Origin of the sequence: Mesomycoplasma ovipneumoniae SC01 (genome assembly GCF_000218525.1) — a bacterium.
Taxonomy (GTDB): Bacteria; Bacillota_I; Bacilli_A; order Mycoplasmatales; family Metamycoplasmataceae; genus Mesomycoplasma; species Mesomycoplasma ovipneumoniae_A.
On record NZ_AFHO01000012.1, the window covers coordinates 1 to 57,671 of the forward strand.

49 protein-coding genes, 10 tRNA genes, 1 other RNA gene and 1 pseudogene (1 of these 61 running past the window's edge) are annotated in these 57,671 nt (G+C 28.6%); 35 read left to right on the forward strand and 26 right to left on the reverse strand.

Annotated features, from left to right (window positions below; all coding sequences use genetic code 4):
- Positions 1-229: 229 nt before the first annotated feature.
- Both MOSC01_RS04215 and MOSC01_RS04560 read right to left on the reverse strand, forming a co-directional pair.
- Entirely contained in the window at positions 230-913 is a 684-nt protein-coding gene (locus MOSC01_RS04215; protein ID WP_010321219.1) for a hypothetical protein, read from the reverse strand.
- A 6-nt stretch (positions 914-919) separates the two neighbouring features.
- Positions 920-1,777 carry a hypothetical protein gene (locus MOSC01_RS04560; RefSeq protein ID WP_010321220.1) on the reverse strand — a complete coding sequence of 286 codons (858 nt, stop codon included), beginning with the start codon at positions 1,775-1,777 and terminating at the stop codon, positions 920-922.
- 130 nt (positions 1,778-1,907) lie between these two features.
- On the opposite strand from MOSC01_RS04560, the gene MOSC01_RS04875 reads away from it, so the two are divergent.
- Positions 1,908-2,990, forward strand: coding sequence for a hypothetical protein (locus MOSC01_RS04875; protein WP_010321221.1), 1,083 nt, complete (start codon positions 1,908-1,910; stop codon positions 2,988-2,990).
- Between the two features lie 261 nt (positions 2,991-3,251).
- On the opposite strand, the gene MOSC01_RS04225 is transcribed toward MOSC01_RS04875, so the two are convergent.
- Entirely contained in the window at positions 3,252-3,782 is a 531-nt protein-coding gene (locus MOSC01_RS04225; protein ID WP_029513092.1) for a hypothetical protein, read from the reverse strand.
- Between the two features lie 559 nt (positions 3,783-4,341).
- On the opposite strand from MOSC01_RS04225, the gene MOSC01_RS0102435 reads away from it, so the two are divergent.
- The 6 genes from MOSC01_RS0102435 to MOSC01_RS0102460 all read left to right on the forward strand — a co-directional run bounded on the left by MOSC01_RS0102435 (position 4,342) and on the right by MOSC01_RS0102460 (position 13,105).
- Positions 4,342-4,415 (forward strand) — tRNA-Trp (locus tag MOSC01_RS0102435).
- A 33-nt stretch (positions 4,416-4,448) separates the two neighbouring features.
- A complete protein-coding gene (locus tag MOSC01_RS0102440; RefSeq protein WP_010321223.1) occupies positions 4,449-4,940 on the forward strand; it encodes a peroxiredoxin in 492 nt (163 codons plus the stop codon).
- Between the two features lie 134 nt (positions 4,941-5,074).
- On the forward strand, positions 5,075-6,055 hold the full coding sequence (locus MOSC01_RS0102445) for a prolipoprotein diacylglyceryl transferase (protein ID WP_010321224.1): 981 nt from the start codon (positions 5,075-5,077) through the stop codon (positions 6,053-6,055).
- Between the two features lie 109 nt (positions 6,056-6,164).
- Positions 6,165-7,082 (forward strand): NAD(P)/FAD-dependent oxidoreductase, encoded by a 918-nt coding sequence (locus tag MOSC01_RS0102450; RefSeq protein ID WP_010321225.1) that lies wholly within the window; start codon positions 6,165-6,167, stop codon positions 7,080-7,082.
- A 17-nt stretch (positions 7,083-7,099) separates the two neighbouring features.
- Positions 7,100-10,198 (forward strand): P97 family adhesin, encoded by a 3,099-nt coding sequence (locus tag MOSC01_RS0102455; RefSeq protein WP_010321226.1) that lies wholly within the window; start codon positions 7,100-7,102, stop codon positions 10,196-10,198.
- A 6-nt stretch (positions 10,199-10,204) separates the two neighbouring features.
- Positions 10,205-13,105, forward strand: coding sequence for a P110/LppT family adhesin N-terminal domain (locus MOSC01_RS0102460; protein WP_010321227.1), 2,901 nt, complete (start codon positions 10,205-10,207; stop codon positions 13,103-13,105).
- Positions 13,106-13,799: 694 nt separating this feature from the next.
- Here the strand turns inward: MOSC01_RS0102460 and MOSC01_RS04230 are convergent.
- Positions 13,800-15,875, reverse strand: a complete 2,076-nt coding sequence (locus tag MOSC01_RS04230) for an ATP-dependent Clp protease ATP-binding subunit (protein WP_010321228.1) — start codon at positions 15,873-15,875, stop codon at positions 13,800-13,802.
- 163 nt (positions 15,876-16,038) lie between these two features.
- On the opposite strand from MOSC01_RS04230, the pseudogene tpiA reads away from it, so the two are divergent.
- The 5 genes and pseudogenes from tpiA to rplA all read left to right on the forward strand — a co-directional run.
- A pseudogene (gene tpiA / locus MOSC01_RS04235) lies at positions 16,039-16,755 on the forward strand (triose-phosphate isomerase); the annotation flags it as partial.
- A gap of 196 nt (positions 16,756-16,951) precedes the next feature.
- Positions 16,952-17,218 (forward strand): 30S ribosomal protein S15, encoded by a 267-nt coding sequence (gene rpsO / locus MOSC01_RS0102480; RefSeq protein ID WP_010321230.1) that lies wholly within the window; start codon positions 16,952-16,954, stop codon positions 17,216-17,218.
- A gap of 49 nt (positions 17,219-17,267) precedes the next feature.
- Positions 17,268-17,612: RNase P RNA component class B (rnpB, locus tag MOSC01_RS04565), an RNA gene on the forward strand.
- 517 nt (positions 17,613-18,129) lie between these two features.
- Entirely contained in the window at positions 18,130-18,573 is a 444-nt protein-coding gene (rplK, locus tag MOSC01_RS0102485) for a 50S ribosomal protein L11 (RefSeq protein WP_010321231.1), read from the forward strand.
- Entirely contained in the window at positions 18,573-19,268 is a 696-nt protein-coding gene (rplA, locus tag MOSC01_RS0102490; RefSeq protein ID WP_010321232.1) for a 50S ribosomal protein L1, read from the forward strand. The genes rplK and rplA overlap by 1 nt, the downstream gene beginning before the upstream one ends.
- A gap of 102 nt (positions 19,269-19,370) precedes the next feature.
- Here rplA and rpsT read toward each other — a convergent pair whose 3' ends face one another.
- The 3 genes from rpsT to MOSC01_RS0102505 form a co-directional block, all read right to left on the reverse strand.
- The gene (gene rpsT, locus MOSC01_RS0102495) at positions 19,371-19,643 is read right to left on the reverse strand and encodes a 30S ribosomal protein S20 (RefSeq protein WP_010321233.1); all 273 of its coding nucleotides are present in this window, start codon (positions 19,641-19,643) and stop codon (positions 19,371-19,373) included.
- Positions 19,644-19,788: 145 nt separating this feature from the next.
- Entirely contained in the window at positions 19,789-20,244 is a 456-nt protein-coding gene (locus tag MOSC01_RS0102500; protein ID WP_010321234.1) for a YhcH/YjgK/YiaL family protein, read from the reverse strand.
- A 97-nt stretch (positions 20,245-20,341) separates the two neighbouring features.
- Entirely contained in the window at positions 20,342-21,826 is a 1,485-nt protein-coding gene (locus MOSC01_RS0102505; protein WP_029513093.1) for a TrkH family potassium uptake protein, read from the reverse strand.
- A 236-nt stretch (positions 21,827-22,062) separates the two neighbouring features.
- On the opposite strand from MOSC01_RS0102505, the gene MOSC01_RS0102510 reads away from it, so the two are divergent.
- On the forward strand, positions 22,063-22,758 hold the full coding sequence (locus tag MOSC01_RS0102510) for a potassium channel family protein (protein WP_010321236.1): 696 nt from the start codon (positions 22,063-22,065) through the stop codon (positions 22,756-22,758).
- Positions 22,759-22,850: 92 nt separating this feature from the next.
- On the opposite strand, the gene MOSC01_RS04720 is transcribed toward MOSC01_RS0102510, so the two are convergent.
- Complete coding sequence (locus tag MOSC01_RS04720) at positions 22,851-23,159, reverse strand: hypothetical protein (protein ID WP_157997857.1); 309 nt, start codon at positions 23,157-23,159, stop codon at positions 22,851-22,853.
- A 98-nt stretch (positions 23,160-23,257) separates the two neighbouring features.
- On the opposite strand from MOSC01_RS04720, the gene MOSC01_RS0102520 reads away from it, so the two are divergent.
- The 5 genes from MOSC01_RS0102520 (at position 23,258) to MOSC01_RS0102540 (ending at position 28,869) form a co-directional block, all read left to right on the forward strand.
- Entirely contained in the window at positions 23,258-24,592 is a 1,335-nt protein-coding gene (locus tag MOSC01_RS0102520; RefSeq protein ID WP_010321238.1) for an ABC transporter ATP-binding protein, read from the forward strand.
- Positions 24,579-25,439 carry an ABC transporter permease gene (locus tag MOSC01_RS0102525; protein WP_010321239.1) on the forward strand — a complete coding sequence of 287 codons (861 nt, stop codon included), beginning with the start codon at positions 24,579-24,581 and terminating at the stop codon, positions 25,437-25,439. Before MOSC01_RS0102520 ends, MOSC01_RS0102525 begins: the two co-directional genes overlap by 14 nt.
- Complete coding sequence (locus MOSC01_RS0102530) at positions 25,432-26,256, forward strand: ABC transporter permease (RefSeq protein WP_010321240.1); 825 nt, start codon at positions 25,432-25,434, stop codon at positions 26,254-26,256. Before MOSC01_RS0102525 ends, MOSC01_RS0102530 begins: the two co-directional genes overlap by 8 nt.
- Positions 26,241-27,956, forward strand: coding sequence for a hypothetical protein (locus MOSC01_RS0102535; protein WP_010321241.1), 1,716 nt, complete (start codon positions 26,241-26,243; stop codon positions 27,954-27,956). The genes MOSC01_RS0102530 and MOSC01_RS0102535 overlap by 16 nt, the downstream gene beginning before the upstream one ends.
- A 64-nt stretch (positions 27,957-28,020) precedes the next feature.
- Positions 28,021-28,869, forward strand: coding sequence for a leucine-rich repeat domain-containing protein (locus tag MOSC01_RS0102540; protein WP_010321242.1), 849 nt, complete (start codon positions 28,021-28,023; stop codon positions 28,867-28,869).
- Positions 28,870-28,879: 10 nt separating this feature from the next.
- On the opposite strand, the gene tsaB is transcribed toward MOSC01_RS0102540, so the two are convergent.
- Both tsaB and MOSC01_RS0102550 read right to left on the reverse strand, forming a co-directional pair.
- A complete protein-coding gene (gene tsaB / locus MOSC01_RS0102545; RefSeq protein ID WP_010321243.1) occupies positions 28,880-29,407 on the reverse strand; it encodes a tRNA (adenosine(37)-N6)-threonylcarbamoyltransferase complex dimerization subunit type 1 TsaB in 528 nt (175 codons plus the stop codon).
- Positions 29,408-29,441: 34 nt separating this feature from the next.
- On the reverse strand, positions 29,442-30,797 hold the full coding sequence (locus tag MOSC01_RS0102550; protein ID WP_010321244.1) for a hypothetical protein: 1,356 nt from the start codon (positions 30,795-30,797) through the stop codon (positions 29,442-29,444).
- 153 nt (positions 30,798-30,950) lie between these two features.
- On the opposite strand from MOSC01_RS0102550, the gene pyrH reads away from it, so the two are divergent.
- From pyrH to MOSC01_RS0102585, 7 genes are all read left to right on the forward strand, one after another.
- A complete protein-coding gene (pyrH, locus tag MOSC01_RS0102555; protein ID WP_010321245.1) occupies positions 30,951-31,661 on the forward strand; it encodes a UMP kinase in 711 nt (236 codons plus the stop codon).
- Between the two features lies 1 nt (position 31,662).
- Positions 31,663-32,223: a ribosome-recycling factor gene (locus tag MOSC01_RS0102560; protein ID WP_010321246.1), complete on the forward strand. Its 561-nt coding sequence runs from the start codon at positions 31,663-31,665 to the stop codon at positions 32,221-32,223.
- A 3-nt stretch (positions 32,224-32,226) separates the two neighbouring features.
- Positions 32,227-33,150, forward strand: a complete 924-nt coding sequence (locus tag MOSC01_RS0102565; protein WP_010321247.1) for a phosphatidate cytidylyltransferase — start codon at positions 32,227-32,229, stop codon at positions 33,148-33,150.
- Positions 33,151-33,184: 34 nt separating this feature from the next.
- Positions 33,185-37,576 carry a PolC-type DNA polymerase III gene (locus MOSC01_RS0102570; protein WP_010321248.1) on the forward strand — a complete coding sequence of 1,464 codons (4,392 nt, stop codon included), beginning with the start codon at positions 33,185-33,187 and terminating at the stop codon, positions 37,574-37,576.
- A 529-nt stretch (positions 37,577-38,105) separates the two neighbouring features.
- On the forward strand, positions 38,106-38,534 hold the full coding sequence (locus tag MOSC01_RS04880; RefSeq protein ID WP_069097063.1) for a hypothetical protein: 429 nt from the start codon (positions 38,106-38,108) through the stop codon (positions 38,532-38,534).
- 794 nt (positions 38,535-39,328) lie between these two features.
- The gene (locus tag MOSC01_RS0102580; protein WP_141557552.1) at positions 39,329-39,622 is read left to right on the forward strand and encodes a hypothetical protein; all 294 of its coding nucleotides are present in this window, start codon (positions 39,329-39,331) and stop codon (positions 39,620-39,622) included.
- The gene (locus MOSC01_RS0102585) at positions 39,576-40,865 is read left to right on the forward strand and encodes a glucose-6-phosphate isomerase (RefSeq protein ID WP_010321251.1); all 1,290 of its coding nucleotides are present in this window, start codon (positions 39,576-39,578) and stop codon (positions 40,863-40,865) included. Before MOSC01_RS0102580 ends, MOSC01_RS0102585 begins: the two co-directional genes overlap by 47 nt.
- Positions 40,866-41,026: 161 nt before the next feature.
- Here MOSC01_RS0102585 and MOSC01_RS0102590 read toward each other — a convergent pair whose 3' ends face one another.
- From MOSC01_RS0102590 to rplU, 3 genes are all read right to left on the reverse strand, one after another.
- A complete protein-coding gene (locus tag MOSC01_RS0102590; RefSeq protein WP_010321252.1) occupies positions 41,027-41,359 on the reverse strand; it encodes a hypothetical protein in 333 nt (110 codons plus the stop codon).
- A 72-nt stretch (positions 41,360-41,431) separates the two neighbouring features.
- On the reverse strand, positions 41,432-41,686 hold the full coding sequence (gene rpmA, locus MOSC01_RS0102595; protein WP_010321253.1) for a 50S ribosomal protein L27: 255 nt from the start codon (positions 41,684-41,686) through the stop codon (positions 41,432-41,434).
- A gap of 7 nt (positions 41,687-41,693) precedes the next feature.
- Positions 41,694-41,993, reverse strand: a complete 300-nt coding sequence (rplU, locus tag MOSC01_RS0102600; RefSeq protein WP_010321254.1) for a 50S ribosomal protein L21 — start codon at positions 41,991-41,993, stop codon at positions 41,694-41,696.
- Between the two features lie 163 nt (positions 41,994-42,156).
- Here rplU and MOSC01_RS0102605 point away from each other — a divergent pair, with 163 nt between their 5' ends.
- Together MOSC01_RS0102605 and MOSC01_RS0102610 are read left to right on the forward strand one after the other, a co-directional pair.
- The gene (locus MOSC01_RS0102605) at positions 42,157-42,816 is read left to right on the forward strand and encodes a uracil-DNA glycosylase (protein WP_010321255.1); all 660 of its coding nucleotides are present in this window, start codon (positions 42,157-42,159) and stop codon (positions 42,814-42,816) included.
- Positions 42,817-42,862: 46 nt separating this feature from the next.
- Positions 42,863-43,933 carry a M20/M25/M40 family metallo-hydrolase gene (locus MOSC01_RS0102610; protein WP_010321256.1) on the forward strand — a complete coding sequence of 357 codons (1,071 nt, stop codon included), beginning with the start codon at positions 42,863-42,865 and terminating at the stop codon, positions 43,931-43,933.
- A 46-nt stretch (positions 43,934-43,979) separates the two neighbouring features.
- Here the strand turns inward: MOSC01_RS0102610 and MOSC01_RS0102615 are convergent, their stop codons facing one another.
- Positions 43,980-44,255, reverse strand: a complete 276-nt coding sequence (locus tag MOSC01_RS0102615) for a hypothetical protein (protein WP_010321257.1) — start codon at positions 44,253-44,255, stop codon at positions 43,980-43,982.
- A 75-nt stretch (positions 44,256-44,330) separates the two neighbouring features.
- Here MOSC01_RS0102615 and MOSC01_RS0102620 point away from each other — a divergent pair, with 75 nt between their 5' ends.
- From MOSC01_RS0102620 to MOSC01_RS0102650, 7 genes are all read left to right on the forward strand, one after another.
- A complete protein-coding gene (locus MOSC01_RS0102620) occupies positions 44,331-45,122 on the forward strand; it encodes a leucine-rich repeat domain-containing protein (RefSeq protein ID WP_010321258.1) in 792 nt (263 codons plus the stop codon).
- An 89-nt stretch (positions 45,123-45,211) separates the two neighbouring features.
- The gene (gene pyk, locus MOSC01_RS0102625) at positions 45,212-46,648 is read left to right on the forward strand and encodes a pyruvate kinase (RefSeq protein ID WP_010321259.1); all 1,437 of its coding nucleotides are present in this window, start codon (positions 45,212-45,214) and stop codon (positions 46,646-46,648) included.
- A gap of 230 nt (positions 46,649-46,878) precedes the next feature.
- Entirely contained in the window at positions 46,879-47,529 is a 651-nt protein-coding gene (gene infC / locus MOSC01_RS0102630) for a translation initiation factor IF-3 (RefSeq protein WP_010321260.1), read from the forward strand.
- Positions 47,522-47,716: a 50S ribosomal protein L35 gene (gene rpmI / locus MOSC01_RS0102635; protein ID WP_010321261.1), complete on the forward strand. Its 195-nt coding sequence runs from the start codon at positions 47,522-47,524 to the stop codon at positions 47,714-47,716. The genes infC and rpmI overlap by 8 nt, the downstream gene beginning before the upstream one ends.
- Before the next feature lie 61 nt (positions 47,717-47,777).
- The gene (rplT, locus tag MOSC01_RS0102640; protein ID WP_010321262.1) at positions 47,778-48,134 is read left to right on the forward strand and encodes a 50S ribosomal protein L20; all 357 of its coding nucleotides are present in this window, start codon (positions 47,778-47,780) and stop codon (positions 48,132-48,134) included.
- A 27-nt stretch (positions 48,135-48,161) separates the two neighbouring features.
- Positions 48,162-48,356: a 50S ribosomal protein L28 gene (gene rpmB, locus MOSC01_RS0102645; protein WP_010321263.1), complete on the forward strand. Its 195-nt coding sequence runs from the start codon at positions 48,162-48,164 to the stop codon at positions 48,354-48,356.
- A gap of 268 nt (positions 48,357-48,624) precedes the next feature.
- Positions 48,625-49,692 carry a hypothetical protein gene (locus tag MOSC01_RS0102650; protein WP_010321264.1) on the forward strand — a complete coding sequence of 356 codons (1,068 nt, stop codon included), beginning with the start codon at positions 48,625-48,627 and terminating at the stop codon, positions 49,690-49,692.
- A gap of 786 nt (positions 49,693-50,478) precedes the next feature.
- Here MOSC01_RS0102650 and gyrA read toward each other — a convergent pair.
- The 11 genes from gyrA to MOSC01_RS0102705 form a co-directional block, all read right to left on the reverse strand.
- Entirely contained in the window at positions 50,479-53,034 is a 2,556-nt protein-coding gene (gene gyrA, locus MOSC01_RS0102655) for a DNA gyrase subunit A (RefSeq protein WP_010321265.1), read from the reverse strand.
- A 406-nt stretch (positions 53,035-53,440) separates the two neighbouring features.
- Positions 53,441-54,157 carry a hypothetical protein gene (locus MOSC01_RS0102660; protein WP_010321266.1) on the reverse strand — a complete coding sequence of 239 codons (717 nt, stop codon included), beginning with the start codon at positions 54,155-54,157 and terminating at the stop codon, positions 53,441-53,443.
- Between the two features lie 337 nt (positions 54,158-54,494).
- Positions 54,495-54,570 (reverse strand) — tRNA-Phe (locus MOSC01_RS0102665).
- Between the two features lies 1 nt (position 54,571).
- A tRNA-Asp gene (locus tag MOSC01_RS0102670) sits at positions 54,572-54,647 on the reverse strand.
- 1 nt (position 54,648) lies between these two features.
- A tRNA-Met gene (locus MOSC01_RS0102675) sits at positions 54,649-54,723 on the reverse strand.
- A gap of 26 nt (positions 54,724-54,749) precedes the next feature.
- Positions 54,750-54,840, reverse strand: a tRNA-Ser gene (locus tag MOSC01_RS0102680).
- Positions 54,841-54,844: 4 nt separating this feature from the next.
- Positions 54,845-54,920: transfer RNA gene (locus MOSC01_RS0102685), tRNA-Ile, on the reverse strand.
- A gap of 30 nt (positions 54,921-54,950) precedes the next feature.
- A tRNA-Met gene (locus MOSC01_RS0102690) sits at positions 54,951-55,027 on the reverse strand.
- Positions 55,028-55,029: 2 nt separating this feature from the next.
- Positions 55,030-55,106, reverse strand: a tRNA-Ala gene (locus MOSC01_RS0102695).
- Between the two features lie 3 nt (positions 55,107-55,109).
- Positions 55,110-55,186: transfer RNA gene (locus MOSC01_RS0102700), tRNA-Pro, on the reverse strand.
- A gap of 75 nt (positions 55,187-55,261) precedes the next feature.
- A tRNA-Arg gene (locus tag MOSC01_RS0102705) sits at positions 55,262-55,338 on the reverse strand.
- Positions 55,339-55,416: 78 nt separating this feature from the next.
- Between MOSC01_RS0102705 and ylqF the strand changes: the two genes are divergently transcribed.
- Entirely contained in the window at positions 55,417-56,208 is a 792-nt protein-coding gene (ylqF, locus tag MOSC01_RS0102710; RefSeq protein WP_237700261.1) for a ribosome biogenesis GTPase YlqF, read from the forward strand.
- A 281-nt stretch (positions 56,209-56,489) separates the two neighbouring features.
- On the opposite strand, the gene MOSC01_RS0102715 is transcribed toward ylqF, so the two are convergent.
- Positions 56,490-57,671 carry the 3' portion of a hypothetical protein gene (locus MOSC01_RS0102715; protein ID WP_010321268.1) on the reverse strand. It continues 303 nt past the right edge of the window, so 1,182 of the gene's 1,485 nt are visible here — the last part of the coding sequence; its start codon lies off the right edge, out of view — the gene reads right to left on this strand; it ends in the stop codon at positions 56,490-56,492.

A 57,671-nucleotide genomic window follows, 5' to 3' on the forward strand; every position in this document is an offset into this window, starting at 1 on the left:
GATAACTTGGTTATTTAAGATTTAAAAAAATCGCCGTTTGGCGATTTCAAAAATATCTATGCGATGCATTTATATTTTTAATTTGGGGTTTTTTTCTTAAACTCGGACAAAAAAGCCAACGCCTTAGTGTTAATTTTTTTGTCCTAGTTTAAAACCAGGACACTTTTTTAAGATTATCTCATCAAATTATGAACACTCCCGTTTCAGGCAAACAACTAAGCATTAAAAACTACGGTTTGATATACACTTTCGGCATAAAAAGTCTTGCAATTGAATTTTTGTATTTGTTATAAACTGCTTCGACTGTGTTTTTAATAAGTAGAGCTGATATTTTATATAAAAAAAATGGACTTATAACAAAGATAGCGTGACTTAACAGGTATATTATGAAGTGAATAGAGAAATAAGCAGTTTTAATAGGAACAATTGCAATAATTATTGTTAATATTGGCAAAGAAATAAATAAAATAAATATATAAATCATTTGCAAAATAAAGATTCTATAATGAACGTGAAATAAAAAAATTTTTTTCTCCTTGTTGAATTCGATCTCATCAGGATAATCCCACATATCACGAATAATAATATTAAAAATATTAAATCAACGAGGTTTTAACGATAATTTTTCATATTTTTCTTCAAATTGACTGTTAGTTAAATTTAACGCTTCTTTTTTATATTTCTTTATAAATCAAACATATCTTATTAAATAATATAAAAATAAAATAGATAATGCTGAGCTTACACCCCAAATAATAATTTTACCTCATAACGTTGGATAATTAATAAGGAAATCGTTGTAAGAGACAGTGACTGTAAAAAAAAGTGCTTCAAAGAAAGTAATTAAAAAGTAAAAAATTCCAACCGACCAGTTCAAAAAAAGATATTTAAAAAGAAGAGTTATTGCTTTCATGAAAAATTAATACCCTCAAGCAAGTATTTCCTCCGGATCAAACTCTTCAAAATTTATTGTATTTCCTGATAATTCATTTATATTAGCTATAATTTTTCTAATTTTTTCTTTAAGTCCATTTTCTAAATCCGTATTGTTTGAAGTCTTAATTAATCGAAAAACAGCTTTTAAACTATCAAGTTCCTTTGTCATTTTTTGAGCAAGATCTCAATAACTAGAAGTTTTCAAAGCTGAGTCAACTGAAATACCTATTTGCGTTCCGGTGGTAGCAGTGCCAACTATACCAACTACACTAGCTAACCCAATTATTAATCAACCAATAGGGCCCGATGCTGATAATAGCGCGGTAGCAACACCACCAACAGTCGCCAGAGCAGATCCTCCCGCCGCAATTCCTCAGCCAACGCTACTATTGTGTTTTTCAGTAGATCATTTTTCATTTTGATCAATAACCCGTTGAATTCGATCAATTCAATCCTCGACGGTAAGCCTTTGGTATTCGTTAAATAAAGCTCTTCTTACTCTTCTACGAGAGTTTTTCCTTTTTAATTCTTGAAATTTTTTATAAATTTCGCTTGTAGATCGAAGTTTTTGAAAAGTTTTATTTTTTTGGTCTTGATTATTAAAAACTTTGCCTCTAAAAATATAGTTAAATTGTTTATAAGTAAACGAGTCAAGTGAATCTATTGAATTTCCAAACTCTCTTATTAACAAGTTTTTTGCGTCTTCATCTTGAATTTTGTCTAAAATATTAGCTTCAAGTTTAGAGATTAAATTTTTGAGTTTGATATCAGCATTTTCATAAGGCTGTGCAACAACAACATTGCCCAAACTCAAAAGATTGATTAGTTCTAGATTTTTCATTTTTATTTCCTCCGTGTTGTTATAATTACATTTAAAATTATATAATAATAATTTTAAGTTTTTTTTTTTTTTTTAGGATAAACTCATGCAAAAAAACTAAAATTTACTTGAGTTTTTTGGGGGCATAAAAATGATAATTAATTTAGATAATGTTGATATAGCGCAAAATAAGGATGAGAATTTAATAAAGGTTGTGCAAGGAAGTTTTGCCCTGCATTCTTATGGGATATTAGAAAGAAAGCCTAATGATTTAGATTTAATAATTTTTTCTAGAAAGATTAAAAGTTTAAGGTTTCTAAACCAAAAACTAATGATTGAACTCAGTAAAAACAAAAATTTAGATGTAAAATTAAGCACACCTTTTTTTAAAAAACTTGAATTTAAAAATCTAGATTTAACTATCGAGATAATTTTGGCAAAGTTTTTAAAACCTAATATTTACAAAAAAATTAAAAAAAATCTTTATTTTGTAAAACCTGAATATGCTATTTTGGTTAAAATATTTCAAATTTCAGCAGTTTTATCCAATCATTTTTTAGGGTCAGACAATCTAAATTTCCAAAAAATCATTATAACTTTACAAGATCTAAAAAATATTTTGAAAAATAAGTTGCTATTTCATAAAACAAGAGCATTTATTAGGAAAAATTTACTAAGCATTATTATTAATAATTTTATTTTTGATTTTTTTCTAAGAGACAATATAGAATTAATTTGATTTTCTAAAAACGCATATAAATTTGAATTGATAAATTCTATTGAAGGTAATAAGTTTTTGTCAAAAAAAATTAAATCACTTTTTTATTTAAATAAGAATTCAAGAAACTTATTTAATAATTTGATGGTTATAAATGACTATTTTTTGAAGAACAAATATAATATCATAAGTAAAATTAACTCGCTAAACAAGTCTAAAAACGTATTATCTTCAAATGAAATCTACTTGGAAAACGTAAATTTTTTCTTTGATAATTTCAAAATGATAAATAAACAAAATATAATTTTTTATTCAAAAATTTCACCAAATTGAGACACTGAAATTATAGAAATTAATAAGTCATTCCCCTTTATAAAAGTTTTCAAAAATGTATCGTTAAAATATAAAATTAACGAAAATTTAAACAAAAACCAAATTTTAATCTATTCTAGCAACAATCAAGAGTTTTTGCTTAACACTTTATATAAACTAGTTGTACTTTTAGTCTTTATCTAATTAAAAACTTTTAACCTAAAAAGAGTTGAAATATTTATTTTGCAAAGCATTTTATCAATAGTTGTTTCTATTAATGAAATTACAACATTCATTTATTGATTATATAATAATTTAGGAATTAGGTTATTCGCTATGTAAAGGCTCAAGTTCCCACACAATCTAAATTAATTTTTCAAATCTTTTAAATGGACATTTTAGAAAAAATAAACAAATATTTGTCACAAAGCATAAAAAATGACAGCCCATTAGCAATTTGAATAATTATTTTTTATTTATTTTTAAATAAATTCCAAACAAAGACTTATTAAAAGTTTTTGTGATTAATTCAATAGGGTTGTCAAAGGAATTTGAAATCAATCTATAAATTTTCGATAAATTTCTATTGTTGTAAAAAATAAAAAAGTAAAAAGAAAAAAACAACAAAATAGTAATAGAAAAAATAATAACTAAAATGATTGTCAATAAATCAATATAATTTTTATCAACTTTTATAAGTGTACCTGTATCTCGGATAAAATCTATAGCAAAATTGTTATTACCAAAAACAAGAGTTAAGAAAATTTCAATTAAAATAAATGTTAAAATTGAAAAACTAAAGCAAAAAGTTGCAAATCATAACTCAAATTTACTTATTTTATAAATAATTTTAGATAAAAATTGTTTCAGTTCGGGCTTTATTTCTTTCCCCTGTAAGTAAGAACCATTGTTAATTTTATTAGTTTTCTTAAAATATCAACGAGAATTTGCAAATAATCACAAACCAACTTCAACGATATAGTCTTGATACTGCATGTTAAGCCGTTGTTTTTTATATAAAGAAAACAAGCTAAAAAAATTTCTGAAGATAATAATTGTTAGCGAAATAAAAATCAAATAGGAAGCTAGTCTTACGAGAAATAATCCACCGTTGGTATTTATAAATTCAATTTTACTAAATGAAATTAAATATATAATTACTATTGTTAGATAAAAAATAAAAGGTAAGACAATAATATGGAGAAATTTTCTATTAAACAGTTCTAAATAGCGCATGTAGAATTTTTGGATCATGTTAATTTAATTAATATCCATTATTTTTATAATTTAACATTATTGTATCTTATAATATTAAGTACAAGTTAAAAAACAATAAAAAATTTTACCATCATATAAATTAGAAGAAAAAATTTATAAAACCGATAGAATCAAAGCCATATATAAAAAAGTAATTGTCTGAATTTTTCTATTAATTTAGCTAAAAAATTTAGCCAGTTAGGATATTAATTTTCCTGTAAACATAAACATTTTTTATTTAGCATTTAGTTTTTATTTATAACTTTTTAGGGTATAATTTAATTAGTTTGTGGAAAAAGGGGGTTTAGTATAATGGCAGTACCATGGACTCCAAACCCATCAGTGAAGGTTCGAATCCTTTAACCCCCGCCAAAAAATTATTTTTAAAATACGAAAGGTGACAAGATGCAAACAAAATTCAAGAACAAAGCATATAATTTAGTTTCATCATTAATACAACCAGGAGAAAAACTAGAATTTACCGTTAGTGATATAAATTTTGATGTTGTTGACTTTAAAAATTTTGGAAAAACAACGCTAATTTCGATTTTTCCTTCAATTAATACCAAAATTTGCGATGAACAAACAACATCCATTCGTGATTTATCAAGGAAATATTCACAATTTAGATTTATTTCAGTTTCACTAGATCTTCCTTCTGCGATTGCTCAGTGAAAAAATGCAAATTTATCTGAAAATATGGAGATATATTCTGACTATCGTTTGCGTAGTTTTGGATTAGCTACTGGATTTTTAATTGATGATGTATTTTTATTAAATCGTGGTTATATTATTGTTGACTCTGAAGGAAAAGTTTTAGTTGTTGAACCTAATTCTGATGTTCACGATCAAATTAATTTTGAACAATTAGAAAAACATCTTCAAAACCTTTCATAATTTTCTTAAAAACTTAAAAATTAATTTTTATTTATATATTCAAGAAATGCACATTTAATTGTGTATTTTTTATTTATTTTTTAAAAATAAAAAAAGTGGTATAATTTATAAGGCAAAATAAAATAGGAATAACAATGAATGATCTTACAAAAATTCCCGCTGACCTAATAAATGAACGCCCTTTTAAAGAAGGCGAGGCTTTTTGGTTAATTCAGGATTGAATTCCAATTTATGCCCTCACAGTCGTTCTGGGTATGGTTGCTTCAATTATCACAATTTATTTTTTCTGGAAACGCGAAGGTTACAAATTTGATCATTTAGCCGCGCTGATTTTTATCACAATTCCTATTTCTATTGTTGGAGCACGTTTTGGATATATTCTTGAGCGTTTAGTGGTTGGTGATTTTACATCTTTACAACAGTGATGAAATATTCGCCAAGGTGGACTTTCAATTCAATGAGGTGTTATTTTTCCAACTGTTGCAAATTTAATTTATGCTTATCGAAAACGGGCTAGTTTTGATTGACGAAAAGCCTTTTCTTTTATCTTGCCGGCCGTTTTAATTGGTCAATTTTTAGGAAGATGAGGAAATTTCACAAATCACGAAGTCTACGGATTCCTTGATCCTGAAGGTAAAACCGTAAATTGATTAGGTGATTTTATTCGAAAAAATATGTTTATCGCCGATAAACATGCGCCAAATGGTCAACTCCGTGTTCCATTATTTTTCTATGAATCACTAACTTCGCTATTTGGGTACTTGGTAATTGTGTGAGTATTAAATCTTTTTTCATGGCTAAAACCAGGTTCAACAGGGGCGCTATACATTTTATATTACGGAATTGTCCGGGCTTCTATGGAATTTTTACGGCAAGAATCATATGTTTATTATTTTGTAATTGCAATTTTGATGATAATTCTGGGAATTTTGTTGTTTATTCGCTTTCAATTTTTCGCAAATTACTATGTAAAAATAGAAAACAAAAAAGTAAAAATAGCATTTTTTGAAAGATACACAAAAGAAAACAGACGCTATATTGGTTTGCCTTGAACAAGATGAAATCGTAATCTTTCTGAGCCTGCAAAATCAGAACCAAAAACTTTAGAGGCTTAGCCAAAATTGAAATTTTACAGCGGAAAACATTAGTTTTTAATGTTTTTTATAATTTAATATTATATAATTATTTATAATCATTAACATTTTATTCTTAAGGGGTTTAATCATGGAAAATTATGATGTTATAATAATCGGAGCAGGACCAGCTGGTCTAACAACTGCTCTTTATGCTTCACGTGGTAATTTAAAAGTTCTAATTTTGGAAAAAGGAGCCCCAGGTGGGAAACTTGTTTCACAATCTAAAATTGAAAATTGACCTGGTGATGAGTTTATTGATGGCGCATCTTTAGCGCTAAGAATGTATAAACACTCACTAAAATTCGGAACAAAACACCGTTATTGTGAAGTTGATTATATTGAGTCTAACTCTCCTTTTGACCATAAAGTTATTTGTAAGGATGGCAAAACTTTCACAGCCAAATCCGTTGTTGTAGCTTCAGGAATGGTCGAAAGAAAACCGTTAGATATTAAAAATTACCTTGATTTTGAAGGTAAAGGTGTTTCTTATTGCGTTGTTTGCGATGGACCTTTTTATGCTAACCAACCTTCAATTGTTATTGGAGGAGGAAATTCCGCTGTTGAGGAGTCAAGTTTTTTAGCTTCAATAGCTTCAAAAGTTTATGTTTTAGTTCGTGATGATAAATTTATTGCCGAGCCACTTTTAATAGAAGAGCTCAAAAAAAACAAGAATGTTGAAATTTTATTTAACGCTAGAGTTTTAGAACTTCAAGGAGAAGGTGCACTTGAATCAGCAATTATTGATCACAATGGTGAGCAAAAAACACTAGAAATTAAGTCACTTTTCCCATACATTGGTTTTTTACCAGCTACTAGTTTTTTACAAAAAAACCATAAAGAAATTCTTGACAAATTTAATTTTGTTACAGTCGACAAATACGGACAGTCAAAAATTCCCGGGGTTTATGCTGTTGGTGATGTTGTTACAAAAGAAATTAGACAAATTGTTACTGCTGCAAATGACGGTGCAATTGTTGGTAAAATTTTAACTAATCGAATTAAGTAAAAAAAGGTTCCTATATAGTGAAAATAGTTAAGAAATTTTCCAAAACAAAATTTTTAACAAAAAAATCAAAAATTTTACTAGGGCTTACTTTAAGCGCATCATTTCTTGGTGTTTTAGGAATTTCAGTCGGTATTTCTTATGGTTTTGGCTTAATTAAAAAAAATTCTTATCAAACAACTGTCGAGGATTTAAATAGAATAATAACTAAAATTAATGCTCTTAGTTTTAATGCTCAAAAAGTTTCACCTTTTTCTACTTATGCCTCACTAAAAGATGAGTGAAAAAAAATTCAAGACTCAACAGATCAAGGTGATTTTTTTGATCTTTTTAGCCTTGAACATAAAAGATTGCAACCATATAAGTTGCCAAACGGAATTTGGCTTGAGTTTGTAGATGTCCAGCCAGATGATGCCAACCAACAATTTAATGTTGAATTTTTGCTCAAAACTTATAATCACTCGAGAATTATAAAATCTGATATAAGAACTGACAAAATTTCTATAAGTCCTAATTCAACTTTTTTTCTGGAAAATTTTTATCAAGCACTCCAAATAAATCTTCAAAATATTAGACCATTTTCTAGAGGTGAACAAAATAAAACCTCTCCTAACATTTGACTTGCAAGTGATTTTTTAGCACAAGCAAATTCTGAGCAAAGCGCAGAAAGTTTTATCAAAAAAGTTCATGATTTTTTTGACTTTGACTTTGAGTCAATTTTAACCAACAAAAACTTTGCTATTAAACACGAAAATAAGTTAATTTTTCCTTACACAATTGAAATTATAAAAAATAATAATAATAATAATAATAACACTTGAGTCCAACCTTCGCAATTGCATTCAGATTTTTTGGAAATACAAGGTAAAATTAGTTTTACACAGGAAGCTAAAGAAATATTTCCCAAAAATTTTAATACAAATATTACTAAAAATTTTACTTTTTTACTATTTGATTCAACTAAAAATAAATCTGCTTTTGCTGATCCTAAAGTTTTTATACAAATTCCAAAACTATCAGATCTAAAAATTGATCAATTTTCACAAGAAAATCAAGAAAACAAAGTTGATATTTCGCAAAAATCAATATCTTGAGTTTATAACTTTCTTAAATATAACGAAAATACAAAAACATTAAAAACACCAGAAGAAGCAAAAATAGCCCTTAATTCATTTATTAATTCAGATTTACAACTTGATTTTAGCAATTATGCTGACTTAGATCCAAAAATTAAGGAAAAATTTGACTTTAATATTATAGTTGAAAAAATTTATCTAGATTCAGACGAGCAATCATCGCTAGTTCGTATACCCTTTGAAATTTTTTATCCCCTTAATGATGATGGTTCGGAAAAATTAACTAAAACTTCAGAACTTGTTTTAAGAAATTTCAAAAATTCTGAATCCCAAAATGTTTCAACATTTGACCCTAAAAATTTTAGTCAAATTCCTGTTATTAATTTAGATTATTTAACTGATAAAAATAAACCAGCCCAAACCTTTTCATCTTTTGACTATGTTTCAAAAGATGAAATTCAAAAATTAATTGACTTAAATTCACATGAAGAAATTTATAATATTTTAACAAACTCTTCAAAATTTAATCTTAATTTTCCTGAAACTCAAATTTTAAATTCCTGAACTTTTAAGTACGATTTTCCAAGTATTTCTGAGTTTTCCAAAAGAACACTAACTCCACAAACACTAGAAAATAGCACAAATACTCGTGCTTTTTTTGAAAATAATCAAGAATTTATGTTTTTTGTAAAAAATATTTTGACCTTACCTGAACAAGAAGCCAAAAAATACCTTAGAATTCTTTTTAATTCTCTTGCGGAAATAAAATCTGACACTTTTGATGACGAACAGAAAACTCCTGAAACTCAAAGTCTTGATTCAACCCCAAAAAATGAGACTATTAGTGAAGCTGGCACCCCACAAGCAACTCAATTTCAGCAAACAGAAACTGTAAATACAGAAACCAACACAGATTCTCAAGGTTCTCAGCAACCTGAAAATCAACAAAACCAACAACAAAGCGCAGAAAATCAAGCCCCTGATACTAATTTAACCTCACAAACTAAGACTATTAATGATAAAATTGTTTCAAATCTTCAAAATCAATACTTAATTACTGGATTTAATGACTTAATTTCTAAAATTGAGACTTTAAACGAAAGTGGACAGTCAAAAGCGGAATTAAATGTTCAAACATTTTCTGATTTATTTATAGAAACTTATAAAGATAATAATTTAGTTAAACAGTTTGAAACACTTGGTGAAAATCTTTCTTATAAAATTGTTTTTGTAGCCAATCAAAACTCAGAACAAATCGATTCTGAGGGGCAAAATTTAACTCCACAACCAGTTCAAGTCGCCGATCAGGAGACCTTTGAAAACGGTAATAATCCCCAAAAAGAGATTTTTACATTAGGCTATTATTATATTTTTACTTCCGCTACAAATAATAAAATTGTTTTTAGAACACCAATTAATTCATTAAAATTAGATGTTTTTACACATCAAAATCCTCAAAGTGAAATTGAAGTCTTGTCCAATGTTGTTTTAAATTTTCCACAAAAACTTTTGCAATTAGAGCTTGATGAGTCTAATTTTTCAACTGCAGTTACATTTTCTAAAACTGCTCAAGAGGTTCTAACTTCTGAGTTTAATAATCAAGATAAAGATTTTAAACAAACATTAGAGAGCATTAAAAAACTTTTTGGTTTTTCTACTTTTGTTCAAATTTATCCTTTATTAAATGGCAATGGCCTTGTATATAAAAAAGATAATGTTTTCATTGATAAATTTGGAAATTTGAAAATTAGATTCAGTGTAAAAAATCTAAATTCTAGCGAAAAGTCTCAAATTTTCATTCCAAACATTGTAGATAATGATCAAAATAATTCTGATAATTCAGTACAAAATACTCCTAGTCCTCAAGTTTCACCTTCGCCACCAACCCCAACCACGCCAGCACAGACTCAACAATCTACAACTCAGACCGGGCAACAGCAACTTAAAAATAATCTAGATCCCTTTGTACCACAAGAAAATGAAGCAAAATATCCGCTTATTTTTACAGTAATTAAGCCAAAAAGGCAGTTAAATCGAAATTAGGAAAAAATGAAAAAAACTAAAATAGTAAAAAAAGTTTCACATGCCAGATCTTTAATGATTATGGCGACTTGGCCTATCGCAATTGGTGCAATTTTAGGTTTCTCCTATTTGACTTATTCGCTTGTTGAGTCAAAATATTTTGGTGTTGTCGATCAGCGAGATTTAGAGAAAACTGAAGTTAATCAAAAAGGGATTCAACTTTCAAATGAAGAATTTGAAAAAATTGTTGATCAAATGCAAATTGACGAGGATTTTTCTAAATATTCAGCCGAACAAATTCTCAATTTATCTCGTGATTCAGGATCTAATTTTCATCTTACTACAATTTTTAATCTTTCCAATTTTAGTTCAAAATATCCTTTTTTAAAGCTTAATGTCAATCCTATTAATAAATCTGATGTTGAAAATGATGATTTAGTTACAAAAGTTGTTAATAATAATTTAATTAATGTTGTTTTTTCGGCTCATGATCAATTTACAAATAAAACTTATTCGAAAGTTCATTCAATTCGTGGCTTTAATGGAAAAGGTGACATTCCATTTATAAACTTTAATATTGACCAACAAAAGTCCGCTTTTATTTTACAAACAGCACAAATAAACCAAAAATGAAACGCATTTTCGCTTATTCAAGCGCTGAATCATGAGTATAAAAATACAAAAGATGCTAAAAAAACTCTTGAAAAATTTGGTTCTTTTTTATTTTTAGACTCAAATGATAATTTAGTAAATCTTCCTGATGGTACCTATTTTGATTTTGAAACAGACTCATCTGGAAATATAATTTTTAAAAATATTGACGACTCAACGGGTAATTTGTGAATTTCCTTTGGGATTTTTGACTCAAATAATAATAAAATTCGCACATTTGATTTAAAGGTTTCAAATTTATTAGATTATGCACAAGTTACAAATTATCTTAATAATTTAATTAAAACTAATGATGAACTTATCATCTTAAAAGACGAAAAAATTCAAGAAATTGTTGCAAAAAATGTATCTTTATCTACTTTTTTGGTGTCCCAAACCGACCATAACAGTCTCTTTGATATATCAAAATTGCAAAATTTATTCACAAATTCCTCACCAAATTTTAATGTAAGATTGTTTGGAACAAATGTTCAAATGGACCGAGCCGGTGAAGTTGAACTTATGGTTCAAATCGATTTTAAGGCTAAAGAAATTGAAAAACTAACTCAAAATCAGTTAGCTTCTGAGAATATAAGTGTATCAAACCTGCAACAAAGTTCACCTGTCCAAGAGCAAAAAATGCTTGAAAATCAGGTATCTTTATTTCAAGATGTTGGCCCAAATAATTCTGAAAATTCAAGTCAACAAAATTTAAATGGTTCACAAACTCAAGAAAATTACCGTAAATTTAATTTTATTTACACTTTAAAACCTTTTACAAACTTAGCACAAAGATATTTGGATTCTGTGATTAAGGATAATGATCTTTATATTGTTAGACAAAAGTTTAATTATTTAGATGGTGTTGAAATTATTAATAATTTAAGGTCAATTAACGCTACTTTTTATTCTTTTCAAGAGAATAAAAACACAAGTAAAGGCTTAGAAATTGTTAATTTAGAAAGCAGTCCAACTTATGATAGTTTAACTAGTCAAAGAGCAATTGTGACGTGATTTAAAGACTTTTTTAAAGATTCATTAACATTTCCGGTCTGAAAAAAAACTGATAAAAACGACAAACCTGAGGAAGTTTTGGCAAAAATTTTTGCTAAAATGAATGATATAATTAACTCTAAGCAAATTTTTTCATACGGTGTTAAGTATAATTTATTTTTTGAAAATTCTACAGGCCAATTAACAATAACAATCAGTATTTATGACAGGTTTAACAAAATTTTAGGTGAAAAAGATATAAAAATAGCCGGCTTGTCTCCAGCAAATCCTCAATTATTATTAGCTAAAGAAAATCAAGCAAGTTTTTTTATTGACGGCTCTGGCGCATATAATTTTGACGAATCTGATGAAAATAATTTATTTCACTCAGAAATCAGAGGTCTAAAATCAATTACAAACCCTCAAGTTTCACTTAGCCTTGACGCTTCAAAAATCCCCAATAAGAAAGTTAAACTTGTCAGAAATTCAGGAATTTTATATCCAAGTCTAAACGACATTTATTTAAAATTATTTTATAAAAATGACGAAAATACTCAAAAAACTGTAGCTTTTGATGAAAATAATCCATTTTTTTATTCATTTTCAGTCCAAAATAACTTAGAACCTAACCAATATAAAATTGTCCTTAAATTTATTAATGAAGAAAACGCAACTTCTGATCAACAAACAAATCAAGACTCTAATTTAATTTGAGTTAAAAAAATATCCAAAAAAAGCGATTTAACAAACTTAAGTATAACAAATTCAGATTCAATCCCTGATAATACTCCAATTTGGCTAATAGGTGTTTCAAAAAAGGCAGAAATTGAATCAACTAGCACAAATACAAACCAAACTGAAAAAATCATAGGCATTTTGCCTGTTGATGAAGGTCAATTTACTAATTTTGTTCTTTCTTACAATGCTTTTAATGAGAATTCATCTTCAACTTTAGGAACTCAAGGTCAAAATTCTCAAAAGATAATTGTAAAAATTGCAACTTCAAAATCAAAAAATCAACCCCAAGTTGAATTAGAAAAAAACTTTTGATCTACACAGAGTGCTTCTTCAACAACCCCAGCGCCTTCAGCAGCCCCAACTCCAGCAGTCACAACAACTTCTTCAACAGTCCCAGCAAAAAATTTGACCCTTTATTTCGGAGATGAAGAAAACAACAAAACTTCCGAAAAATCAGAGGTTTTGTTTAGATTTTTTATAAAATTTAATAACCAATTTTCCAAAAAAGAAGATTTTGAAAAAGCCTTTGAAACAGCATTAAAATAAAACTATTTTTCTTTTTCCAAATATAGATTATTTTGTTTATAAAACAATCTATATTTGGATTTTTTTATTATTGTCGAGTTTCCCGGTTTAATGCAAAAATTCACTTCTTATTGAATACAAATATTTAAAAATACCCGTAAATCCGGGTTTTTTGACATAAAATCTTAATTTTTATTATTTTAAAATTAACCTTTTGAAAAAAAAAAAAAAATGCTTGGTCTAAGAAAAAATTATGTTATAATAACGTTCACTTAAGAATAAATTAATAAATTTGATATTGAATTAGGGAGGAATAAGTTATGTTTTTGGCACAATAAACTCAGATAATGCCATTTTTTCCATTATGGCTTTAAATATTAATGGAATGCCTTAAATTTAACCGTTTAGAAATCTATAAATTTAAGGTTTTTTTATTGTTCTTTCAAAACTTCATATATTTTTTTAGGCTCAATGTAAATAAAAATGAGTTTTCTTTTTACATTGAGTTTAAATAGTAGTTGTATTTTTTTGTTAGATTTTAAATTTAGTGTTTTTGGTTTGATAGTTATTTTTCTTGAGTTTGCCAAAAAAAGTTAAAAAAGCGCCTAAAACTAAACTCAGACAAAAAAGCCAACACCCTAGTGTCAATTTTTTTGTCCTGGTTTAAACCAGACACTTTTTTAAGATTATCTCATCAAACTGAGAAAACCCGGGACTATTTTTCTTTTTCCAAATATAGATTATTTTGTTTATAAGACAATCTATATTTGGAATTTTCTGTTATTTCTTTTGTAACTATTTTTTGAGCAATAAAACTTTCTATATTTTTTTTGATAAATCTTTTAATAGGTCTAGCGCCGAAATTTTTATCATAACCAGAGTGAATAATTCAATCAATAACAGAATCATCAAAATCTATTTCAAAATTATTTTCCAATAATCTTTGTTTGAAAATATCAAGTTCTAAGTTGATAATTTCAGAAATTACCTCGTGATTTAAAGGGTTAAAAGCAATAATTTCATCAATTCTATTAATAAATTCAGGCTTTAAATATACTAATAATTCATTTTTGATGTTAGATTCGTCAATTTTTTTACCCTCAAGAATTTTGTTAGCACCAATATTTGAAGTTAAAATAATAATTGTGTTGCGAAAATTTACCTTTACAGATTTGCTATCAACAAGCTCGCCGTTATCAAGAATTTGTAAAAAAATATTAATAACTTCAGGATGAGCCTTTTCAATTTCATCAACTAGAACAATTGAATATGGATTTTGTCTAATTTTGTTAGTTAAAATCCCACCTTGTTCAAAACCAATATAACCCGGAGGCGCCCCAATTAGCTTAGAAACGCTATGTTTTTCCATATATTCTGACATATCAAGGCGAATAATTTGATTTTTATTGTCAAATAAATTTTGGGCAAGCGCACGGGCAACTTCAGTTTTTCCAACTCCAGTAGGACCTACAAATAAAAAGGACGCAATTGGTCTTTGTTCATCATTAATTTTTGCCTTAAATCTTAAAATGGCCTCTGAAACTGATTTTAAAGCTTGATTTTGTCCTTTAATGACTTTTTTGAGATTTTCCTCTAAATTAATATATTTTTGACTTTCGGATTCTAAAAGTTTGCCAATTGGAATTTTAGTTCAATTTGAGACAACTTTTGCAACATGATTTTCATCAAGAACGTTCGAAAATTCAGTCTGTTTTTCCTTTAAATTTTGCAATTCTTCCATAATTTTAGGAATTTTTACATACTTTATTTGCGAAGCGCCCTGATAATCGCCTTGATCCATTAGTGTATTTTGCTTGTGTTTCAATTCTTCAACTTTTGTTGACAAATTTGCAATTTTTGAAGCTAAATTACGCGAGTCGTTTCATTCCTTTTGCATTTGGTCAACCTGATTTTCAATCTCAGCAATTTGTTTTTTGAGATCTTCATTGTTAGAATTTGTCGAATTAATTTCCATCATTTTCAAATTAATTAACTCGCGCTTTGCTTTTTCTAGTTTTTCTGGTTGGTAATTAATTTCTACTTTTAAAGAAGCGGCCGCTTCATCGACCAAGTCAATGGCTTTATCGGGTAAAAAGCGGTCAAAAATATATCTGTTTGCCATTTTTGCCGCAAAAATTAAAGCTGAGTCAAGAATTTTTACCTGGTGAAAATTTTCAAATCGCTCCTTAATTCCGCGCAAAATATTGATGGTATCAACAACTGAAGGCTCTGAAACCTCAACTTTTTGCATTCTTCGTTCAAGAGCTCCATCTTTTTCGATATAAAGTCGATATTCAGAATTTGTTGTTGCGCCGATTAATTTAATTCCACCTCGAGCCATTATTGGTTTTAAAATATTAGCAAAATCCATTGAATCAGATCCAGATGAACCTGTTCCGATTAATAAGTGGATTTCGTCAATAAAAATAATAAGTTCATCAGATTTTTGTTCAATTTCAGTTAAAATTGCCTTAATTCTTCGCTCAAATTCACCTTTATATGAGGCGCCAGCAAGAATACTTGTAAGGTCAAGTTCAAAAATTTGCTTATTTTTTAAATTATCAGGAACTTGTCCTGCAATTATTTTTAGTGCCATTCCTTCAACAATTGCTGTTTTTCCAACACCAGGATCGCCAACTAAAACGGGGTTATTTTTTGTCTTTCTTGACAAAATTTTTATAATTCTTCTAATTTCAGAATCTCGACCAATTACAGGCTCGATTTTGTTTTCTTTTGCTAATTTAGTTAAATTTCTTGCATATTTTTCAAGATTTTCGAGTTTAATTTCCATCTTTTCTTCCTTATTTTTATTTTTTTTATATTAATGCAAAAACAATTATAACATATTTTTGTCACTCGCAGCAATAAAGTGCCAAATTTTTTTATTTAAAGTAGAAACTTAAAAAATAACACTATGATTTTGGCTAATTTATGTTATAATTTTTACTTATATCATGAAAAAAATTGTTATCGGGAATTGAAAAATGAATCAAATCAGAAAGGAATTTTATGATTTCCTTTTTGAATTTGACATGCTTTTTAACAAAAATCCAGAAAAAGTCGCTAAAACAATGGAGTTTGCGATTGCCCCACCTTTTACTTTATTAAGTGAAATTTCTAAATCTCAGGTTAAAACATTAAAAATAGCCGCTCAAAACGTTAGCCAGTTTGAATCTGGAGCTTACACAGGCGAAATTAGCGCTAAAATGTTAAAAGATTTAGGCGTTAGTCACATAATAATTGGTCATTCTGAGCGAAGAATGTTTTTTAATGAAACTGATGAAGTTTTAGCTCAAAAAATTTGACAAGCACAAAAATATTGCATGACTCCCGTGTTTTGTGTCGGTGAAACATTAGAACAATATGAAAATAAATTAACTAAAAAAGTTATAATTTCACAAATAAATGCCGTAAAACACGTGCTAAATTTCGAAAAAGCGATAATAGCTTATGAACCAATTTGAGCAATTGGAACCGGCAAAACAGCATCTGCTGCAATTGCCAATGAAATTTCCTCTTTAATTAAAGAAGAATTTGGCAAAAATGTTAGAGTTATTTACGGTGGTTCTGTTAATTCACAAAATTATGCAGATTTTTTAAATTCAAAACTTATTGATGGTATACTTGTTGGTGGTGCATCATTAGATCCTAAACAATTTTATGAAATGGTAAAATTTTCTGATGCATGCGCTACAGATTCATTAAATTCTGGCATATTAGAAGGCGACAATCATTGTGGATGCGGTGATATCGATCTAGACGAATAATTTGCCTGATTTATTAGTTAAATTTATGCTTGGTTTTAATAGTTTCGCGAATTATTGCTAGGTTTAAATTGTATTTATTTATTTTTTTAAAGGAATTAAAATGATTTCAAAAGCGAAAAAACAAGAATTAATTTTAAAATTTGGAAAAAACGCCAAAAACACCGGTGATACAGCCGTTCAAATTGCAATATTAACTGAAGATATTGAAAAATTAAAAGTTCATTTTGAAAAAAATAAAAAGGACAAACACTCAATGCGAGGTTTTATTGCAAAGGTTAATAAACGTAAAAAATTACTTTCTTATTTAAAACAAAAAAGTTTTGAAACTTACAAAGAGACAATCGAAGCTTTAAATATACGTAAATAATTTTAAATTTTTATACCAAGTATTTTTAAAGTATGGTATAATTTAATTTTGCACAAGTCAACCGCTGGTATTTTTAAATTTTTAATTTAAAAAAACTTGAGGAAAGTCCGCGCTAGCACTACCTGTGATGGTAGTAGTGTTCATGTTGGATCTAAAAAATCCAAGCCTAGACGACAAGTGCCACAGAGACGAGTTTATTTGTTACTCTAAATTTTTCATAATCATTGTTCACTCCTAATAAAAAATCCTAACAAATAAAGTGAAACGCGGTAAACTCCATGAGCTAGAAACCTAAATTTTGGTAGGGGAATCCAATTTGGGAAACGAACTTAAATTGGAAGGTTTTAAAAAACCTAGATAAATGGTTGACTGATACAGAACGCGGCTTATTAGTGCAAAAAACAGCGAAAAATCGCTGTTTTTTTATTTAAATACACACTTTTGTAATTTTTTAGTCATTTTTGTTTAGATTTCTAAAATCTTATTTATCATAAAATAAATTTGTGCATAACGCAAAATCATGGTTTTAAAAATATATAAATCTTACTGATTTTTGGGTTTTTAATGATTTTATGGTAAAATTAAATGGTAAAAATTTATGGAGGTTAAAAACAATGAGATCGAGGAACATCTTAAATAGATCGAGGAACATCTTAAATTGAGTTAAAATTAAACTTTTAAATTGATGGTCTTCAGTGGTCAAAGTTGACGAAGTTGTTGTTTTATTTATAAAAATTTTACATCTTGTCGTAGTTGATCACTAATTTAGAGAAAAAAGCCACACGTTGTGGTTTTTTAGTCCAAAAAAGTTTTTTAATAAATAATTTTGTGGTATAATTTTAAATAAATTTTGTGGAAGGTTTAAAACCGTTAACCACTAAGAGAACTAAAAAAATAAAAGGATGCTCGAAATGGTAAAAAAAAATGTAGTTAGAGTTGCAAAATTGCAATTCAATGCCGGTCAAGCAAAACCTGGACCAGCTCTTGCAGGTCTTGGTATTGTAATGCCTGAGTTTACAAGAAAATTTAACGATGAAACAAAAAATCGTGGAAGCGAACCAGTTCCTGTAAAAATTACTGTTTTTAAAGATAAAAGTTTTGAATTTCAGTTATTTACAAGCCCAACTTCTTATAAAATTAAACAAGCTGCAAAAATCGAATCTGGATCTAAAAAATCTAAAGCCGAAAAAGTAGCTAAAATTACTCTTGAGCAACTTAAAGAAATTGCAGAATATAAATTACCAGATTTAAATACTGATAATATTGAAAAAGCAATTCTTACAGTTTATGGAACCGCCAAACAAATGGGCGTTGAAGTTGAAGGTATCGAAGAATTTCTACAAGGAGTTAAATAATGAAAAAAATTTCACGTAAATTAGCTCAGTCTCGCGAATTAGTTGATAAAAATCATTATTATTCACTTGAAGAAGCAATGGAATTGGTTAAAAAAACATCATATACTAAATTTTCTGGCTCTGTTGATTTAGCTATTCGACTTAATTTGGATACTCGAAAAGCTGACCAACAATTAAGAGGTTCTGTTGTTTTACCTTATGGAACCGGAAAATCTGTGCGTGTGCTTGTTGCTACTGATTCTTCAGAGGTAGCAACTAAAGCCAAAGAAGCAGGTGCTGATTTAATTTATTCAACAGCTGAACTTGAGCAAAATTTAAAAATTGATAATTTTGATTTTGATGTTATTGTTGTTGAGCCTAAATTAATGCCAGTTTTAGGTAGATATGGGAAAAAATTAGGCCCAAAAGGACTTATGCCTAACCCAAAAACAGGTACAGTTACTCCAACACCGGAAAAAGCTGTTGCTGAAATTAAAAAAGGTAAAGCAAATTATCGCGCTGATAAATACGGAATTATTCACTCATTAATTGGAAAAACCAACATGGAAGCCGATCATTTAGTCCAAAATGCTAAAACCCTTTTACAATTAATTCGTAAATTGAAACCAAATTCAGTTAAAGGAAATTATTTTAAAAATTTAACTGTTTCTGCTTCTATGGGTCCTTCTATTAAAATTCGCTTCGACAATTTATAATAAAAAATAACCTATAAAATAAAAAAACCCTTTAAATTTAAGGGTTTTTTTATTTTCAACTTCGAAAAAATTTCAAAATTTATTATTAAAATAAGAAAGAGATTAAACTGTTGTTTTTTGATGTTTATTAACAAACAAATGAAGTCTAGAAATTTTTCGTGATGCTTTTCCTTTGTGAAAAACACCTTTTGATTTTGCTTTTGCAATTTCTTTGTGAGCTTTTGCAACTAATTCATTTTGATTTTCTGCGTGACTTGTAACAGCTATTTTAGCTTTTTTGATTGCTGTTTTTACACGAGATTTAATTGCATTATTTCTTGCTCTTGCTTTTTGCATTTTGGTGATTGATTTAATTTTGGATTTTATATTTGCCATTTTTTTCCTATATTTATATATAATAGTTTATTTCAGACCTTTAAAAAACGGTACTAAAAATTATACCATAAAAATATGTTATTTATATCTAAAAAATGAATTTTTAATCTCTAGACTTAATAAAAAAAATTTAAACTCAATAACACTAATATTCAACTTTAAAAATTAATTTTCTAACTACACCAATTTGTCCAGTATATTTTGGCAAATGAGCATCGCCAGGTAGAAAAATTAAAAATTCTCCTTTTAACGGTCTAATTAAATTTCGGGTCGAATCTTTTTTATAAAGAGCTACATCAGTTTCTTCAGAATAATCAGTTACTTTATTGACTAATTTCTCTGAAAAATCAAAGAAATATTGTTCTTTTTCGTCAATTACTATATGAACATCTGCGTATCGTTTGTGATATTCATACAGAGCGTTTGTATCGTCGAAACTTTCAACATCAACATGTAATACAAAAATTCTGTCTCCATCAATTAGAGTTTTGCCTACTGGCAATTTTTCTAGGTCATTTTCTTTTAGAAAAATTGCTAATTTTGCAAAATTTTCATTTAAACAACTATATTTGCTAAAATTTTCTAATTTGTCATAAATCATTTTCCACCCCTCTTTTATTTATATTTTTCTTAAATTATAGCAAAAAAATTGTTCTAAAAAAGAATAAATTTCAAATTAAACGTTTTAAATCAAAAAATTACCCTATTAAAATATCTTCGGTTATGTAAGTTTTATTCTGTTTGCCGATATTATCGCCTTGTCAAACGTAAATAAAAGAGGTAATTCCAAGCTGACCAATTAGCATAATAATCATAAATCCAATTTGCGAAATAACAGATAAATTTCGAATCAAACCTGTCGAGAGGCCCGAGGTTCCGAAAGCCGACATGACCTCAAAAACTAAATGGTAAATTTTATAATCACTAGTTTTTTGCTGGCTTGATAAATCGTCTAACGAAAAACTTGAGAGAAAAACTATCGCTACTACTAAAATAAAAGATATAAAAAACACAGTTGCAGCTGAAACAATTTTATCAGTTGTGATTTTTCTCTTAAATATATTAACATCACTAGTTCCCCTAATTTTAGACAAAACCACAGCGATAAAAATTCAAAAAGTTGTAACGCGAATTCCGCCACCTGTAGAAGACGGCGCAGAGCCAATAAACATCAATAAACTTGTTAAAAAAGTGCTTGGTTGAGTTAGCTGTTTTAAGTCAAATGTAAAAAAACCGGTTGAGCGAGTCATAAAATTATGAAATAATAATGCAAATGTTTTATCAAATCAGTTGCCATTTTGCTCCTGGTTTCAAAAAGTAAAAGGAGAATTTGAACTAGCTTCAAAAGTAATTAAAAGAATAAAACCAATTAGTGCAATAACAAAATAGCTCAAAATTGAAACTTTTGTAAACAAAGAAAATCTAAATCTTTTTATTTTCTGTTTAGAAAGTTTAAGTTTAAAAAAGCTAAAAAAGTCATAAATTACCGGGTAGCCAATTCCGCCTATTATTGTCAGAATTATTATCATTATTTGCAAAAAATAAGAGTGATAATAAGGTTCAAAACTATTTGGCCCGATTATATCAAAACCAGCATTATTAATTGCAGAAATGCTATGAAAAACAGCAAATCTTAGCGATAAAGATATATTTTTATAAGGTGATTTTTGAAATGAAAATTTTTGTGGTTCAGCATCATAAAAATAAAAATAAAGACTAAGAGCAAGACTGCTAATTAAAACAAGAATCAAAAAAAAATTAATAGAAACCTTGATTACGCCTTTTAGTTCGCTTAGTTTACTTGAACCTCTTTCGATTTTTAAAATTTCACGCGACAAAATACTTAGTTTTTTTCCAAATAAATGGTTAAAAATGTAAAACTTTATTGCAAAAATTCCAATTCCACCCAGAGAAATTAAAATGGCAATAATAGCTTGTCCAAAAATATTAAAACTTGTGCCAGTATCAACCAAACTAAGTCCAGTATCACTAAAGGCAGAAACTGAAGTAAAAAGAGCCGAAAAAAAATTAATTTTTTCTGAATTATCAGTGTGTGAAAACGAACCTGTTAGAATTCCGGCCCCAAGAAGAATAACTAATGTGTAAAAAGTGAAAATAATATGTATTTTTTTAAGAGAAAAAATGGACCGCAGAAAATTTTTGATATTAATTTTCAAGTTCATTATTCCTCGTTTTAATGTTTGACTAAATTAAAAAATTAGTCACTTATTTACTTATATAAAACATACAAAAAAAGCTAATTATTAAATTATACAACTTTTTTAAAAAAACAAAGTCAAAACAAAAAAATTTAAAAATACACAAAAAAACTGCCCTATAAAACATCTGCATTTGGACACCTACAAAAATTTTCTGATTTTTGAATTAATTTATTGTTTTTTAGATAAAATTTAAGTAAATGAAACGAGCAAATATTTGTATAATTGGCGCTGGACGACTAGGTAGAGCAGCAATAACCCAACTAGCAGAATCAGGCCACAATATTATTGTCATTGACAAAAGAGCTGAAAATTTAAAATTTATTCGCGAGTTTGCGACTGTAGAACCAATTATAATGGACGCTAGCGACATAAATGCAATTCGTAATGAAGTTGGACTTGAAGATATAGACACAATAATTGTTGCTACTTCAGACAATATTGAAATTATTGCAACTTTATTAGAATTACAAACAGAAATTAATTTTTTTAACAACTTAAAAATAGCTGCGCGTGCTGTTAATAAAAGACATGCTCGTGTTTTAAAACAAATCGGTGTTGACTGAATTATTAGCCCTGAAGAAGAAGCTGGAATTAAAATGGCGCTTTTAAGTGTTGATAAAAATTTCCTGAATTATGCAGATAATCTTAAAGAAATTGCAAATGGAATATTTGCTGGAAGCGTTAATGTTAAATCGCCAAAATACATTAATAAAAGTATAAAAAATGCTAATTTACGTCAGTATAATGTTAATGTTGTTTTAATTAAAAGAAATAAAGAAACAATTTTGCCAGCTGCAGAAACAATAATTCATCAAAATGATGAGATAACAATAATTGGGAAAATTGGTGATGTTACAACAGTTTTGCAAAAAATGGAGTCTATAAAGAGCTAAAATTGGAAAATTTTAGGAAAAAGTGCTTTAAAAGTTCTTGAAGTAACAGCATAAAATTTTATTTTTGCTAAATTCAGGAAAAATTGGCGATGTTACAACAGTTTTGCAAAAAATAGGTCTATAAAAAGCCAAAATTGGAAAATTTTAGGAAAAAGTGCTTTAAAAGTTCTTGGAACAACAGCATAAAATTTTATTTTTGCTAAATTCTTTTGGAAAATCAAAAATATAGTATAATTTTCCAATAATCATGGATTTTGGAAAATACTATTTATATTTATTAAAATATTATATGTTTGCGGCATCACTCTTTGATGATGCTGCTTTTTTCCATGAATCTGCATCAGAAGATATTTTCGATAAATTCCCCACCACTCTTCATTAGAGAAGATTTTTTTCTTCAAAGATGAAGTTTTCATATTTTTTTTAGAATAAAATTATATTTTTTTTATTTAAATTAGATATTGTTTTTAATTTTATCTACTCAAGAGGGAATTATAAAATGCAAAAAATTCACAAAAGTGAAACAATAATCTCGCTTGTTGATGTTGATAAAGAATTTGGTGAGAAGAAAGTTTTAAATCAAATAAATTTGGACATCAAAAAAGGTGATTTTGTCACTCTTTTAGGTCCATCTGGATCTGGAAAAACTACGATTTTACGCCTAATTGGCGGTTTTGAATGAACAACCCGTGGCGAAATTAAATTTAATGGGGTTGATATTAAAGATGTTCCAGCCCACAAACGAGATACAGCGACTATTTTTCAAGATTATGCGCTTTTTCCACATTTGTCAGTTAGAGGAAATATTGAATTTGGCCTAAAATTAAAAAGAATTAAGAAAAGTGATTCTGAAATTCCACAGTCAACTTGGAAAAAGTTCGAAGAATTAAAGCAAAAATGGCAAGCAAAACAGGACCAAAAAATTGCAGAACTTAATAATTTGCAAGCAAACCTAGAAAAACAACTTGAAAATCCCAATTTAGACAACAAAACCCGTAAAAAATTACAGGATAAACTTGATGATTCAGATTTTAAATATTCTAATTGGGAAAATTATGTTTTTTATAAATCTGTAACTTTTGAAAAAAAATACCTTACTCGTAAAATAACAAAAACTGAAATTGATAACGAAATTAAGGATATTATCGAACTTGTTGGTCTAAGCGGAAATGAAGACCGCGCAATTTCAGAGTTATCTGGTGGAATGAAACAGCGAGTTGCACTAGCTAGATCGCTTGTTATTGAGCCTGAAATAGTTTTATTGGATGAGCCATTATCAGCTTTAGATGCAAAAATTAGACAAAAAATGCAAGTTTTTCTTAAAAGAATTCAGCAAAAATTAGGTCTAACGTTCATTTTTGTAACTCATGATCAAGATGAAGCCCTTCAATTATCAGATAAAATCGCCGTAATTCGTAACGGAAAAATTGCTCAATATGATGAGCCAACCAAAATTTATGACTATCCTGTTAATAAATGAGTTGCTAATTTCATTGGTGATTCAAATTTTTTTGAAGCAACATTTATTGAAAAAAATAAGGTTGAAATTCTTGGCGTTGAACTCTATACAATTCACACAGAATTTGATCATGGCCAAAAACTGGATGCACTTATTCGCCCTGAAGACATCGATATTGACTTAAATTCTGGATATTTTAAGGGTAAAGTTGTTCAAAATATTTACAAAGGTTCATATTACTGACTAGATATTCAAGTTGGTTCTAAAATTATTTACGTTGAAACTAACGATTTTTACGATCTTAATACCGAAGTTTATTTAAAGTGAGATGATGATGCGATTCATTTAATGGAGATGGAAAGTGGAAACTCTTAGCTTTTTTGATAAATTTTGACAAAATTTCAAAAAAAGTTTAAACCCACGCATCAGTCTTGCTCTCCCTTATTTTGTATTTGCTCTAATTTTAATAGTTATTCCGCTTATTTTACTTTTTGTTAAATCTGTAAGTCCACTTTCGACAAACGGTGAGCCATTTGACAACCATCTTTTAGTAAAAGAGCAAACAACTTGGCAAATTATTGCTCGTTCAATTTTTGTTGGTTTAGTTAGCGCCTTTATTTGCTTAATTTTAGCTTTTCCATATGCTTTTATTGTCGCAAATTCAAAATCACGTATTTTTAAAATTTATTCTTTATCATTAATAATTACCCCTTTAATTATTTTTACAATTGCAAAAGTTTTCTCATTACGAGCTTTATTTTTGTCAATGTTTGACGAAGGATCGCTAAATAATAACTCTTTTATGATTCTTGGTCTAATTTTTCTCAATTTTCCTTTTATGGTAATTCCACTTTATACAATTTTTAGAGATATGCCTAAAAATTTAATTGAAGCTGGCACAGATTTAGGATATTCAAAATTTCGAGTTTTGATTAAAGTGGTTGTTCCTTATAGTTTTCGTGCAATTAGCTCTGGATTTGCGATTGTTTTTTTAATGGCGGCAACATCTATAGTTGTCTCAGATAAATTGCTACCAAATGGATCACAAAATCAACTAATTGGAAATTTAATTAATAATTCTGCAAACACAACAAACCCTTTTGATTTAGCTAGAGTTTCATCGCTTGTTTTAGTCACACTTTTAGTTTTTATTGGAATTTATACACTAATTCATTTTACACCTATTGTTATCATGAAAATTAAAGGATTTAAATATGACTAAAATTATTGATTTTTTTCAAAAACACGAGATTTTGAAAAAAACTTACGTTTGATTTTTGATAATAATTTTCTACATTCCAATAATTTTTGGCTCTATTTTTTCATTTAATTCCCCTTCAAAAAAAGGTTTTGTCTCTTCAACATGAAACAAATTTAGTTTGCAAGCATTTGACGAATTTGCAAAAGACACTTTTGCATCAGCGCTAATTAACTCATTAATTATTGCAATTTTTGCTGCAATAACCGTTGTTTTCCTTTCACTTTTAACAGTTTTTGCTCTCTGAAGACAAAAAAATAAATCAGTAAAAATTTATGTAAATGCCACCTCAAATATTCCTTTAATTAATCCTGATGTGATTACCGCAGTTTCACTTGCAATTATTTTAGGGTTCATATTTGGTTCACTTTCAGCGGCTCATGAAGGTTTGTATCGGGCAATTATTTCCCATATTGTCATGACTTTACCTTACGGAATTTTGATAATGTATCCAAGAAGTGAAAAATTTTCGCTAAGTTTATATGAAGCAGCCCAAGATTTAGGCTATTCAAAAATGAAGGCATGATTTTTGATTTATTTAAAACACATGTCACCAGCGATAATTTCAGTTTTTCCGGTTGTTGCTTTTCTTTCATTTGATGATTTTATAATCACAAAAATTACATCAAACACCCAAACAGTTGGAACGCTTTTGTATCAAGGAACTTTTAAGACTTGAGCGCTAATGTTGGGAACAATTATGCTTTTCATTTCCGTGATTTCTAATTTAATTTGACTTTATTATAAAAATAAAAAGGAAAAAACATGAAAAAGAATTTAGTTAATTTTTTTGCCAAAATAACACTTGCCCTTTCGGTAATTAGTGTTGTTTTTGTTGCATCTTTTTCAAAATCAAGCTTCCCTTTTAAACCAGTTGTCTATAATTATGAAGCTTACATTTCCGATTTTGGTCGCGATGTAATTAACAAAGATTTTAATTATCGCGAGTTTGGTGATGTTAGCGAATTTACAAGAGCAATCGAAGACAATCGCACAATTGCTGGTGTAGGTTCAGATTTTCAAATTGCACGTTTGGCGCAAAAAGGTCTTTTGCAAAAAATAGACTATTCAAAACTTTTTTCAAATTGGCAACTAACTAAGGTTTTTCAAAAACCTGAAAATTATGAGAGTTTTTCTTTGGTCCAAAAGCAAGAATTTATCAATAAAAAAAGGGCCGCTTTTGAAGAAATTTTTCGCCCTGAAATTGTTGAACATATTGATAAATATGATCAATTTATGAAAGATGCCTATGATCCGCAAAAAAATCTTGATACTGATAATGACGGAATTCAGGACCGTTTTTGAGAGTTTTTCATCCCTTATTATACCCAAGACAAAGTAATTGCCTACACAATTGGCGATTATGATGTTGATGGTAAAAGAAAAAATCTCCGTAAATTTCAGAATAATTGAACTGCTGAGCAAAAAGAAGAAATTCAAGAAAAAGGTCTTAAATTTGAAGATCAAAGTCTTGCCGGAATAGGTAAAACTTTGAGACAAAACGGCTATAGTTTCTTTGAATGAACAGAAGCTATGAGAGATAATTTGTTAATCGGGGCTGAAAAAACTAATCAATACGGTGAAATTATAACTGAAAATAACTATAAATCATTTGTTGATGGTTTTATTGACTATATTGGTGAAATTTCTGGTTTTGACTATTTTAATTTGCGGCATAATGTTTTTAAAACATCAGGTCTTGACTTAGCCAATTCAGTAATCGATCCTTCTTTGAATCAAGATGTTGGTTTTTTATATAATGGCGATTCGCTTGATGCTCATTATTCTAAAGATAATTATGAAGAACTCGAAGAAGAAAATACAATTGCAATTATTCGTCCAAAAAATAATTTAACTTTACTTGATGGCTGAATTATTTTGAAAGACACCTCGCCTGAATTGACCGATAAGGTTTATAACTCACTTTATGAAGGAATTTTTAAAGGCGAAGATTTTGACTTAGATGAAATTGTTCAAACAGCAAAAATTGAAGTTGATTTTGCTTTTGTCCAAAATAGTGAAACAGAAAAATTTGAACCTAAAAATGGAAAAGGTTTTTATTTTGACTATGAATCCTTACCTTTTTTAGCAAATTTTGATTTTATAAATTACACCCCAGCATTTAAAAAATCCTTTGAATTCTTTAAAAAATTCTACTTTAATGATGCAGTCGAAACTGTTCGCGAAACTCTAGAAGGTGAAGACCGTTCGGTTTTTATTGACCTTAATGATGAAATTATTGCTGATGAGAAAAATTTGAATTATGATAATATAAAATCCGAAACTTCATCAAATAGATCGCTTCGAGCTCTAAATATGTATCTTTCTCAACAACCTGAGCAAACTCTTTATGGAAATATGCCAACTGACACAAACACTGATGAGGGCAGATATCAGCTAAATTATACTTTTTTAAAACCATTAGACGAAAGACTTGCTTCTCAAATTCGTACTTACTATAATTTAAAGACAAAAAATTAAGACTTTTATCAATAAAAGTTTCTAATTTAATATTTTTATTAATTATTATTGTAAAATTTATTTTATGTTCAAGTTTAAAAAAATATTAAAAACATTAGCGCTGCTATCACCAATAGTTGCACTTTCTGCGTGCAGCCAAAACCCATCCCAAGCAGAACAACTTCTTGCGTCGATAGATAAAACTGATTCCAAATATGTAAAAATCGATGAGTCAACAAATTCTTTTGTGCTTGACCTAACAGATTCCGGGCTAACAAAAATTGATAAATCTGCATTTTTTAGTCTAAAATCACGGATTTTTCAAAAAACTACTCTTCAAAATCAGGATCAAACTAATCAACCTGATCAACCTGGTACCGAAAACACCCAAAAACCACAAGAAACTAAGGTAAATTTTTATTTTTTGTCAAAAATAATTTTTCCAGAAACGCTAACTGAAATAGAAGATTATGCATTTTATGCAGATAGTGCAAATTTGACTGATCAAGAAAAAATTAAGGAACTCGACTTCTCAAAGGCGACAAATTTGAAGAAAATCGGTAATTTTGCTTTTCAAGGAAATAATATAACAAAATTAGTTTTACCTTCATCTTTAGTTTCAATAGGTAGACAAGCTTTTGCTAAAAATAATTTAGAACAGGTCGATTTTTCAAACTCTAAGGATTTAGAGGTTATTCAAACTGGCGCTTTTTTTGATAATAAAATTCAACATGTTGACTTTAGCCAAAATGTTAAATTAATCGAGATTTTTTCTAGCGCTTTTGAATCTAACAAAATTGAAACCGTAAAATTCAATAAAAGTGCAAAACCAGTTACAATCGGAACGTCGGCTTTTAAAGATAACATTATAAAAACTAACGAAAATTTCGAGAACATTCCTGAATCAAGTTCTCTTAACTCACCATTTAATTAATTTTTTTAAACTAATTATTATATAAAGGGAAAACATTAACTATGTTTTCCTCTTTTTTAAATAATTTTTGTGCTTGTGAAAAATTATTAAAAATTAATTGGTAATCAACTTGATCATCTGGCCTATTTTTGGTCTTAATATCCGAAATTTCAGATACTAATTGGCCGTCATAAGCAAAAGCGCTAAACTGTGAATTTTTGCTATAACTAATAAAATATTGCATTTTTTCATTTTTTTTAAAGGATAAAAGATTAAAAGTTGAGCAAGTTCAGAGGTTTATATTGCCTAATTGTGCTAGAGTTCTAAAAAATGTCAACCCAACTCTGCATCCTGTAAATGTGCCTGGGCCTAAATTAATGTAAAAATCACTAAAATCTGAAATTTTTAGATTATTTTTTGCCAAAATATTACGAACTAATTCGGGAAGCAAATCAGCTTTATTTTTAATTTCAAGTATATTAGAATCGACTAAAACGAAATTTTTGTCAAAAATTGCTAAAACTAGATCTTGACTTACAGTATCAATAAAAAATTTCATAATTAAAAGTATATTTTAATACAAAATTTTATTTTTAACTATAAACATTAGCGCGAAATTCTGCAGGATACCTTCTTCATGTCAGAACGTATTTTTTTGGCTTATCAGGTTGAAAATTTACATTAGAAACTCTAATTCGATATTGCCCATCTTCAAAAGATTTAAAGCTAATTTTGTCAAATGGACTTATATCTGAGTTTGCTTCAATAATTTTTTGTCAACTTCCACGATAAATTTCGATTGAAATATCAAAATCATTTGTTTTATAATTTGGTTGGCCATAAAGCAAATCACTCACTCCATCACGGATTGTTTTACCAAAATTGTAAAAAAAACCTTTAAATCCCGATAAGTATTCCCCTACGACTTCTTTTTCAGAAAATTTATCATGAAAAACAAGTGCTGAAAATTTTTGATTTTTTAAAAGTTCAAAAGGCTCACTTACATACTCATTTCCATCATAATTATTGTATAAATAATTACCTTGTTCCAGAGTAAAATAGGCATCTTTGTAATTTATAAATCCAAAACCTTCACTTGAATGAGCACCATTAAATCCTAAATTGCTATTTTCTGACGGTTGAGCCGTTAATGATAAAGCTGAAATTATTTTTAGATTCCTTTCTTTTAAACTTTCATAAGAGTCAAAACTTGATGAAAGTCCGCTAAAAATAGCGGAAAGTAGGAAAGCTGAGTAAAATTGTATGTTTGAATCACGAACATTTAACTGATAGCCAAATTTTAATTCTGGAAGTATAAAGTGGTTTGATTTTACTACTCCAGCGCTATTGCCAAAATTTTTCACATAATTAAAAAGTCGCGAATCTTTCTTAAATCTGTCGTCTTGTTTTGCAAAAAAGCTGAAATTACTATTAATTTCATCGCCTAAAGCTCTGCTTCCGTCAAAAAAATTTATTATTCCAGTTTTACCGCTTCAAAAATCAAGAAAATCTCCTAATTTTATTAAGTCTCTCCCATTTGAAAAATAATCATTTAAAAAAGTCCTTTTTTCTTTATATAAGTGCAAAACCATCTCGACTCCTACGGTTTCAAAGTGTGAAAGTCCTTTAGCTCATTGCTCCTTTGTTTTAAAACGGTAAATAATTAAATTTGAATTAGGGGCAAAAAACTGAAAAATTGCTTGCAAATTGTTAAAATCATTGTTATTTTCGTCCCCATTTTCTTCAATAAAAACTCCAACTTTAACATTTCTATTTACTTTATTTAAATTTGCATCAAAATTTAAGTTTGAAGCAAGCTCTTTAAAATCAAAACTTGAGTTTTGATGCAGGTGAAAATCACCAGATTTTTGGCTAAAAAGTAAAAAAGGACTTAATATTGTTAAACCTGGTAAAATAAGTCGCTTAAAAATTTCCTTAATTTTAATCATGATCACCTTCTTCTTTTTCTTCACACATAATTAAATAATCGAGCTACTTTTTGGTTAAAAAAAGTAAAATCGACACTTTTTTCCTAAATTTTTCCTTTTTTGTAAATATTCGATTAAAATAAAGTATAATTAAATAAAATTTTTTGAGATAACATGAAGTCAACTATTCTAATTAAACTTTCGGGTGAAAGTCTAGCTAACAAACAAAAATCACTCGCAATTGATTATGAACTTGTCGGTCGAATTGGCCATCAACTTAAAGAAATTCAAAAATTAGGTTATAAAATTTTAATTGTGATTGGCGGTGGAAATTTTTGGCGTGGAACTTCCGCTGCAAAAAACGGGATAAATCGAAATACTGCAGATTATATTGGCATGCTTGGGACGGTAATGAACGGACTGGCCCTTGATTCAGTTTTTCGCGATTTGGAAATTAAAACTCGCGTTTTGTCTTCAATGAGTTTGGATCCTCGAATTTGTGAGTATTTTGTTCGAGAAAAAGCTATTAAATATCTCTCAGATGGTCATGTTTTAATTCTTGTCGGTGGAACTGGTCGTCCATTTTTTACAACAGATAGTGCCGCTACCCTTTTTGCTTCTGAAATGGATGCAAATTTAATTCTAGTTGGTAAAAATAATGTAAACGGAGTTTTTGATTCTGATCCTAAAATTAATCCAAATGCAATAAGATATGATAAAATTACTTATGATCAAGTTATTGAAAAAAATCTGAAAGTAATGGATTCAACAGCCTTTTCGATGGCGCGCGATAACAAGATTAGATTATTAATTTTCGACATTAAAGAAGAAAACAGCATAGTTAAATTAATAAAAGGTCAAATCAAACATACGGAGGTTTATTAAAATGAAATCTGAAATTGAATTCAATTTTTATAAAGAAATTCTAGATCAAAAAGCGCAAGATGTTTATTCCTATTTGGAAAAAAGCTTCCAAAAAGTAAGTGTTGGTGCACCAAATCCCCAATTAATTTCCCATATTAAAGTTAGTTTTTACGGGACATTAACCCCAATTAATGAAATTGCATCAATTTCAACCCCTGTACCCTTACAACTTTTAGTAAGACCGTATGAAATGTCGCTTGTAAAGGAAATTGCAACCGCAATAGTTGCATCAAAAATTGATGCTCAAGTTCAAAAAGAAGCTAACCAAGTCCGTATAATTTTTCCTGAACCAACACAGCAAAAACGCCAGGAAAGCGTTCATTTATTAAAAAAAATTCACGAAGAAGCTAAAGTTAAAATACGCTTAATTCGCCAAGATGTTAATAAATTAATAAAAAAAGAGGAACTTTCCGAGGATCAAGAAAAAGATTATCTTAATCAGGTTCAAAAAACAATCAATTTACAAATAGAAAAAATTGATGAAATTTACGAAAAAAAAGTAAAAGAAATTCAAACTATTTAAAAAATGCGGGCATTTTTCCCAAATTTTACAGCTAAAGAATTTTTATATCGTTTTTTATCCTCAGTTTTTATTATCGCAATAATTGCTCCAGTTTTATTTGTAGGTTATTATTGACATTTTTGAGGACGAATAATTTCTTTTGGTGTTTTAGCGTTTATTCTATTTTATAGTTTGTACGAAATTTTTGTTCACTTTCAATCTAGAAAAATTTTTGCCGTAATATCTGCATTATTGGGTTTTTTGCTATTTTTATTACCTTCAAATTTTAATTTAAATGAGATCTATTTTTCTAAGGACGCCGAGTTTAGTTGAAGTTTAGTAAAATTTTTGCTAAAAGAACAAGTTTCAGATTATCATATTTTTTTTACCTTACCTTTCTTAATAGTTATCAGATTTATGGATTCGAAACAAAAAACTAGATTTCATTTTTTTTCTGATATTTTACTTAAATTTATAATTATTTTTATAGTTACATTATTTTTTAAATTTTTGTGAGTATTAAACACATTTAATGTGTTTTTAGTAATTTCCTTGGGTTCAATTGCAGTAATTTCAGATATTTTTGGTTATATTTTTGGTTCAATTTTTGGAAGAAAAATATTTCCTTGAAAATTTGATTTTTCTCCCAAAAAAACAATGGAAGGCTTCATTTTTTCCTTCATTTTTTCCTTCATTTTTACTTTATTAATTTTTTTAAATCTAAATTTCGGAATTCAATTGAATAATTGACTATTATTTAAAATTTTGGCAGTAATTTTTCTGCCAATTGTAGCTATTTTTGGTGACATATTTTTTTCTGTGATAAAAAGATATTTGAATATAAAGGATTTTTCACAAATTATTAAGGGCCACGGCGGAATTTTTGACCGCTTTGATTCTATCAGTTTTGTTTTTTTATCTTTTTCAATAATTATTCTAACAATTTAATTTTTTCTTTTTTTAAAAAAAGAATGAGGGTGCTATGAATGTAAGATTCAAAAAATTTTGTGAGTGAGTTAATTGGCAAATACCGCCAGATTGAGATGATGTTCAAGTAATTCCAAACGAAAATTCAAATAAAAATCATGGCCAAAATGAATTTTCTGCAATATTAAAAAAAACTACCTTACCAAAATTTTTTGATTTATATTCATTTATTAAATTAATTGAGTCAATTAATAAAAAATCCTCAATTTTAAGCTGCAAAATTAATTTTAATTATGAAATTGAACAGAATTATTTTCATGATCATGAACTATTAGAATATCTAAACGGTTTAATGGAAATTATTTCAGAATCTAAGAATTTTTTTAAAGATAAAGAAATCTTAAGAGCTGGTCCTGCTAAATTTAAAATTTTTTTTTCAGACTCAGAAAGCCATGATTTTTTTAAAGAGTACGAAAATAAATTGGTGAAAATAATAAAAAAAATCGGCTTAATTCATTTAGATCTAGAATTTATACTTGAAGACAAGCAATTACCACCTCAAAAAGAATTAAATATACAAATAGAAGATGTTTTGGACCCTTCAACATCTCAAAGTTCTGTTAGCAAGAAAAAAACCTCGAAAAAATGCAGTAATTTTGAGCTTATTAATTTAAAATTTATTCGCTCACATAAGAATTCTAATGTTGAATTCCACGGTGAAATTTATAAAATTTCAACAATAAAACCAAAAAAAGGTCCTAACATTTTAAAAATTTATGTAAATGACTATGAATACACAGAAGCAGTTGTTGTTGATAAATTTTTGCGAGCAAATCAAAATTTTGACTTAAAAGTTGGTGATTTAGTAAAAATTAAGGCTGAAATCAAGGACACAACATCGCGATATAAGTCAAATGTTGATCTAAATTTGTGTGACATTACTAAAATACAAACATCTGACTTTTTTCCTGAGCAAAATATTGATACGGCTAATGAAAAAAGAGTTGAGATTGCCGCTAGAACTTGAAAATCAACTATGGACGGAATCTCAAGTGCAAGTGCATATGTTCGTCATGCATTAAAAAACGGATATTCGGCAATTGGAATAGCTGATTTAGATTCGGTCCAAGCTTTTCCTGAGTTTTATGCTGCTATTAAATCCACAAATATTAAGCCTATTTATGGTTCAACTTTTTCAACATATCCATCAAAAATTGAAAAAGTTTTAAATTTTAGCGGTAAAAATCAGCAACTAAATTCAGCAAGATTTGTCATTTTTGACTTAGAAACAACCGGGCTTTCATCATATTATAATGAAATTATTGAATTTGGTGCGCTTGTTTTTCAAGAAGGGATTGAAATTGAAAAACATCAGTTTTTTATTAAACCATCACAAAAAATACCACATTTAATTACAAAAATTACTGGAATTACCCAGGGAATGATTGACGAATTTGCTATTTCGCCGGGTGATGCTGTTGAAAAAATAGATAAAATTATTCAAAATTCGGTTCTAGTGGCCCATAATGCAAATTTTGACTTTAATTTTTTAGACCAATTTTTTAAAAAACATGCCCAAAAATCAATAGAAACTCCTATTATTGATACGCTCGAAGTAAGTCGTTTTTTGCATCCTTCGGAAAAAAGTCATAGTCTTAAAAATGTTGCAAAAAGATTTGAAATTTATTATGATGATGAGATAGCTCACCGGGCAGATTACGATGCGCAAATTTTATCCAATGTTTGGAGAAATTTTCTTAATTCATTACAAAACCAAAATATTCAGGATTTAGAGCAACTTTCATCAGTAAAAAACTCAATTTTTGATATTCGACCAGAAAAAGTTTTCCCAAAACAATTGACAATATTAGCCAAAAATCAAATCGGCCTAAAAAAACTTTATAAATTAGTATCGTTAGCAAACACAGAAAATTTAATTTCCCGTCCGCTAATTTTTTATGACAAAATGGAAAAAGACCCTGATTTATTGGTAGGTTCAGGAGGAATTGATTCACTTTTGATCCAGAATTTACTTTATTTTGGGCCAGACAGTGTTGAAAAATTTGAAAAAATATTCGATTTTATCGAAGTTCCGCCCCCAAGCGCGTTTGTTCATTTAGTAAAACGTGAAATTTTTACACAAAATCAGATTGAAGATTTAATAAAAAACTTGTTGAATTTGGCAAAAAAATTAAAAATTCCAGCTGTTGCAATTGGTGATGTTCGTTATTGCCAGTCTCGTGAAAAAATTTTTCATGAACTTTATATTTATGCAAAAGGTGTCGGCGGAGTCAGTCATCATTTGTTTGATCATCAAGAAAAAGAACGAAAAGACCCTAAAAACAGTCATATTTTTCCTGAGAAACATTTTTTTACAACTGATGAGTTAAAAAAACAGTTTGAATTTTTACAAAATCCTGAATTAGTTTATGAATTTGTGGTAAAAAATTCTAATTTAATTGCTAATTCAATTTCAGATAGTATTGAAATTATCAAACCCGGCCTTCACCCGCCAGAATTTGATAATTCTGAAATTAATTTAAAAGAAACTGTTTACAAAAATGCATATAAAAAATACGGAAATCCGTTGCCAGAAATAATCAAAACTAGAATAGAAAAGGAACTGATTCCAATAATTCAGCACGGTTTTCACGTTGTTTATTGAATTTCAAAGCGAATAGTCGATGAAGCAAAATCTCAAGGTGCAATTGTCGATTCTCGTGGGTCGGTAGGTTCTTCTATTGTTGCATATTTGACCGGAATTACAGATGTAAACCCACTTTTACCACATTATTTGTGCCAAAAATGCTCAAAAGTGGAATTTTTTGACTCACAAGACTTTTTATCAGGATATGATTTACCAGATAAAGAATGTCAAAATTGTGGTCAACTTATGGATAAAGACGGTCATAACATCCCTTTTGAGACTTTTTTAGGATTTAATGCCGAAAAAGTTCCTGACATTGATCTAAATTTTTCAGGTGAGACACAACTTAAAATGCACGATTTTGTTCGTGACCTTTTTGGAAAAGATAAAACATTTCGTGCTGGAACTATTTTGACAAATGCCGAAAAAACTGTTTTTGGTCTAGGAAGAAAACTTGGCGAATTTAGGGCAATGTATGATTCGAAATTTGATCTTAACCGTGAAGTTTCATATTTTACAAATACGTTTCTCGATTTTTTGGCCACAAAAGCCCAAGGTGTAAAACGAACATCAGGAAAACACGCTGGTGGAATTATAGTTATTCCTCAAAACCGTGAAATAGAAGATTTTACTCCTATTAATTTTCCGGCAAATAATGAAAAATCTGACTGAAAAACAACGCATTTTGATTATAATGCGCTTCATGATAACCTCTTGAAACTAGATATTTTAGGTCATGATGATCCAACAATTTTGCTTCATTTAGAGGAAATTACTGGAGTAAAATCGGATCAAATTCCAAAAAGTGACCATAAAATCTTATCACTTTTTACCTCAGCAAAAGAATTAGGTATTCAACCAAGTCAAATGCTTGGCGAACAGACAGGAACAATTGGAATTCCAGAGTTTGGAACTCCTTTTGTTAGAAGAATGCTTCAAGTTGCACAGGTAAAATCTTTTGCTGATATTGTTGCAGTTTGTGGTCTAGCCCATGGAGGTGGTGTCTGGCAAAATAATGCAGAAGTGCTAATTTCCAAAAAAAATCACGCAATTAACGAGGTAATTTCCTGTCGTGATGATATTATGATTTATCTTTTAAGAATGAAACTAGATCATCTTGATGCTTTTAATATTATGGAAAAAGTTCGAAAAGGAAAAGGACTTACACAAAGCGAAATTGATATTTTAACTGAAAAAAAGGTGCCAACTTGGTATATTGACTCATTGCAAAAAATTGGTTATATGTTTCCAAAAGCCCACGCGGTTGCTTATGCAATGAAAGCTTGAAAAATCGCATATTTTAAACTATATCACCCACTTGCATTTTATTCATCATATTTTTCTATCAGACCTGATGTTAAAGATATTGATACATTAATTCAACCGGCAGACAAAATTGAGGCTAAAATTCTGACACTACAACAAAAACAAACAAATCAAAATGGATCAGGTCAAGGTTTAACCCCAAAAGAAAAGGATTTAATTCCCTTTTTAGAAATCAGTCTTGAACTAAAACTGCGAGGATTTGAAATTGAAAATGTTAATCTTTTAATGTCAGATGCCCAAAATTGAATTGTTAATAAAGAAAATAATTCATTAATTCCACCATTTATTTCAGTTGATGGAATTGGTGATATTAATGCCCGAAAAATCATTCAAGCTCGTAATTTACGGCCTTTTTCGTCAATCGAAGATTTTCAGGCCAGAACAGACACAAATAATACTGCACTAAAAAAATTAATACAACTGGGAGTTTTTGATAAAATTTCTAAGACAACACAAGTAAATTTATTTGATTAAGTAAAAACAACAAAAAGCGAGTAAAATTATGAATATCGGTGGCAAAGTTTTATGCAAAGTCAAATCTTTACACAATCCCAAATTTTATTGTGTTATTTAATAGGATTTTCCATCAATTATTTCCTTAGGTTAATTAATTAAAAAAATGAACTTTTGATCAAGAGTTGAAAAATTTCTAAACCTTAAAATACCAAAAAAATTTTCAATAATCCCGTTTTTGTCTAATATTTTGTATTTTAGCCTTTTTGTCTATTTAGTTTTTCTGTTTAATCCTTATAAGCGTAAAAAGCATTATTTTTTGCTTATTTTGTTTTTTTTAATAAGCTATCCATTTCCTTATCTCGCAATTGTTTCAATTTTAAGTTTGAGTCATAATGGAGATTTTTTAAGGCATTTTTATTTAAAAATTTTTAACAATTTTTTTATTTTGCATTTGTTTGAAATAATTACTTACTTAATTTTTTATTTCCCTTATTCATATGTTTGTAGTTTTTTACAAAAAATATTCCGTTTTTATTTAATAAAAAAAGTGAAACAAAAATTAGGTCGACTAAATCCAGAAAATAAATTCGGTTTTTTAACTAACTTTGATTATGATAAATATTATAAATTTGCGTGCCAAAGAAAACTTTATTCACGTTATTTTGACATTAATAATTGACACCAATATGATCAAATTGTCGAAAATATTATCAAGTGAATAAATAACACTTTATGACATGCACAAGGTTATTTACCAAGATATTATTCTCATATAATTTTGGAAGTGTTTTTATTTAATTCTGATAATTCTGAAAATTCAGAATCAAAAATCAATCCAAAAAAATGAAAATATTTTTTAATATTTTATTTTATTTTATTTTATTTTTACAGCATTGCATTTTATATTTACATGATATCCACTTTGATTAGTTGCTGGATATTATTATTGAGACCAATTAAATGTGAATCTATATAAAGAACTTTTTCAAGAAGATGTTGCTGTTTGATTACTACCACTCTTATTTCTTTTTCTAGGTTATGTCATTATTCCTGTGGTTCTTTATTTCCCAAAAACATCGCTGACATTTTGACTTTTTGAAGGGTAAAAATTATTAAAATTAGCAGAAAAAATTCAGACAAATAATTTCTATCTATGATTTTGATTGTGCCACTTTTGCTAATTTTTCTACTAATTTATTTTACTTTGGGTCTTCCCAAGTTTACGAGTTTGATGAGATAATTTTAAAAAAATCTCGGGCTTTCTATGCTTTTTTAACTTTTTTAGCAAAAGTTAATTACCTTTTTTTACTGATTTATTAAGATATCAAAGTAGAAATCATGTCTATTTCAAATATTTTGATAACTAGAAACCCATCGCGATTTTTAAATATCATTTGCTGATTTGATGTGTTAAATTCAACCCTTTGTCTTAATTTTTGCAATCTAACTGGTAAACCCAGGAAAAAATAATTCATTAATTCCAACTTTTATTTCAGTTGATCGAATTGGTGATATCAACGTCTGAAAAATCATTAAAGCCCGTAATTTACGGCCTTTTTTGCCAATTGAAGATTTTCAGACCACGACAAAAACAAACAATACAGCACTAAAAAAATAATATAACTGTGAGTTTTTGGTAAAATTTCTAAAATAACACAAGTAAATTTATTTGATTAAACAAAAACAACAAAAAGCGAGTAAAATATGGATATCGGTGACAAAGTACTATGCAAAATAAAATCTCTACATAAAAAATATTTTTGGGTTTCAATGCCTAATGACTATGTTGGCGTTGTTTTTTTAGATGCAAAACAACTAACAAATGGACGAAAAATTGACAATTATTACCAAATAGGGCAACAACTTATTCTAAAAATTGAGACAATTTCTCATTTTAACAAAAAAGCATCACTTTCAGATAGTCGTAGAGTAATTTACTACAATGAAGCCGAACATCTTTTAGAAACTCAATCAGGATTTAAAAATCTACAAAAATTATGCGAGGAGCAAATAAATTATGAGTCTAAGTTTAGAAATAAAGTCAAAAATAAACCTGAATTATAGTAAATTTCAGCAAAAAGTTGCTGAAATTCACGAAAAAATTAATTCAAAATCTAGTCCTGATATTAATTTTTTAGGTTGGAATGATTTTCCTAATTCCGCTGTTAATTTTGATGAAATCAAAAAAATGCAGCAAAAAATCCAAAAATTACATGAAGACTCTATTAATATTTTAGTTGTAATTGGAATTGGTGGTTCATATTTGGGCGCAAAAGCTGCTATTGATTTTACAGGCGGTCTTGGTCCTTTTGATAATAAACCTGAGGTTATTTTTTTAGGAAATTCGCTATCATCAACAGATTTAGCCCAAAAACTTGAATATTTAAAGACAAAAAAATTCGCAATAAATGTTATATCCAAATCTGGATCGACAATTGAGCCAGCAGTAACATTTCAAATTTTATACCAATTTTTAGTTGATCAAGTTGGGGAAAAAGAGGCAAAAAATAGGACTTTTGTTACAACAGGTTTTAAATCTGGTGAACTTTTAGAAATAGCAAAAGCAAATAATTTTGAAACATTTGAAGTTATTGACTCAATTGGTGGCCGTTTTAGCGTTCTTTCATCTGTTGGATTTTTTCCAATGATATTTGCTGGAATTGATGTTTTTGAGGTAATTGAAGGAGCAAAACAAGCGCACAAGAGTTATTCAAAAGAGCTTGTTGAAGAAAATTTAGCCTATAAATACGCACTTTCTCGTTTTTTACTTTACAAAAATCATGACTATAAAACTGAAATTTTAGTTTCATATGAACCATTTTTAATGTATTTTAATGAGTGGTGAAAACAACTTTTTGGTGAATCTGAAGGAAAAGATTTAAAAGGAATTTTTCCAGCTTCTGCAATTTTTACTACAGATTTGCATTCACTTGGTCAATTTATTCAATCAGGAACTAAAAATTTTTTTCAAACCGTTATTTATATAAAGAAACCAAAATTTGACATTGAAATTAAAAAGTTGCCAACTTTTGAAACAAAAATTAACACACTTTCAGGAAAAACCTTAAATGAAATTAATTATCAAGCATTTTTAGCAACAACACTAGCACATTCAGAGCAAGGAAATAACCCTAATTTTGTAATTCAAGTTGAAGACAGCTCGCCAAAAGCATTCGGTCATTTAGTAATGTTTTTTGAAAAAGCATGCGCAATGTCGGCTTATTTGCTCGGAGTTAATCCATTTAATCAACCTGGCGTTGAAGATTACAAAAAAGAGTTAGTGAAAAATTTAGGCTGATCTAAGTAATTTTTTAGTGTTTTCCCGAACTTCCTAGTTTGATGAGATAATCTTAAAAAAGTAAACCAGGACAAAAAAAGTTAATACTAAGGTGTTGGCTTTTTTTGTCCTGGTTTAATCGCTGTAGGGAATATTTAGTTTTTGCTTCACTAAATTTTCCTGATTCTGATTTATTCTGATTTATCTTTAGTTATTTCGTAATATCTCTTAGCTATTTCTATTAATTCTTCTATTGTAAATTCGTTTCAATCGGGTTCAATTTGTTTTTTAGGTCCGCGACTACCTGGCTTTCTGTTTGAACCCTTTTTATTTAACAATTGATCTTGCATACCATTATTATAGCATCGAATATTTTTTTTGATTCTTAGATCTAGATGTTTTCTAGTTATAAAATTTTTATCTGGCGAAATATCATTTATATAATTTATTGTTTGTTTTAATCCAAATTCATTGTAAATTTTATAAATCATATCAAACTCGGTTTTTATAAAGTGTCTTGACATTAGTATTCTCCTTTTTGTTGCATTTGAAAATTTAAAAAAGCTAACACTCAAAGTGTTAGCTTTTTTCCTGGTTTAATCGCTAACAATAACTGTTGCATATTTGCGCTTTCTAGTTTTATGAAATTTTACAATTCCATCTGCAAGTGCAAATAAAGTATCATCGCCACCAATTCCAACATTTAATCCAGGGTAAATTTTAGTTCCCCTTTGACGGTAAATTATTGAACCAGTTAGCGCAAATTGTCCATCAGCGATTTTTTGGCCGAGTCTACGACCTATCGAATCACGGCCATTCTTGGTAGAACCACCAGCTTTGGTCTTTGCCATTTCTAAATTATCCCTTCAATTCTGTTATTTTTACGCGGGTAAAGGGTTGTCTGTGCCCTAATTTACGTTTGTGAGTTGATTTTGGATTGTGACGGTAAACGACAATTTTTTTACCACGGCCTTGCTTTTCGACAACGCCAACAACACTTGCGTTTTCAACAAAAGGAGTTCCAATTTTTCCATTAATAAAAAGAACATCTGTGAAAATTACACTTTCACCTTCGTTTTTATCAATTTTTTCAATAAAAATTGTTTGATCCTTTTCAACTAAAAGCTGTTTACCACCGGTTTTAATAATTGCAAACATAAGATACTCCTATGAATAATCATCCTAAAGGCACTAAATACTGAAATTATTTAGATTTTAACCTTTTTGGTATGGGATGGTTTAACAAAATAAACAAAAAAATTATACCACTTTTATTAAAAAATCAAAAAAATTATTTTTTTAGTTTGTTATAATTTCACTTATGAAATCTAGACCAACTTTTGCCACCTTTTTAGAACAAGAAACAAAAAAAACTTATTTCCAACAGCTTGAAAAAACACTAGAAGTTGAATACAAAAATTACCAAATATACCCGGAAAAACAAGATTTATTTCGCGCCATCGAGCTAACAAGTATTGAAAATTTAAAAATAGTAATTGTCGGTCAAGACCCTTATCATCAAAAAGGACAAGCGGATGGACTTGCTTTTTCCAGTCGGGCGAAAATTTTACCCCCATCGCTTAAAAATCTTTTTTCTGAAATAAAAAAATCATATCCAAACTTTTCAAAAACAGATGGAAATCTCCAAAATTGAGCAAAACAAGGCGTTCTTTTGCTAAATATAGTGCTTTCTGTCAGAGAATCAAGTCCTAATTCACACGAAAAAATAGGATGACAAACTTTTAGTCTTAATTTAATAAATTTTATAGTGAACAACAAAAAAGACGTTGTCTTTTTAATTTTAGGTCAAAAAGCTAAAACTTGCCTTAAAAATATGGATTTTTCTGCTCAAAAAGTGTTTTTTTATTCACATCCTTCTCCCTTAGGTTTTTGAAGATCGCTAGAAAATTCAAGAGTTTTTGGAAAAATGAATGATTTTTTAAAACTAAAAAATAAAGAGCAAATTAATTGGAATTTATAGAAAAAAGTGTATAATTTTATATCAAAAACGTTTAAAGGAATTTGTTATGCAGATATTAGAAAAATTAAAAAAATATTGCGATATTGATGGGATGTCCCGTTATGAGGACGAAATTGTTGCTGAATTAAAAAGATCAACTGCTGATCTTGATTTAAGTTATTCTCGTGACGGTTTTGGGTCATTGATTATGCAACAAAAAAAGCAAAATTCTGGACCTAAAATAGTTGTTGCGGCACATATGGATGAGGTTGGTTTCATTGTTTTAGATATTACCGAAAAAGGTTATATAAAAGTAAAATCTGTTGGTGGTATTTGAGGAAATGCTGTAATTGGTGCTAAATTTAAGTTAATAAATTCTTTAGGTCAAGAATTTTACGGTGTTGCTGGTCATACTTCAATTCACATTATGGAACGCCAGAAAATTGAAAAAGCTTTGATGGTAAAAGATCTTTACTTTGATTTTGGCTTTAGATCAAAAAAAGAAGCCCAAGATCTTTCAGTTGAAATAGGAAACAGAATTTACTTTAGCAATCCTAGTTTTTTGATGCATAATCAAGATTATTTTGCATCAAAAGCGATAGATAACCGTGCTGGTGTTGTTGTAATTGACGAACTTGCTCATCGTTTGCATAATAAAAATTTAAAATCTAATCCAATTTTAGTAGGAACTGTCCAAGAAGAAGTTGGTTCACGTGGTGCAAAAATGGTTGCAAAAATGATTAAAGCTGATGTTGCTTTTGCAATTGATACAGGTGCTGCGCACGATACCGAGGATGCAATCCCTGGTGTGCAAAAATTAGGAGCCGGAGTTGCTATTGACATTGCAGATGGTGGCGCATTGATGGATCCAAGACTTGTTGACATTATTTTTAGAATTGCCAAAGAAAGAAACATACCGATTTACCGATATGTTTCTCAAGGTGGAGGGACTGATGCAGAAGAACTTCAATATTCTGGATACGGAACTCCTACAGTTAGCATCTCAATTCCGCAGCGCTATTTACATTCAACATATGGCCTAATTAGTATTTCTGACATTAAAGCTGCAACTGATTTAATTGAGGCTTTTATTTTAGAATTTGGCCAAGAAGAAAATGAACAATTAATTTATAAATAATAGTTTAAAATTCTTTTTGTTATATTAAAATTTAATAGTAATTAAGCTAATAAATAAAATAAATTGGTTGTTTTAGTGCTTTTTCTGCTTCTGCTTTAGCAAGCTTTGAATCATCTCATTTTACAGTGTGACCGTCACTTTTAATTTCACCGGATCCTGTTGTAAAAGTTCGATAAACAGCCGCAGCGCCCAATAAAGCAGGTGCTATTTTTCCAACAGCAGTTGCTATGTTTGAAATAACAGCAAAAGCACCAGCTCCGCCAGTTTCATGTTTATCTTTTTCGCTTAATTTAACGAAATTTTGGTTTGGTTGTTTTTTCATTATTTGTATCTCCTTTCGTCCAAAATTAGTCAAAAGGCCAAAATATATCTAAAAAAGGAAAAATTTAGGAAAAAAGTGCAGGTTTTCATATTATCCCGCGATGAAGCATTAAAAATAATTAAAAATCCAAAATTTTTGCAAGGAAAAATTTTGGATTTATCATCCTTTAATTTTCAAGAAATTGATGATTTTGCTTTTTCAGGAATGAATTTAGAAATAAAAAAACTAATTTTGCCAAATTCACTTTTAAAAATTGGCGAGTCTGCTTTCATGTTAAATAAAATTGAGGAAGTAGTTTTTGGCCCAAATGTTGAAATTATTTTAGACTCAGCTTTTGAATCTAATATAATAAGGAATATTAAAATTCCTGAAAAAGTAACTATATTAAATAGCTCAATTTTTGCAGATAATCAAATTGAAAACCTCGTAATTCCTGAATGAGTTAGCCAAATTAAATCTGATTCATTTGCTGACAATAGTATCCAAACCATTAAATTTAATTCAAACAAAATTAATGTTGATATTTACTCTTTTGTTGGAAACTCACCAAAAAAAATTGATATTTTTGGTGAGTTTTCTTTTAAAAATGAAAGTAAGTTGTTGAATTTCTATAAAGTCAAATTGGATTTTTTTAAAAATTTTGATAAATTTGAAAATAACTTCAAAATTATTGTTGAGAATTTTGAAGTTAGCCAAATTTTCTTATCATTTAATTGAGAGAATTTAGAGGCTATAAATTTAATTTCACCTCATTTTCAAACTGAAAAAGAACTTGAAATTTTTATTAACAAGTCAAAAATAGATAAAAACCTTAATTTTGAAGGTTCAGGTCCTGATTTTTTAAAAAAAACATTAAAAATTTGCTAATATTTTTTAGTTTGATATTATAATTATAAATAATTTTTTATATATTTTCAACAATTTGAAAACTAAAAACAAGGACACAAACAAAAATCATGAATGCAATGAAAAATTATATTTCAAAAAGAACGAAAATAATTGCAACAATCGGCCCATCGACCCAAGATTATGAGGTTTTAAAAAAATTAGTTTTGGCTGGAGTTAGTGTAATTCGCGCTAATTTTTCTCATGGAACATATGAAGAACAGCGTCAAAAATTCGAAAATGCTCGTAAAGCTTCTGAAGAACTTCAAATTCCGATTTCAATTATGCTTGACACAAAAGGACCTGAAATCCGTGTAGGTAAAATCCTTAATGGTTCGCAAAAAATTCTTGCAAATCAACACTTAACTGTCCTAACTGATAAAGATTCTTATGAAAATTTTGAAGGAACTGACCAAGTAATAACTGTTTCACACGAAATTGATAAAGACTTAAAAGTTGGCGACAGAGTTCTTTTTGATGATGGTAAATTACAATCAGAAGTTGTTGAAATTGAAGATGGAAAAGTTGTAGTAAAGACAAAAAATTCTCACATTTTAAAACCAAATAAGCGCCTAAATATGCCTGGTGTTCCTTTTTCATTGCCTTTTTTATCTCAAAAAGATATTAACGACGTGCTTTTTGGCATTTCAGAAAATATTAATTATGTTGCTGCATCCTTTGTAAATTCAGCAGAAAATGTCAAGGAATTACGTAAACTTTTAGATGAAAACGGTGGTTCTCATATTCAAATAATTTCAAAAATCGAATCAACATTAGGTCTTGAAAATATCGACGAAATTATCGAGTTATCTGATGGAATTATGGTTGCCCGTGGTGATTTAGGATTGGAAGTTCCTTATGAAGAAGTTCCATATCAACAAAAAAGAATAATTAGAAAGTGTCGCTTTGCTGGCAAAACTGTTGTTGTGGCAACACAAATGCTTGATTCAATGGAAAAATCTTCTCAACCAACTCGTGCTGAGGTTTCTGATGTTTATTGAGCAACCGAATTAGGTGCTGATGCGACAATGTTGTCTGGTGAATCAGCCCAAGGACAATTTCCAATTGAGTCAGTTCAGGTTATGTCCGTAATTAATAAAAGAGCAGAAAAAGAGTTCTATAATAAGCTTTTTTATACAAAACAGTTGGCAGTAATTACCAAAAATTCAAAAGGCCCTCGAGCAAAAATTGCTCACAAATTAGCTCACCTTGCTTATGAAAATGAAATAAAATATACTGTTGTTCTATCAAGAACCGGTGAACTTTTAAAAGCAATAGCTAAGTTTCGTCCAAATACCGCCGTTATTGGTGTTGTAAATAATGAAAAATTAATTTCAGGATTTGGAATAACATCTTCAGTTTTTGTTTCAATTAATTCTATTTCCGAATTTAACGCAATAAAAAGTGATTTTAATTTAGCACGTAATGTTTTAAAACCTTTTGGAGCTGAAAAGGGAGACACCTTTTTAGTTGTAGAAAACGAAAAAATGGTGCAATTTGTTTATTAATTTTTAAATTTTTAAAAATTTGCTTTTGAAAATTTAAAAATTAAGTATAATTATAATGCAAATTTTTATTTGCAGAAAGTAGATTTGCTCTCACCTGAAGATCGCAAGATCTTGGGTTTACCTAGCAAACAAAGATTATTATTTTTTTGTTTAAATTATAATTTAATACTTTTTAAGATTTTTTGTATAAACACAGTAAAAACCATTGAAAATGGAGATAAATTTAAATTTTGAATCCTAAAAATCTTTTTCAAAGAAAGCCACAACAAGATCACCAAATTAACGAAAATATTATGTTTCCTAACGTTTTTTTAGTAGGATCTGACAACGAAAAAATTGGAAAAACTCCGACTAAAGAAGCGCTTGAACTTGCAAAATCCAAAGGACTTGACTTAGTTTTAATTTCAATTAAAGAAGTAAAAACTAAAGATGAAAAAGTTCAAAAAGTTCCAATAGCAAAAATTCTTGATTATGGTAAGTTTCGTTACGACATAAAAAAGAAAAAAAAGGAAGAAAAGGAAAAGCAATCCTTTACTAATAACCGCGAAATACGGGTTAGTTTTAATATTAACAAGCAAGATATCCTTGTAAAATCAAAAAAAGCTAGAGAGTTCATTCTTGATGGCGACCGTGTAAAAATTGCTCTTCGTTTTCGTGGTCGTGAAATTACCCGAATTGATCAAGGTAAAATAACACTTGAGATATTTTTTGATCAGTTGAAATACATTGCAAAAAAAAGCAAGGAGATTTCACAAAACGGTAATTTTTTAGTTATGCATCTTGAACGTGATCGCAAAAAACTACCTAAATTCACTTCTTCAAAACAGCTAAAAGAACTTTTAGAATACGAAGAAATTCAAAATAAGGAAAAAAATGCCTAAAATCAAATTAAAAACAAAGTCAGCATTGAAAAAAAGAATTAAGGTTACTGCAACCGGAAAAATTAAACACGGACATGCATATCGCTCACATTTAGCGCAAAATAAAACTACAAAACAAAAGCGCCAATCAAGAAAAGCTACTTTAATCGATCCTTCAGATTACAAAAGAATAAAAAAACTAATTTAATTAATTCAAAGAATTCACTAAATTTTTTGAAACTACATTATATAAAAGGAGAAATTTTATTATGAGAGTCAAAGGTGGAAGTGTAACGCGCCAGCGTCGCCGTCGTTGATTAAAATTAGCAAAAGGTTATTGAGGACATAAATCAATCGGATTTAAAGTTGCAAAACAAGCAGTAATTAAATCTTGAACCTATGCTTTTCGTGATCGAAAACAGCGTAAACGTGAATTTCGAAAATTATGAATTAGTAGAATAAATGCTGCAGCACGTGACCAAGGAATTTCATATTCACAATTAATGCATAAAATCAAACTTGCAAACATTGGAATTAATCGTAAAATGCTTGCTGAAATGGCAATTAATCGCAAAACTGAATTTGATAATATCATCAAAATTGCTTTAGAAAAAGGTCGAAAATAATCCCTTTCTTATTACAGGAGGAAAAAAATGGCAAGAAAAGACCCAATTTCACAACGTGGACCAATGAGCGGAAATAACCGTTCTCACGCCCTAAATGCAACAAAGCGTAAATTTAATTTAAATTTACAACAAATAGTTTTAAAAACTGCCTCAGGGCAAAAAGTTCGTATTAAAGTTTCGGCTAAAACCAAAAAAACCTTACAAAAATGAGGTAAAATTTAAAATCTGAAATTTTAAATAGATTAAAAAATCACTTTAAAAATAAAGAAAAAAACATTAATTTAGATGCATCAAAAAGGTGTGTCTATTTTTTTATTAATGTATTTTAAATTGCAATTTATACTTTTTATACTAATTAAATTATGTTAAAATTAATTTAATAATTTTGTATAATTCAAACAAATTTAAAGGACAGTTAGTATAATCGATATAATTCAAAATGGAACTTGAAATTTGTATCAAAATAGAGGCTAACCAATTTAATTAGATAATGTTTAAGAAAGAAAGTTTAGAAAAATTTTTTAATTTAAAATTTAACAATTGAATTTTGTTTATCCCATTTTTTGGCACTAACAGCTATTATAAATTATTTGATTTACTTGTAGAATACAACAGTTTTGAGGGGATTTTATACTTTAAAACCAGAATAATTTCGCGACTTTTCTATTTAATTCTTCATTTATTTTCAATCATTTTAACCATTTCATTATTTTTGTTAATTTTTGTTTACAGAGTTCATTTTTTTACTTTTGGTGAAAATTTTATTTTTAGCCTTGAAAATAAAGATAATTATTTTTATGACTATAACATTTGATTTCCGAATATTATGAATGTGGTGATATATTCTTTCATTGCATTTTTTGGATTCTTTTTAAATGCTTTTTGAGCAAAATTTGTTATTTACTTTTTTAAGAAATTTTTATACCGAAAATATGATTTGAAAAATAAAACCACAACCTTTGAATTTTTACAAAATTTTAATTTAGAATCTTTTGTAAATTCTGTTCTTGTTGACACTGAAAATTGTAAAAAGAAGAGGAAGAAATCAAGAAAAATTTGTTGAAAATATAAATATAACTACATAATAATTAGCCTTTTAACAGATGTAATTAACACCCCTAAGTATACTAGACGTTCTTTTAAATATCGTAATATCAAGTTAAGGAACCGCAAGGAAATTAGTGAATTTGACTGGGTTGTAGCTGAGGTTCAAAACTATTATTGATTTTATACATTTATTTTTGCTTCAATTTTTAATAAAAATGAAAAAAATTTTAACAAAAAAAAGTTTTTCTATTACTTATTTAAAATTTTATTTTTTTATATTTTATCAATTTGAATTCTTATTTTTTCAACAATTTTTGTATTCTTTAATCATTTTATTGTTGATGAACCGACATTTTGGTTAAAAATTGAAGCATTATGATTTGTTATTGCTATCATTTCTCTATTTGTTTTTATGTTAGAAGATATATTTATTAAGTGAACATATCGCTGCATCAAAAAGCGATTTTTTGAGGCTAGTCTAATTAAGTCTGAAAAACAAGATTCAATATAACTGTTTTAAGGCAATTATCTAAAGCCCCTAAATTAGTGCAAAAAATTAAGATTATTGCTTTTATCTATGATTTTGATTGTATTGTTTTAGTTAATTTTTCAGCATTTTATTCCTGAGTTTGACAGTTTGATGCCTAAAATTCACATTTTAGTGAATCTAAATATAAAAAAACACCGGTAAATCCATGTTTTTTGACCTAAAATCTTAATTTTTATTGTTTTAAAATTAACCCTTTGCAAAAAAAAAAAAAAATGCTTCACCAAAAATAAAATTGTGTTATAATAACTTTCACTAAGAATAAATTAATAAATTTTGATATTGAATTAAGGGGGATTTAGTTATGTTTTTTGACTAAAAAAATCAAAAAATGCGAATTATCCATTATATTTTTAAATATGATGGAATGCCTTAAATTTACCCGTTTAGAAATCTATAAATTTAGGTCTTTTGGTTATTGTTCTTTCAAAACTTCATATATTTTTTTAGGCTCAGTGTAAATAAAAACGAGTTTTCTTTTTGCATTGAGTTTAAATAGTAGTTGTATTTTTTCCTTTATTATGGTTAGATTTAAAATTCAGTGTTTTTCTTTGATAGTTATTTTTCTTGGGTTTACCAGTTTGATGTCAGAAATTAAGAAAAGGGATGAATTTAAGACTTTAAATCAGCGTCTAAATTACACTGTAAAATGCAAAATTAGGATTTTAAAGTCTTTAGATTTTGTAACTTTAATGCACATAAATTTTCTTTAACTGTGAATTTGTTAGTGATTTGTCTAAAATTGATAGACTAATTTGTCTCTTTTTTAATTAAAGTAACAAAACTTATTTCGTCTTCACCTTTGAGTTTAATTAATTTTACCCCTTTTGTCCTACGACTAATTATTGGAACGCTATCAAGATCAATTCTAATTGCAAAACCTCTTTTAGTGATAATTATTGCTTCCTGATCTGGGCCAATTGTCCCTACAAAAATAAGATCGCCAGCCTTTTCGTCGTTTAGACCTTTTAATCCTTTAGTTGCTCTTCCGGTTAGTCGATATTCTTCAACAGGAGTTTTTTTCCCATAACCATGTTTGCTTAAATTAAAGACAAAATCATTGCCAAAAGTGTAACAAGCGCCAACTATTTTGTGTCCTTCTTCAAGAGCGATTCCTTTAACACCGATTGAAGCCCGACCGGTATTTCGTAATAATTTAATTGGTCAACGATTTACAAGCCCTTGGGATGAGGCTAAAATAATATTGATTTCAGAATTTGCTGGCGCAATAAAGGCTGATTTTAAATAATCTCCCTCAACAAGTTTTAAAGCGATTTTTCCATTTTTTGGAATATAACTAAACTCTGAAAGTTCCGTTTTTTTAATATAACCAAAAGCAGAAACTGTGATAAGTCAGTGGTCATTATATTGTTGATTTCAAGGAATTAAAGCGCTAATATTTTCATCTTTTTGTACTTGTACAAGATTTAAAAAAGGGAGACCTTTTCCTTGTTTTGAACTATCAGGAATTTGGTGAGCCCGAAGTTTGAAAATTTTAGCCCGTGAAGAAATAATTAAAAGATCGCTGTGGGTGTTTGTGATGCAAACAGATTTTAGCTCGTCATCTTTGTATAAATTTGAAACCGAGGCACCGAAACCACCACGATTTTGTAGCCGATATTCTTCTAAATTTAACCTTTTTACATAGTTATTTTGTGTCAGTGAAATAATTACTTTTTCATTAGGGATAAAATCTTCTTCATTAAGTCGTATAATTTCGGTAATAATTTCAGATCTTCGTGGATCACTGAATTGTTCAGCGGTTGCTTTGTGTTGGGTAATAATTAATTCAATTAGTTTTTCAGGTGATTCAATTATTGACTTAATCTCATCAATTTCGATTTTTAGACTTTCAATGTCACTAATTAATTTTTCGATTGCCAAACTAGTTAGCCGACCAAGACGCATGTCAATTATTGCTTTTGTCTGGACAGGATTTAAATTATAAGTTTGGGCTAATCTTTCTTGAGCAATTTGGTCTGAACTTGAAGATTTTATAATAGCAATTACATTGTCAATGTTTTCAATAGCAATTTTTAAACCGCTTAAAATATTAAGTCTTTCACTAGCTTTTTCCAAGTCAAAGTTCAGCGCACGAAGATTAATTTCTTTTTGGTGTTCAAGATAATGAGTTAAAATTTCCTTTAAATTCATTAATTTTGGCACACCTTTTACAAGCGCAAGCATGTTTATTGAATAACTAATTTGTAAATCGGTGCTGTGATAAAGTTTATTTAAAATAACTTCAGGATTAAATCCTTTTTTAATATCAAAAACAACACGAATTCCGTGACGAGTACTTTCATCACGAATATCTTTAATTCCAAGAATTTTCTTATTTTTTACTAAAAAGGCAACCTTTTCGATAATAGAAGGTTTTTTAACTTCATAAGGAATTTCGTAAAAAATAATTCGTGATCTACCTGAATTTAAGTGTTCAATTTTTGCTTTTGATCTAATTCAAAAAGTACCTTTTCCGGTTAAATATGCTTGATTTATCCCCTTTTTTCCCGAAATTATTGCGCCTGTTGGAAAATCTGGACCAGGAAGAGTCTCAATTAAATCATCAATGTCAATATTTGGATTTCTTGCAAAAGTAATGAAAGTTTCAATAATTTCGCCTAAATTATGCGGAGGAATTTTGGTGGTCATTCCAACAGCAATTCCAGAAACCCCTGAAACTAATAAATTTGGAAATCGTGCTGGTAAAATTTCGGGTTCCATTTCACTTGCATCATAATTAGGTCTGAAATTTACAGTATTTTTTTTAATACCTTCAATCATTTTATTAGAAATTTTTGAAAGTCGTGCCTCAGTATAACGCATTGCCGCAGCTTCATCGCCATCAATTGAACCAAAATTTCCGTGCCCGTCGATAAGTGGGTAGCGTAGTGAAAAAGGTTGAGCCATTCGAACCATTGAATCATAAACAGAAGCATCACCATGTGGGTGATATTTTCCAAGAACATCACCGACAATTCTAGCTGATTTTTTATAACTAGTTCCTGAAGTTATTCCAAGTTCACTCATTGTGTATAAAATTCGTCTATGAACAGGCTTTAGTCCATCGCGAACATCAGGTAGAGCTCTTGAAACAATAACCGACATTGAATAATCAAGAAATGAAACTTTCATTTCATCTTCGATTTTAATTGGAACAATATTGTCAGTTACTGTTTCTAAAATTGTTGGTTTAACTTCGAAAATTTGGTCTGAGTCATCAGATTTGTCATCTTCACTATTTAAGCTAGAATCAATTTCTTTGATTTCTTCGTTATCTTTATGGTTTTTATTGTCCTCAATCATATATTTCCTTTTAAAAGCAATACTAATTATAAAATTATACCATAATTTCCGGCTTTTTTTGAATTTTTGGTTGAAAAACTTCGAAATTTTTTTAATTATGTATGCCAACATAATTAAAAAAATATTTTTGTTTAAATAATAATTAATTTAGTTTTGGTTACAAAAATAATTTGAACCGAAAGTTGAAATTTAAACCTTAGATAAAAACAGGACACAACTAAAAAAAGTGTCGTAAAATACGACATTTTATGATAACACCAAAACTATAATAGTTTAATTTTGGTCCTAATAATTCAAAAAAATTCCTTAAAAAACAAAAAAAAAAAAAAAAAACGAGCTTTGTAAGGCTCGAAATTTTCTAAAAATTGTAAAACTACTAGCTAAATTAATTTTTACCATTCAAAAATTAATGTTGGTGAAGTGTTAAAAGAATTAATGCAAAAACAATTCCGGCTGCAAAAAGAATAAGCGAAATATGCCATTGTTTTGAGGAATTATTCCTGAGGTGAATAAATTCGGGAACTAATTCGATTATTACCACAAAACTCAAAATTGCTCCACCAGAAACATTGAAAAATGGAATTAGTCAACCAGTTTGAATAAAAAATCTATTCAAAAAAGCGCCTATTACAATAATTGGAATTAAAATTAGCGTTGTAATTAGGTTGTAAATTACGGACTTTTTGATACTTTGACCATATTGAACTTGCCGATAATGGATAATTAAAATTTCAATTAACATATGGGCGACAAAAGTTCCAATTAAATATCAATTAACTTCTTCTCCTGCAGTCACCCTAGCAATGACAGATCCTAGTATAAATCCATCAATTGTTCGGTGTGAAAGTAGAAGTAAAATTGCAAGTCAAGCAGATTTTGGACTGTCAATGTCAGAAAAATTTACAATATGATCGCTATGATCGTGCTGTTTGTGATCCAGATGCAAATCTCTTTTAAAAATGCGAATAAAAAATCAACGGGCAATAAAAACACTTGTTAGACCTAAAATCGAACCACCGCCAATTATTAGAATTTTAAATAAATTTTCTAGATCACCATAGCTATGAGCGAAATTTTCAGCCCCATTAAACCCTTCTTGCATAAGTCCGACTGTTGCAACCATCAGCAAGAGGCCGGTGCTTAGTGAATAGAGATAAATATTTGACGTTCGCTTAATTCGCGGTTTAACAATTGCAATCAAAAATACTATTAAAACCGGAACTGCTAGAATAATTAAAAGGAAAATTAGTAAATTTACGGTAAGGGAAAGATAAAAATCCGGATTTTGGTAAAAAATTGTTAATACCTTCTCTCTACATAAAAATAAATACTAAATTTTACAAGATAAATATTTTTTTAACTAAAAAATATTAAAAAAAAATTAAAAATTAAAAAATGCCGTAGATCACGGCATTTTTTATATTATTTTTCTATATTTTATTGGAGGTTGCAATTAGGTATGGTGGCTCCGACAGGAATCGAACCAGTGACACACGGTGCTTCAAACCGTTGCTCTACCTACTGAGCTACGGAGCCATGGCGGTCTAGACGGGGATCGAACCCGCGATCTCCTCCGTGACAGAGAGGCGTATTAACCACTTTACTACTAGACCTTGGTTGCGGAGGTAGGAATCGAACCTACGGCCTTTGGGTTATGAGCCCAACGAGCTACCTCTGCTCTACTCCGCTGTGTTAAGATTTTTTTTTAAAATAAATGGCGGGCAATGAGGGATTCGAACCCCCGCGGGCTTTCACACCCCTGCCAGTTTTCAAGACTAGTCCCTTCAGCCACTTGGGTAATTGCCCATTTTGGTGGATCTAACTGGATTCGAACCAATGACCAACCGGTTATGAGCCGGATGCTCTAACCGCTGAGCTATAGATCCAGGTGATTTTGTTATATATTATATGAAAATTGGTGGCTCCAAGGAGATTCGAACTCATGACCTTCCGGGTATGAACCGGACGCTCTAACCAACTGAGCTATAGAGCCAATGGTGGAGAGGAAGGGAGTCGAACCCTCTACCTCCTGCGTGCAAAACAGGCGCTCTAGCCAGATGAGCTACCCCCCCAAATGGTGAAGAAGACAGGATTTGAACCTGCGACCACTACGTCCCAAACGTAGCGCTCTGCCAAGCTGAGCTACTTCTCCAATTAATAATTATACACTATTTTTTGAAAAAGCAAAATTTTTTTATTATTTTTTTTATTTTTAAGAATAAAAAAATGGCGATCACGAGAGGATTCGAACCTCTGACCACAAGCTTAGAAGGCTCGTGCTCTATCCTACTGAGCTACGTGACCACAATTTAGTATTATACCACTTTTTTAATAAAAAGATTTATAATTTATTACATGAAAATAAATTGATTTCCAGGCCATATGGCAAAAAGCATAAATGACATAGAAAATAAAGCGCGAATAGCAGATCTTTTTATTTTAGTTGTGGATGGCAGATGCCCTATTTCTAGTCTAAATGAGAATTTTTTGCAAATTGCAAAACAAAAAATGACACTAGTAATAGTAACAAAAATTGATCTAGCTGATAAAAATAAATTCACTAAAATAAAAAAATTTTTTACGGATAAAAAATTTTTTATTCTCTTTGTAAATTTACGAGATTATTCAGCTAGATTAGAAATTATATCACATTTAAATAAAATATTTAAAATAAAACAAGAAAAAAATTCAACTAAATTTTTCTCACCAAGTCTAAAATGTTTTGTTGTCGGAGTACCTAACACTGGAAAATCAACGCTAATAAATTTAATCACAAAATCACAACTAAAGGTAGGAAATCAACCGGGAATAACGAGAAATAATCAATGAATTAGCTATGATAAATTTCTTTTTCTTGACACCCCAGGAATCCTATTGCCAAAAATGGACGATCAAATTTTAGCCGTTAAATTAGCTATTATTGGTTTGATAAGGTGGGAAATTCTAAATATTAGTGATCTTTTTATTGAAGCATACAAAATAATTTCTGAACAATATCCAAATTTCATCACGGATTTGGAACTAAAACCTACACTAATTGATTTAGAAATTGAAGAAAACTTATTAATTTTGTGCAAAAATAAAAATTTTATAAATAAAAGCGGTCTAGATTTGCCTCGCTGTCGAAAGTGATTTTTAATGCATATTGGCAAACAAAAAATTACATTAGATTAATTTTTTAAAGAAAATTAAATTTCACTAAGAAAATTTTGATTAATTAATTTTTAAAAAGATCTAAATTATTGTGTTAATTTAGGTGCAAAAACGGGACGTTTTTCTCGCTTTTTTGCCCTGCAAAAGCAATTTTGTTATTTTAGATTTTAACTCTATGTTTTTTTAGTTTTTCGCTTTCAAAACTAAAAAAGTCTATAAAATGGTTGTTTAAAATGCAAAAGAGTTTTTGCACAAACTACAAATAAAAAACTAATTGTCTGATTTTTTCTACTAATTTAAACTTATACGTGGTTTTTGTCTGGTCATTTTTTCTTTTTTTCTTCTTCATATTTATCTAAATAATTGTTTTTTAAATCCTCAATTAGTTCAACACGGCTAATGTTTTTATCAAAAACGATATCTTTATTTTTAGGAAAAGCCAAGATTTGGAAAGCCACTTTTTCAAAACTAGAATCAGGACTTATAGTAAAATTTAGTGTTAAATCTGTTTCAAAAATTGTTGTCAAAAAAATATTATTGTTTTCTGTTTTTCTAAGAACCAATTTTTCTCATTCCATGTTTTTTGGAAAATTAGTAGGAGCCGATATAGGGTTGGCAGGTCATTTTGAAGGTGACCAGTAACCCATTCGCTCCCAAGTCTCGTAAATAAAAATATTATTATTTTTTAGGAATTCATCAAGTTTTTCTCGGTTTAGAAATTTTTGCTCGAAATCAGAAATTAAATTATTTAGGTCAAGTTTTAATTTAGGATCTAATTTTAAAATTCGGTCAATAATTGTTGTCTTAAATTCGTCAATATTTCTAATAATTGCATGTTTTTTTGGTAAAAAACTGTTAGATCAAGGATTAATTTTATTTGTAATTAAATCAAGAATTTTTGGCTTTAAAGTTTTAATATTATTAATTCTTTGGCTAAAATGGATAATATCAAACATAAAAGAGGGGGATGAACCGCTAATCTCGTTTTTTGACAAATTGTACTTTTTTGCGAGTTTATTATAAATTTTTTTAGCTTCTGCTTCAATTAATATTTTCTTCTTTTCATAATCTATAATTTTATCATTATCACCAGCATAAATTTTTTCATCAATATCCCTAAAGGTGATTGTTTTATTTTTAGGGTAGACTATAACATTAAAAAAAGGCGAATCATCAAAAACTACAGTGCGTTGAACTAATTCTCCTTCTTTAACATAATCTGGTACAAATCTTGTGGCTATAATGTTTGAAGAACCATTTTCTTCAAAATAATAGTAGGTAACACGAGTTGGCCTTGAATATCTAACACGTTCGCGTATTATAATATTATTTTTTTCTAAGACTTTTTCAAGAAGTTCTCCTTTTAGAAATTTGTCTTCAAATTCTGTCTTGAGTTCAGAAGTATTAACATTGGAAAAATTAGGATTATTTTTTATAATTTCTTCAGTTCTATCAACAATATTTTTTTGAAATTGTTCGAGGTT